The organism is Limnohabitans sp. 2KL-51 (assembly GCF_003063645.1).
Taxonomy (GTDB): Bacteria; Pseudomonadota; Gammaproteobacteria; order Burkholderiales; family Burkholderiaceae_C; genus Limnohabitans_A.
Genome location: NZ_NESJ01000026.1, coordinates 1 through 43514 on the forward strand (window position 1 = coordinate 1; position 43514 = coordinate 43514).

The following is a 43514-nucleotide window of genomic DNA, read 5'->3' on the forward strand; positions in this document are numbered from 1 at the left end:
GCTGTGTACAGGTCTTTGCCAGACCGCTCCAGCATGACCGGCAAGTCACCGCTGCTGATGGCCTCTTCGTATTGCGCCTCGGCCACTTTCTTGGGCTTGACGGTACCGGTCAGGCTTTTGCCGTTCAACTCAACACGCATGCCCAACAGCACGCTTTGCCATCCCAGAGGGAAGGTGTAGACGCATTCGACGTTGTCATCGGACCAGTTTTTGTAGACCTGGCGAACCTTGATTTGGGCCACCAAGCCATTTAGGCGCCCAGTCACATGGGCCGAGACCAGGCCGATGTTGGCTTCCGTATCTTGGGCGTGCAAACCGGTTTGCTTGTTATTCGCTGGCATTGATTTCTTCCCAAGTAGAGAGGACGGAGCGGACAAATAGACGGAGTTTTTCTGGCGACAGACCCGCGGCTTGCGGCTCGAGGTGAAGCTCAAAGCCTGGGGCAATGAACACCTTGCTGATGACAGAGATGTCACCTGCCGCTTTAGGCGGGGGCGGGGGCGTGGTGATGCCGTGGATCAGTTGCTTGATGCGCTCGAGCGAAGTGCCTTGGTCTGCCATAGCCCGAACCTGCAGCACTTGATCCAGGTGCTTTTGGGTGTAACGCGCGTGTTTGCGATCGCCTTCATGCCGGTCAACCAAGCCAAGCTGGATGTAGTAACGAATCGTGCGCAGAGGCAAATCCGTCAGTGCGCTGATTTGGTCCAAGGTGAAAGTGGTGTCCATGTTTTTATCATACAGTAAAACTGTGAAATAAAAACTGTCATTTAAGATGCCAAGGTCCTTGTTGGCTGAGACAAAGTCAAACAACTTTCGTCTGGGCAGATCAAACCAAACCATCTGTGAACTGCCTAGCCCTGGAGATCAGTTGGCGACAGAACTGGGCAGAACTTTTGGGGCATCCGGATTAACTGGTGGATGGTGATCACTAACAAAGGGTTGCCGTCATTTCTACTCTCCGGATTTTCCGGTGGATGGCAGGACCTTGACCCGCCCGAGGAATGTCAACACAGGGCTGGAAGCGCTTGCACTTGCTGCAAAGGCAATCTTTCCTGCCTGAATCCCGCCGTTCGCGAGCCCCCGCTATCGCGGCAAAGTTGACTTTAGATTTTGGGTGAAATTTCATTCGCTTGGTGCCTCATGGTGCCAAATTGCCACGCTTTTTGTTACCAGCAAAACCCACTTCCTAGTCAAGGTCAAGCACCGCTGGTATGTGTAGCCAGTCGCTATTAGTACGTGCCTCGGCCAGTAGTTGATTCCAATCGTCCGGAGGATGCCCACTTTCCAGCATCTTGCGAAATACACGATAGGCATCGCCACTGCTCTCGTAAGCGCGTTTGGTGCCCTCATCGTTCACCCACGCCAAAATGATTACTTTGCTAGGCGCGTGATAGCGGAAGAACAGCCGGTATTGCTGGAAGAACTTGGCACGAAACCAATGTTTGTGGTCGTCGCCCAGCGTGTTGCCTTGCCGGTATTCAGCTCGCGCCGGATCTTGTGGGATCACCTCAAACGCCAGCTTGGCAATCGCTGCTAGTCGTTTGGCGACATTTTTCTTTGTGAATCCGACCGGGTCTTTGTGCTTCAACGCCTCTACCTGCCGAGTGAGCGCTTCAAACTCGTCGAGAAATAGTGGGTGTGCGAAGACTGTCCAACCATTGACCACCAAAGGAATATGCTTCCCTCCGCTCATTCATCGTCTGCCGACAGGGCAGCATTGAGATCGATTTCGATGCCGTCTACCAGCGAGTGGATACGTTGTACGAGTCTGGTGTCGATGGCCTGAATCCGTTCTGGGTGTTTGGCAATGTCGCGGGATAGAAAGTGCAAGAACTGACCGAGTATTGGATCGTCTTTCTCGGTAGTTTCCGCACGGGAGAGTACGACCTCGCCGTCGGGACGGATCATGTAGTGAATCTTGTCTCGCTTGCCCAACCTCAGGGCCCGGCGAACTGTTTCCGGCACTGTTGTCTGGTAGCGGTCGGTCAAGGTGGATTCAACTTCAAGGGTAGCAGCCATAGCGCACTCCGTTTAAATGGATGTTAGCAAGCATGGTAATGCAATCGCCTTGTCTTGTCAATGCAACTGCATTACCATCTGGTGCACGAGGCTAAAATTTCGGTATTGCTAGAGAAATATTACATGCCCGTCAACATCCTGAACCTGCCAGGCCTGAGTGTGTTGGACTTCAAAGAGACCGATACCTAGTACCACGTCCAGGCTGAGCCGATGGTCATCTCTAGGCTTTGCCCGCACTGCGGGCGGTCCCATGAGACTGTCAGGCATGCGCTCAAGGAATTGTTTATTCAGGATATCCCCTCCCACGGTAAGAGTGTCGCCATTCACCTGAATGTGCCGCGCCTGCGATGCAAACCATGCGATCAGACATTTACGGCCACGGTGCCCGAGATTGACACCATCCGCCAGATGACCGAGCGCCTGGTCAAATGGGTCGGACGGCAATCCCTTGAGTAGACCTATGCAGAGGTGGCCAAGCAGGTTGGCGTTAACGAAAAAACTGTCCGCAATGTGTTTGATGCGTATGTGGCTGAACTTGAACAAGAGTTCAAACGCGATACCCCTGTCTGGCTGGGCATTGATGAGATCAAGCTGGGCCGGTTTAGGGCAGTCTTTACCAATGTCCATGGGAAGTCTCTAGTCGATATGCTTCCTGACCGGTACGGCACTTCCATCGAATCCTTCCTGCGTTCATTGCCTGACAAGGCCAAGATCACGCACCTGGCCATGGACATGTGGCGACCGTACCGGATTGCCGTCAGCAAGGAACTCCCACAAGCCAGAATCGTGGTGGACAAGTTTCATGTGGTGAGTAAAGCCAATGCCGCATTGGAAGCGGTGCGACGCAATCTTGCCAAGACCGACAAGAAGCATGCCTTGGGCCTTAAACGTTCGCATAAGCTTTTCGCCAAACGCAAGGCGGATCTGGATGATTCGCAGTACCTTACCGTCTCGGGTTGGCTCAACAGCTTTCCGCTGCTGGCCAGCGCCTACGACCTCAAAGAACGACTGTATGCGATCTACGAGGTGCAAACCAAAGAAGAGGCTTGGGGTGAATACCTGCATTGGGAGAGCACCATACCGCCCGAGCTGGCTAAGGCGTTCAGACCGGTCAAGACGGCATTCAGAAACTGGCAGCCGTACATCCTGAATTACTTCGATGATTTGAGGATCACCAATGCATTCACGGAGAGTTTCAACGCAAAAATCAGACGGGTCTATCGCAATGGGCGTGGGTACACGTTTGATCGACTGCGGGCCAAGGTGCTGTTTACCGACAGGCTGCAAAAGCGGATTGCGGTTCAGGAGAAGGTCAAAATCAGAAAGAAGCCAAAGTTTGAAGATATTCAAATGGTGCGAATGATGATGAGTTTCATTGACATGGTGGCCGATGAGTTCGAGACCAGAAATCAGACCAAACAAGTAAACCTTGGAACTGACCTATCCACCCTTGAGGCTGAAATCGACTCTGGAAAGTTTTGATTCGTTAATTCATAAATCCACCGGAAAATCCGGAAACCCAACTTTTGTTACCGCCGATTCCGCTTGGTTTGGCTTGAAAGGGCAATGCGGATCGAGATCTGACCAGTCGGTTCGATGGTCACGCACTGGTCAAATTGAAATCGGCGTCCCTGATCAAATCTCCATCAGAGTCAACATTTAGCGATATCAGTGAAGCCGTGAAGGCCCTTCAGAAAGCCATCTGGGGGGCTTTTTGCTTTCTAGGCTTAGGTTATTTATTTAATATTTAAGTATTATCTTTAGGCGTCGGGAAAATACAAAGAAAGAGGACTGCAATTAATTTTCAACAATTAAAATAGTCGATTATTTAATTATTTTTCGACAATTAAAATTGTCGACAATTCCAATGCTGGAAGAGGGTAGCTATAGCCAGCAGCAGGGGTGTCTTCGCTGTCCAAAAAAGGATCGACCAAGGACAGGTTTGGGGTTTAGGGGAGACTGCGAGCGGTGCTTTGGCAAGGGTCTGGAAGCGGGGAGGGCAGGGCCGGCCCTTTATCGGAGGCTCAAGGCAAAAAAAGGCCTAGAAGTTTTATCGGAGGCTCGAGGTGAAAAATCTTCAATTTCAAAACCCTCTGACCCCATATAGCTCCCCAAAGGCCGCTAACGACCCCATGAGGGGGCTGAGCTCGTTTCTCGCCCATGAAGCATGGCCATAATCTTCTAGAGGCCTCTTGGCGACCCGCAAAGAAAGTCAGTTAACTCCGAAAATACCCCGAATTAAATTAAACACAAAACTCATGCTTTTTCGCATCTTGCGCAACAACGTTTGAAGGGGTCATGCTCGCTGCGCTCGCTCCAACAGTTGCGGCCTGCGGCCTAAATTTTTTTGGAATGGCTTAGGCCAGAATGCATTGCCCGCTAACTCAGATTAAGCCGGCTTAGAGAGTAGTGCCGATTAATTTGCACAAAATAAAGTTTGTACAAATTAAATTATTTTGCACAAATTAAAATTTGCACAAATTCACGGGTTACGAAGGGTGGCCATGGCCAACGGACGGAGTTCTCCTGGCAGCCAGAAAAAAGGATCGGGCAAGGGCGGGTTTAGGGTTTAACGGTGGCGGATTCCAGGAGCTAGGGTTGGGCTCGGAGACATGGAAAGTGGGGTAGGCTCTTTAGGAGAGTCTCACCGGCAAAAAAGGCCTAGAAGTTTTAGGAGAGTCTCACAGTGAAAAATCTTCAATTTAAAAACCTAAGGACCCCTGATGCCCCACCATAAGGACGTAACGACCCTCTATGGGCCCAAACTCGTTTCCCCATCCCCAAGATCACCATAGCCGGCCAAGTGGCCTGCCAGCTTTCCTGCAAATAAAGCACGCCAACCACCCCAAAACCCACTGAATTAAATTGCTCACAAAACCCATGTTTTTCCGCATTTTTCGCAACAACGTTTGAAGTGGTCACGCTCGCTGCGCTCGCTCCAACAGTTGCGGCCTGCGGCCTACATTTTTAGGTGACGGCTCGTGTGGTGGACGAGATCCGCAACTCACATGAACGATGGATTCGTCGTTTCACTCCGAACACATCTGGGAGTTGGCGTCTCTCTCCCAAGCTAAGTGCTGAGGCTCGTACCTAGCCTGGGCACTTATCTCTCCTTCGCCTTTCATCTGACGCATGTTTGTGGCGCAGCTGACTCACAGGGACGAGCCTGTGTTTCATCTGTCTCTGATTCCCCGGCTGCCGCTTATTGGACTGGCCCTTGTTCCATCTGGCGCATGTTGCTGGGCGCTCGCAAGACTGTTTTTTCATGGTTGCTCTCTTTCATCTGCCAGTTGTTTTGGGGACGGCTCAGTCATGGATCTTGCTAGATGCTGATTAAATTAAGAAGCAATCTCCACGCCTTCGCCTTTCACCGGTTGCATGGCGCATGTACCTGACGCATTCGTGGTTTCGCCCTTTTTTCATCTGTCACTTAATGTTGCAGCTATTTCCCGGCTCGGTGACTACGACCTGATGGTTGCCCGATAAAACCCGCTTCACTAAATGTTGCCCGATAAATCCCGCTTCACATGGACGAAGCATTTGCCGGTACCCGTCAAACGCATCTGCAAGCCGGGCTTTCTCTCCCCGCTGAGTCCATCTGAATGCCGGGTTTTCTCTCGGTTGTCGTTTCAGGTCTTCGGCCCGCCTAGGGCACTGTCCCGCGGCCTGATGTTGGCCGATAAATCCCGATTCACATGAACAACACATTTGCCAGCAGAGCTGTCAAATTCGTTTGCACCCCGGGATTTCTCTCTCTGGGCCAGGCTATTTTCTCAGCCCCACCGCGTAAATTACTCGCTGACCGCTCCCAATTTCCGAGATGCGTCTGAAAAAATCTAACGCCTTAACTTGGTCGGCCGCTATGCACGCGTGGATGGTCATGAAGCTGTTTCGGCCTATTCGTCCAATCGCCGATGATTTCGACCAAGAGGTCGAAGCTCCTCGCCGCTTGAACTCATACGACGGCCTGAATAACCCACCCCGCTTAACTCATCTGTCACTCTCCGGCTCAGTGACTACGGATTGGTTGAAAGGTATTTCAAAGGTTCAATCCTTCGGCCCGCCTGGAGCATGGGATCAGCCACGCTCCAAAATGAACGGCAGCTTCAAAACCCATCTTTTTTCTTGCCCGGTGGAAAAACGTCTGCCTGCGCGGCCTTAGCCGCAATGTCGTATGGTTTTGCCCACCTTCGTTTGTTGGATTCCTCGCAAGCTTAGATGTATTCCCGATCCGGTAAACCCAATTTAACGGCGTTTTAAGGCCGATCTTCATCGGTTGCGCCATTGGTGGACATCAACCACATTGTTGGGGACGGCTCAGTCATGGGCCTTGCTGGATCCTGATGAAATCAAGCAGCAAACCCCACGCCTTCGCCTTTCATCTGATGGCACTTACCCCGCGGCCTGATGTTCAGCGATAAATCCCGTTTCACGAATTGTTGCCCGATAAAACCCGCTTCACATGGACGAAGTCTTCGATGTCCCATCGAATCCATCTGCCAGCCGGGTTTTCTCTCGCTGTAAGACTCGTTTGAAACCCGGGATTTCTCTCAGGGTGCAGGCTATTTTCTCAGTCCTACCGTGGTGATAGTCGCTCGCTCCCATCCCCCCGATACGCCTGAAAAAATCCTACGCCTTAAATTGTTCAGGCCGCTATACGCTAACGAAGCAGTCTTTTCCCGGCTCAGTGACTACGACCTGTTGGTTGACCGATAAATCCCGTTTCACATGGACGAAGCATTTGCCGGTGCCCGTCAAAAGCATCTGCCAGCAAGGATTTCTCTCAGGGGTTTTCGAGAAACAGGTCTTCGGCCCGCCTAGGGCGTGTTTGCATCCGCCAACCATGGATTTACCATCGCATTCCAGCTGCAAATTGAACAGAACAGATGCTGTCTTGGCGCCAGCTATTCACCGCTTTTGGCAGATGCAGTCGTCGGCCCTACGTCTTCGCTAGCGCGAATCCTCCCCGTGCCTTCCTCCTTTCGTCTGTTTGACGCTTGAGGTCAGTTGCAGCGACTTGTTGATGACGTTCTCCGGCTCAGTGACTACGGATCGGTCGAAAAGTGTTTCTCAGCGCTCGATCCTTCGGCCCGCCTGGGGCAAGGATTTCAGCTACAACTTTGGGTGACGGGTGCAGTGGAAAAAGCGCGGTAAAAAAATGGATGGCAGCTTAAAAAATCCATTTTCCTTGCCCGTTGAAATTGAGGATGGCAACGCCGCCTTAGCGGCATGTGGATGGGAAAGGGGAGTGGGACGGCCAAGATCAATCTCGGTGATTCAACGACCAATCTCTCTACACGTACCATGGATTGAAGCGGTGTCCTCTTCAAAGCATTCAGGTAGCAGGATTTGTCGTTGACTATCAAACCAATTGCTGCCTGCCTTCGCGAATACACTTTTGGGTGACGGGTCAACGCGCTATCCAGGAAAACCATCCACAGATTCAGTGGATAACTCCATGCCATCAATACACCAAAACAACGCCCACAAAGCCTTTTGGTTGGTTGCTTAAAAATTAAGCAGCCCAGCCAGATGCAGAGAAGGATGGCTTTAAACGCGATTTGAGCCGTTTTGCGGTGTTTGGTCAGCAGCGGTCGGTTGGAGTCTTTGCGCGCCTTGGTGGCTTGTTTCGTAGGCTTGGCCGTGGCTTTACGCATCGGAGAAACCAAAGCGCCACATCACCACTGGTGATGGCCCAGATCTCGGGACGCCCAAAACTTGTTGCAGCCCTACCCAAGTGCTTTGCCGGGCTGAGTTGCTAGGACCGGTTGCCTTGCCGCTTTGTCCACGCATGGCCGCCAACATTTACCGCTTCCTAGCCTCTACGGTCGTCGGTGCTACGGTCTTGGTGCAGCCACTTGGCTGTTCAAGACCTCCCCGCACCTCCTTCCTTTTGTCTGCTGCGCTCAAGTTGCCCACAGTGTCAGTGCTTGGGTTCCCGTGTGCGTCGGCCCTACGTCTTTGAGCAAGCTCAAATCCTCCCCGTGCCTCCTTTTCAATATCGCAGCACTTTGTGGCTGGTGGCGCTTGGTTGGCGCAATCGTTTTGTTGGCGAAGGTGTCCGGCTCAGTGACTACGGATTGGTTGAAAGGTGTTTCAAGGATTCAATCCTTCGGCCCGCCTGGGGCTTGGTGATTGCATTGTTGAATGCATCCCCAAAATGATCTGCGGCAACAAAAACCGCCTTCTTTCTTGCCCGGTGGAAAGATTGGCAGCAGCGCGGCCTTAGCCGCATTTGGTGGCTTCATGTTCCCGCCGACCAAGATTTGACAAACTTGTGGAGAAAGTGACGATCGAGCTGTCTCCAGGCCGTTAACTGGGCAAGCACTGGGCAAACTGAAATCGGCGTCCCCTGATCAAATCGTCATCGGCGTCAACAAGCCGCATTGACCCGTTTTATCAGTCAGTTCGAAGGCCGGATGTCCAAGGACTGATCGCTGCCTCTTTTTACAAAACTCCGTACAGCCTCGTAACCGGGTGAAAATTGACGCTGGACGCAACAACGAGGGTGCAGCTGCCCACCTCACCACATCCTCGCTCGCCACCGCCGCAAACTGCCCAGAGCGGCCAAAGGCAGCGATTACAAGATGATCAAACAGCGCTTCAAGGGCTCTGTGAATCGGTGTCAATGCAGGCCCTTGGCATGACAACGCATCAGCGATCAGGCAAGGGCCTGTCTTTACCGTCTACCAAATTAGCCAAAACAGTGGATAAGACGGGCATGAATTGTTTTTCATGGCCTAGATGATTTGCAAGTTGGTAAACCTGAGCGGCAGCATCAGCCAAATTGGTGATGCCGCCATCATGCGCTGCAATTTTTCGGTAGTACTGCAAGTCCTTAACAGCGATGCTCATCATTGCTTTGAAGTCTGAGTCATCGCCATTCAGCGTCCACTGCATAAAGCGTTGGAACATCACGCTGTTACCGCCTGAGCTATCGACGACATCTTTCAATACCCGCATGTCCAAGCCGAGTCGCAACGCTGTTGACAGCGCCTCTCCAACGACGGCACTGGTGGCCAAAGCGAGGAAATTATTCACGAGCTTGATGGTGTGGCCACTGCCAAGCGTTCCGGTTTCTATCAGGGTGGTGGCATAAGTCCGGATCACAGGCATGACGCGCTGCACAGTCGCAGGCTCGCCACCTACAAAAGTGCTCAGGGTGCCCAGTTCCGCCTCCTTGGGGGTTCGGCCAAAGGGCGCGTCAACCATATCAGCCCCTTTTTCTCGCAGTGCTGCTCCTATCTGTCGTGTGGAGTCGGGTTCGGATGTTGTCGAGTCGATCAAAACAAAGCCTGGCCGAGCCACAGAAAGAATACCGGACGCACCGAATACAGCTTGCTCAACATGACGGCTAGAGGGCAAGCACATGAACACCATGTCACAGTTCGAGGCCAGTTCTGCCGGCGAATGGGCCTCTTGGGCGCCACGGCTGAGTAAATCTTCAACCGGTTCGCGGTTTTGATGGCCGAGCACGGTCAGAGCGTAACCTTTTTCAAGGATGTTCTTGGCGGCGCCATGCCCCATGAAGCCTACGCCCATGTAGCCAATTTTGGGTAATTGAGAAGTCGTGTCAGTCATAGATTCGGCTTGCAGTTGCATTTTTCCGGATAAAACGCCAGTCATAAGTGACACCCAGCCCAGGGCCTGAAGGTACCTGAACGCAACCATCGCTACCAACGCAGTCGAGTTGGTCGGTGTAGCCGCAGGTGTAGACGGGAGCCACCATGTTGGGACAGTCAGGGCCTACCAGCGCCAACTCGTAATAATTGCTGTTGCGCATGGCTGACATCAGGTGCCTGTGCGCCGGACCGCATGCGTGGACTTCAACGTCCAGCCCCAAGGCCTCGCCCAGATGTGCGATTCGCAAGCCACCCGTAATGCCATGGTCGTATTCGGGATCGACGCGTAAAAAATCGGTTCCGCCCGCCAGCACAAAATCTGCCTTGGGCTCAATGCCACGGACATACTCGGTGATCAGAAGGGGCGTTTTGATCATGCCTCTGAGCTTTTGATGCATGAAAGCTGACTTGCCGTTGTCGCGCATCGGGTCTTCGTACCAGAAATAATTGCCTTCATCGCAAGCCCGACCCACATACAGAGCATCTGAGAATTTGCGAAGCTGGTTGGCGGGATCGAGCATCAAGGTCATGCGGTCGCCGACCGCCTGAGCTACATGAAGCACGTTTTCTGCTTCTTTGCGGGCGTCGCCATCATTCCAGCCATGAATTTTGTAAGCCCGAAAGCCCAAGGCATAGCACTCTTGGGCAAAGTCAGCATAGGCTTCTTTGCAGTTGAGACCGGCCTTGTCATCGCCCAAATAAGTGGATGCATAAACCGGCAGCCGGTCGCGGTAACCGCCCAGCAACTCCGAGATGGACGCGTTGTATTTTTTACCTGCCAAGTCCCAAAGCGCGATGTCCAACGGACCATGTCCCATACCTGACCACTGCCTTATTTCCCGTTTCAGATCGTCGTAGATTTCTTCTCGTGCCAAAGCGTTGCGACCAATCATGAAAGGCGCCAACATGTCCATTTCGCCACGGGTTGCAGGGCTGGCGACCCAATTGGTAACGTACTCACCGCGCAGGCCATCATCGGTGGTGATGGCGATGGCATTTTTTGTGGCACGAATCGAAGCCCCTTTTTTGTAGGTGATCAACTGGCCAACGCCGGTGCGCTCCTTGTTGGGAGAGTCAAACTCAAAATCAACGATTTCGATAGATTTGATGCGGCTCATACGGGTCTTCTCCTGGGTTTTTTTGCTAGAGTTTTCGGGCTAATAGTTTCGGATTCACCAAGTAGTCTTAACTTTGAGCGCTCCAGATGGTCGTGCATTTGCCGGTAAGCCAACTGATGCTGACCGGCTTGGATTGAGTCAAAAATGCTGATGTGAAATTGACGCGCTTCTTCAGTGAAATGGTTGCGATCGATATACAGGCGTGCAAGGTGCAGGTGTGTGTTCAGATCCATGAAGGTCTTGAGCGCCGGTTCATTGCATGCACCCTTGAAAATGGCCCTGTGAAAGGCCTCATCTGCATCGCTGAAAGTTTTGAATCGGCGGTATCGTTTAGCCAGCTCGGTGGCCTCCATTGCCTGCAAGGCCTGAGACATTTCAGCCAGTGCTGCGGGATCTTTGTGTTTAGCTGCCTCTGCAGCAGCCCAGGGTTCGAGCACCAAGCGCAACTCGTAAATTTGCCGGTAATAGTCAGGGCTGGGCATGGGCGCCACCTTGGCCCCGACGTAGGGGGCAATTTTGACCAAGCCTTCAGCCGATAACCGGCCCAGTGCCTCGCGCACCGGCGTTGCACTAACCTGCAGCTCACGGGACAAGGCCTCGATGTTCAATTTTTCGTCAGGCGCCAACAAACGATCGAAAATTCGCTCGCGCAAAATTTCGTAAATCTGATCCGGCAGAGCGACCCGTGCAATGAGCTGTTTTAAAGCCATGTTTGACGCAACCATTTGTACCCACTGAGGCTTGCAAAGGATGCTAACCCTAGGGAAATCACTAGCTTGTATAGGTCTATAGGATATAGGACTATGAATTCTTTGCAATAGGAGTTGATATGCGATTGACACGCTCATTACCGGCAATGGTTACGGCCTTGTTAGCAGCCTTTTTAGCCACGGGTGTTGCGGCACAAACTGTTTTGCGGTTTGGACACGCAAACAGTCCGGGCGAAGTCGCCCATGATCTCTATAAGGAATTTGCAGACAACGTGACGAAAAAATCGGGCGGTCAGTTGACTGTGCGTGTTTTTCCGTCTGAACAACTGGGCAAAGAAGTTGATCTGCTGCAGCAATTGAAGTCAGGCGCATTGGACATCTCGTCTCCTTCCATGCCAACACTCAACTCAATGGTGCCGGCATTTGAAATGCCCAGCGCACCGTTCCTCTGGAAAGACTGGAAAGAAGCGGAGACTGTCATTCGCGGTCCGGCGATGGAGCCCATCTGGACTGAATTAAAAGACAAGCACAACATTGTGCCGCTCACCAAGATCTGGTACTGGGGGTGGCGCAATTTCACCTTTGGAACCAAAGAGGTGCGCAAACCAGAAGACATGGCGGGTTTGAAAGTTCGCGTCCCTGAGTCCCCGATTTGGGTAGAAATGGTGCGCGGATTCGGTGCGGCACCCACCCCCATTCCATTTGGCGAGGTGTACACAGCACTGCAGCAAAAAACGGTTGATGGACAGGAAAATCCGATCCCCACTATTTTTTCACGCAAGTTTTACGAGGTGCAGGGCGTGCTTTCCATGAGTCGCCACATGCTGCAGAACAACACAATATTGATCAACAAAAGCAGCATGGAAAAGCTCAAGCCTGAATTGCAAAAACTGTTGATTGATGAAGCCGCTGCCGCATCGGCTAAAAATTCGGAAATGCAGCAAGCTCGAGAAGTATCGATGCTTGAAGACATTCGGAAGTCTGGAAAGACCCGAATCATTGACAACCCGGACCGTGATGCTTTTGCTGCCAAAATGGTACCGGTCTATGTCCGTCTGGAATCCCGCTGGGGAACAGAAAACTGGAAGCGTGTCCGTACAGAAATTGATCGCATGCGAAGCGCCAAATAAAACCCGACCATGTCATTTTTGCGATTGCTCGACAGGCGTCTTGCAAGGCTTGAAGACCTGTTGATCATGGCCATGATGGCCACGATCGCCATCCTCTTGGGTCTTGGCGTGGTGCTTCGGTATGTGTTTAACAACCCGCTGACTTGGGCAGAAGAGTTTGTGATCACCCTGTTCGTGTGGTCGGTCATGCTGGGTGTGCCTTCTGCCTTGCGTTCACGTATGCATATCCGAATTGATGTCGTGATCATGCGATTGTCAAACAGGGGCCGAAGGTTCATGGGTTGCATTGCCTGCTTGGCTGGGCTTGTCATCATGTGCGCCGCTGTTTATGCCGGGTATACCCACACAGCAGGCGTGTGGACCAGCAAAACACCCATGCTTGGGTTTTCAATGGGATGGATTTTTCTGGCCATGCCCGTTGGTTTCGCCTTGACGCTTTTTCACGGCATCATGATCCTGATGGAGGAAGGGCCGGAGCGGGTCTTTCAAAACGCAACGGAGACCGTGATCGATACGGCTCCAGTCTGAAAACGCCATGCTAACTTTGCTGCTTTGTGTATTTGTCGGGCTTCTTTTGTTTGGTGTGCCTATTGGCTTTGCAATGCTAGGTGCATCGATGCTGGTCATAGGGCTCGAGGGCATACCGGTGTCTGTGGTAGCGCAACGCGTGGCCACCAGTGTGCAGTCTTTTCCATTGCTGGCCGTGCCCTTGTTCACTTTGGCCGGCGCCTTAATGAACGAATCTGGCATCAGCGAGCGGTTGTTCAATTTCACCAGAGCGTTTGTAGGGCACATTCGCGGTGGTTTGGCGCAGACAGCCATTGTGGGCAATGTTTTTCTGTCGGGCATATCTGGATCGTCAGTCGCTGACTGCGCAGCAACATCCCGTGTTTTTGTGCCGCAACTGACCCAGGCTGGTTACGGCCAAGGATTTGCAGCTGCGGTGTGCGCTGCGGCAGCCACTCTGGGGCCCATCATTCCGCCTTCCATATTGATGGTGATTTATGCATGGCAGGCCAACGTTTCACTCGGAGACTTGTTCATTGCGGGACTGATTCCGGGCGTCATCATGGCGCTCGCCATGATGCTGGTCATTGGTGTGACAGCCCATCGACGTGGGTTTCCGAAAGATGCGGCTTTCAGCGGCGAAAAGCTATGGTACGCATTCAAAGAGGCCTTGTGGGCTCTGGCGATGCCTATTCTTATATTGGTGGGTTTTCGCATGGGCGTCTTCACGGCCACAGAAATTGCAGCAGTGGCTTGCGCGTATTCGCTGATCGTAGGCTTGTATGTTTACCGCACGTTAAACTGGAAAGGCTTGCCTGCAATTTTGCTGACCACGGGCCGTGAAACGGCAGCCATTTTGGTGATCGCTGCGGGTGCCGCTCCCTTCGGATGGATTCTGGGCATCGAACAAGCACCGCAGCAAGTGGCGGAATTGCTCACAGCCATCTCCAGAGAGCCTTGGGTCATTTTGCTGATTCTGAATGTGGCCTTGCTGGTGGCAGGCATGTTCATGGAAACGCTGGCCATCATGATCATTTTGGTGCCCATCCTGATTCCTCTTTTGACAGAACTTCAAATCAATCTGCTTCACTTTGGCATCGTGTTGCTGGTGAATCTGGTGATTGGACAAATCACCCCACCTGTCGGTGTTTTGATGTTTGTGGCCAGTTCGGTCTCCAAAACCCACCTGGGCTTAATCGTCAAGGAAATCGGCCCATTCATCATTGCCTTGATTGGGGCGTTGGCGCTGCTCACTTATGTGCCGCAGTTGTCGACATGGTTGCCGCAGTACCTGAAAACCTGAAGTCGATCTCACTTGGGATAGGTGCAGTTACGGGTTGTGTGCCCAGACCCTCGGCATATACGCGCAAAAAAACAGACACCACACCTGCAAACGCGGTAAAAACCAATGACCCGTGTGCCACCACACGCAGGTCTCAAAGATGACAAATTAAAAAGACTCAAGCCCTGGGGTCAGTTCATTTCCCGTTGCCAGCAGGGCGCGTTGGCCGAATAGTGGCAGCAACATTTGTTGAGAGCATCCCCAAAATGATCTGCGGTAACAAAAACCGCCTTCTTTCTTGCCCGGTGGAAAGATTGGTAGCAGCGCGGCCTCAGCCGCATTTGGTGGCTTCATGTTCCCGCCGTCCACTCTTTGACCAACTTGAGGGGGCGGTGCCGATCGCGCTGCGACCAGACCGTTCATTGGGCACGCACTGGTCAGTCTGAGTCAGTCTGAAATTGGCACTCCTCACCAAACCGGCCTCGGAGCCTAAAATTTGAGTATGAACAAATTCCTTATTCTTCTGCTGCTCGCGCTTGCTCCTGTGGCTTCACTACAAGCTCAGGACGTGCGCAGCTCTAGCGGCTCGCTCATTGGCCGCATCTCTGGCAACGAGGTGCGCAACTCGAGCGGCAACCTGCTCTACCGCCTAAATGGCGACGAGGTGCGTGACGCCAGCGGCCGCCTCTACCTGCGCCTTGATGGTTCCGACATACGAAACGCCAGCGGCTCGCTCCTCGGCCGGTTTGACGGGCAGGATGTCCGCGACTCCAGCGGCCGCTTGTTGGGTCGTATCGAAGGCAGCGACGTGCGCAGCGCCAGTGGCAACCTCATGGGCCGTGTTTCGGGCGTTTCGGGCCGCCATGCGGCGCTATTTTTCTTCTTCCTGCATTGAAAATGATCACGCCGAAGACGATTTGACTGGCTTCAGAGGGTAGTGCCGATCGTGCTGGAACCAGACCGTTAATGGGGCACGCACTGGTCAAACTGAAACCTCCTCCTTGATCAAAACGTGGCCGGAGGGGAAAAAGTGCCTCGCGGGGGAGATTTTTACAGGGGGAGGGCCGGAAAATTCCCTCGCGTGGTGGTTGTCGTCAAGCACGGGGCGGAAATTGGGGCGGAAATGCTTTTAAAGTAATACCTTCAAATCCCCCCAGCCCACCATTCACAAGGGCTCGGATAGTCTCCGGGCCCTTTTCTTTTGGCTTTTCCCCAGGGAAGCGCGGGGCAGTGCTGCGGGTGGCCGCCCGCCGAAACGCCCGAAATCGGCCACTTTATCGGACATTGCCGTCTCTGTTCTCCGTTTGCCCTGCGGGTAGGCGCAGCGGGTGTCCCAGCGAAATCAACGTCTTACGCGCGCCAGTTCGCTGTCAACCAAGGGCACCGGTCGACATCGAAAGTTCGAAACTGGTGAAATGGTGACTTATACGTTACCATTCGGCCCATGAACTACCAGATCAAAGAACTCCTGCTGATCGAGGGCGACAGCCCCTTCGCGAAGTGGTTCGGGTCGCTGGAGGCCGTTGCCGCCGCCAAGGTGCGTGTAGCCGTCAGCCGGATGGAACAGGGCAACCTGTCCAACGTCGAGTGGTTTCGCGGTATCGGGGAATACAAGATCGATTGGGGACCGGGCTTGCGCATCTACCTGGCCAAGGACGGTCTGAAGATCATCATCCTGATCGGCGGCGGCAACAAGAAGCGCCAGCAGAAAGACATCGACCAAGCGGTCGCGCTGTGGGAAGACTACAAGCGCCGCAAGGCATCAACCAGACAAGGAAAGTGAATATGGCACTGACTCGCGATTTCAAAGAGACCGTGGCCGCGCGCGTTCAGAACGATCCGGCCTTTGCGCAGGCGCTTCTGGACGAGGCCATCACCCTGTTTGTCAATGGCGAACCGGAATCAGCGAAGGTGATCCTGCGAGACCTGGTGAACGCCACGGTCGGCTTCGAGGCGCTGGCCGAGGAAATTCACAAACCTGCCAAGAGCCTGCACCGAATGCTGTCGAAATCGGGCAACCCGACCATGAGCAACATCTCGGCTGTGTTTGCGGCCATCAAGCGCGCCCTCAAGGTCGAGGTCCACACCCAGATCGTGATGGCCTGATTTCAGACATCAAACCCCGTGACCACCGCCCGCTGCGCCACCCAGTCCGTCGGCAACGGGTTCCGCTGAAACCACAGCAGACTCATGCACCGGGGCTGCTGCCCGGCCAGGATGGCTTGGATGATGGCAGGCTCGAGCAGCGTCAATCGGAGCAGTTCGTTGACCGTCGAGTGATGCAGACCTTCACGCTTCGCGATCTCGCTGCCGCTGGCGACCACGCCATCGCCGAGCAACTGCTGCCAGTAGAAGGCCCGCGTCAACGCCACCAGCAGGGGTTGGTCGATCGGGGTGCTTGCCCTGCCTGGTGCCGCTGGCTGGCCGTCGGGCCGTACCACCACCTTGCTGGCGCCCCGTCTGCGAATCTTCAACGGGATGAAGGTCGAGAGCTTGATCCGGCCAGCGTCCTGGCGCTCTCGAGCGACGGGGGCGCCCAGGGTCTGGAGTTTGGGTCTTACGCTGCCGCCTCGATCTCTTGCAACTCCGCGCCAATGGCCCCCGGTAGCAGATCACAGGTCAGCTGCTGCCAGCCATGCGTCAGCAGTCATATCAGCGGCTGTTGTGCAGACCTTCCTTTACGGCCGACGTCAGGGACTACCTGCTTTACGGGAGTGGTAACAGCTGCCTTGTTGATGTGCCACTGAATCAAAAAGGCGCGCTCAAGAGATTTGCAGGCAAGCGAATTCGCTTGGTTTGTGGCGGCAAGTCGAATCGGTACAGTGGCCGCTTCTATTATGCGAAGGCAGTCACCCCAGCGCAGTGAAGTGCTGTCGGACGGTCGATTGCGGATGAAGGCGGCCTCTGTAGGCGACTCACGAGACATCCCGAACCCGACCCTTCGGGGCGCTCCTGTTCGCGCTAGGCAAGCCGGCATCAGTTCACACGGACAATTCAATAAAGCACGTACTTGTTGACAACCACCGACATTTCCATATTATGTCGGGATGGTCTCAACGCGTTCAAACCAAGCACAGGAACTTCTTCAGGAAAAGGGGATGGTTCGCGCCCATGAGCTCGCCCGGATCGGCGTCGCAGGTGACACGCTCCAGCAACTTCTGCGCAGTGGCGCCCTCGTCAGGATCAGTCGGGGCCTCTATGCCGCCCCAGACAGAGCGCTGAACGAGCATGATCAGCTGGCACAGCTGGCGATCAAACACCCCCACATGGTGTTTTGTCTGCTGACTGCGCTCCAGATCCATGGGCTGACCACGCAGGCTCCGCACGAAGTCTGGGTGGCGATCACACCCAACGCCAGGGCACCTCAGGGGAGCTATCCCCCGCTTCGCATCGTTCGGTTTTCTGATCCGGGCCTGCAGGTCGAGACCATATCGCTCGACGGTGTCGTGCGTATTCCTGTGACCTCGGTCGCCAAGACCGTAGCCGACTGCTTCAAGTTCCGCAACAAGATCGGACTGGACATCGCGCTCGAGGCACTCAGGGATGCCTGGCGCCAGAAAAAGGTCACCATGGATGAGCTGTGGGAGTCGGCCCAGCTTTGCCGGGTGGCCAACGTCATGCGCCCGTACCTGGAGAGCCTGGCATGACGAAGCGCAATCAAGGCGCTTCCGTGCGTGCGCGACTGCTCAACAAGGCGCGGGCCGATGGTGTGGACTTTCAGTTACTGCTCACCCGCTACGGTTTGGAGCGATTGCTGTATCGGCTGAGCGTCTCGCCTGAGCGGGACAATTTTCTGCTGAAGGGCGCACTGCTTTTTGACCTGTGGTACGACGTGCCGTTACGCCCAACCCGGGATATCGATCTGCTGGGATTTGGACTGGCGGAAATTCCTCTCCTTGTCGCCGCCTTTGAAGGGATCTGCGCGATTGAGGTCGACGACGGCATGGCATTTGATGCGGCATCGATACGTGCGGACGAAATCCGAAAAGAGGCCAACTACGCGGGGATCAGATTGACGTTGATCGGCACGATTGATGGGGCGCGTTGCCCCGTGCAGATCGATGTCGGTTACGGAGATGCTGTCACCCCTGCGCCGGAGTCAGCGCGTTACCCGGTGATGTTCGATGACATGCCAGCACCCACCTTACGGGTCTATCCACGGTACACGGTGGTGGCCGAGAAGCTGGAGGCCATCATCTCCCTGGGCATGGCCAACAGTCGGATGAAGGATTACTTCGACTTGTGGGTCATTCTGCGAGATACCGAATTAGACCAGGACATTCTTGTGCAGGCGGTCGAGGCCACGCTGAATCGCCGCGGTACAAGAAAGCCTTCAGCTTTACCGATTGGCCTGACTGAGCAGTTTTCGAGCGATCGCCAGAAGCTCATGCAATGGGCAGCCTTCGTTAATCGCAATCAACTGACGGCCGCGTCTCTGGAAAAGACTGTGCAAGATCTGCGAACAGCCTTGATGTTTCCTTTTCAAGAGACACCTCGCGGGTGAGGCACCATGCGATCAGTCGGGGATTCAATGGACGGCGCGTCCGAAGTTGCAAGGCTCCGAGCGGAAAATGACCGCCTGATCGCCTTGCTCGAATCGCACGGGATTTATTGGCAGGCGTCACAGCCTAAGAACCACGAGGTTCGTGAGCCAGAATCATCTCGGCTGTCCACTGCCGAAAAAGTTTCACTATTCCGTCGCCTGTTCCGCGGGCGCACCGATGTCTACCCGATCCGCTGGGAGGCCAAGACCTCGGGCAAGTCAGGTTATTCGCCGGCCTGCGCAAATGAATGGCGAGCCGGCGTGTGCGAGAAGCCGCGCATCAAGTGTGGGGACTGCGGCAATCGTGTGCTGATCCCGCTGTCCGATGTGGTGATCTATGACCATCTTGCTGGTGAACACACGGTCGGCGTGTATCCGCTGCTGGAAGACGACAGCTGCTATTTCCTCGCGGTCGACTTCGACGAAGCGGAATGGAGAGAGGACGCACGGGCGTTCATGCAATCTTGCGAGGCGCTCGGCGTGCCGGCCGCGTTGGAGATTTCGCGCTCCGGTAAGGGAGCTCACGTCTGGGCGTTCTTTGCTGGACGCGTTTCGGCCCGTGATGCCCGGCGTCTTGGCACTGCCATCATCAGTCTTACCTGCTCGCGCACTCGGCAACTGAAGCTGGGATCCTATGACCGGCTGTTTCCAAATCAGGACACCATGCCCAAAGGCGGGTTCGGAAACCTGATTGCCCTGCCGCTGCAGAAGGGCCCGAGGGAACATGGTTTCAGTGTGTTCGTCGATGCCGATTTTCGGCCGTATTCGGACCAATGGGCGTTTATTGCGTCCATCCAGCCGATGGCCGCGCACGACATCGAGCCGACCATTCTCCGGGCTACAGGTGGCGTCCATCCGCTGGACGTCACCTTCATCGACGACGAGGACCTGGCCACACCCTGGAAGCGCGAGAGCACATTGGCCAAGAAGCTGGCCGGTCCGATGCCGAAGTCACTGACGGTCACGCTGGCCAATCTTGTCTATTTCGAGAAGGCTCAGTTGCCCCAGGCATTGGCTAATCGCCTCATCCGGTTGGCGGCTTTCCAGAACCCCGAGTTCTACAAGGCCCAGGCGATGCGGATGTCGGTGTGGGACAAGCCGCGCGTTATCGGCTGCGCCGAGAGCTACCCCCAGCACATCGCCCTGCCGCGCGGGTGCCTCGATGCCGCAATGTCCCTGCTGCGTGAAAACGGCATTGCCTGTGATCTGCGAGATGAACGTTTGGGCGGGCAACCACTGGACGTGTCTTTTGTCGGCAGTCTGCGCCTCGATCAGGAAGCCGCAGTTGCCGGACTGCTCCCCCACGATGCTGGCGTGCTGTGCGCGCCAACTGCCTTCGGCAAGACGGTCACCGCCGCCGCGATGATTGCCCGACGGGGCGTTAATACCCTGGTGCTGGTGCATCGCACGGAGTTGCTCAAGCAATGGCAGGAGCGCCTGCAAGCCTTTCTAGGGGTCGCCAAGGGCGTTGTCGGCACCATCGGCGGCGGCAAGGCCAAACCCACTGGCAAGATCGATATCGCCGTGATGCAATCCCTGTCCCGCCAGGGCGAGGTGAATCCGCTGGTCGAGGACTATGGGCAGGTGATCGTCGACGAGTGTCACCACGTCGGCGCAGTCTCCTTCGACGCGATCCTCAAGCGGACCAAGGCGAAGTTCGTACTGGGCCTCACGGCCACACCGATCCGCCGCGACGGGCAGCAGCCGATCATCTTCATGCAGTGCGGGCCGATTCGTCACACGGCGGCCACGCCGGCCGGGGCGCCGCACGATCTGGAGGTGGTGCCGCACTCGCGCCATGCCCAGATCGACCTGCCGCAGGAGGCTGGCATCCAGGACGTCTTCCGGCACCTCGCCAACGACCCCGCCCGAACAGCAGCCGTCGCCGCCGAGGTACGCGATGCCGTCGCGCAGGGACGCAAGGTTCTGGTCCTGACGGAACGGACGGAGCACCTCGAGGCTATCAGGGCGGAACTGGCTAGCCTCACGCCGCCGCCCTTTGTCTTGCACGGTCGCATGTCTCGAAAGCAGCGAGCGCAGCTCGTGTCAGGTCTGGATGCCCTGGCGCCCGATGCGCCGCGTGTTCTCCTTTCAACCGGCAAGCTGGTTGGCGAAGGCTTCGACCATCCACCGCTCGACACCCTGGTGCTCGCGATGCCGGTGTCCTGGAGGGGGACGTTGCAGCAGTACGCCGGGCGCCTGCATCGCGAGCACGCCGGAAAGACCGACGTTCGGATCATCGATTTCGTGGACACCGGCCATCCGGCGCTGCTACGGATGTGGGACAAGCGCCAGCGCGGCTACCGGGCGATGGGATACAGGATCGGGGCCGGTGGATCTCCGGAATAACGACGAATTCTCCCATGGCCGCTGGGAGTTTCGCGTTGACCCGCAGCAGCCCGCGCCTGTGCTCATCAGCTCGGGAAGTCAATCGGCACATGGTCAACCGTCCGCCACCATATGCAAATCCAAGGGCGTTTACTGGCATCCAGTAAACGCCCTTTTTCATTAGGAAATCATGGGTTTGCAGTCCGGTGACGTTCATTAAGGTGCATTGACAGCCGAAACCAAACTGAAGTTGAAGTTGACCCCATTTCTGCCAGCAACCGGCAACTTTTCTCTCTGTTTGCACATTCTCTCTCCGAACCGACCCAACCAGTGCAGGCCGAAGTCAGCAAGGTACTCCTGTCACCCATATACAAATCAATGGGTTACGTGCCGATGAATCATTCTCTTTGGTTGAAATCTCCCTCAATTTCGCAAACAGTTGATTGTTTACATACTGAGGTAGTGCGCTCAGGCCATACCCTGACCACCATTGAGGTCAAGCGTCACGCCGGTGATGAAGGATGCATCGGTGCTGGCAAAGAACGCCACTGCTGCGGCGACGTCTTCCACCTCCGCATATCGGCGCAGGGGAATCTCTTGCAGGATGCGTTCGCGTTCCTCGGCGCTGCGGCGTTCAGCCCACAGTCCACGAGTGCGCTCAGTCATCACCACCCCGGGGCAGATGCAGTTGACGGTGATGCCCTGGGGGCCGAATTCTTGAGCCAGTTGGCGCGTCAGGGCGCTGACCGCACCCTTGGCCGCAGCGTAGTTAGGGCCGGCGATCAGGCTGCCAAAGCGCCCGGCCTTGGAGCCGAAGTTGATGATCCGGCCGTTTTGTCCGGCGGCCATCGATGGAAGTACCGCGCGGCAAGCGCGCACTGCACCCATCACGTTCAGATCCATCACGCGCTGCCAATGCGTTTCATCCTCGTCAAGAAATCGGTACGGCGTGTGCAAGGAGCCGCCCGCATTGTTGACGAGGATGTCGATCGCTCCCACTCTCTGGAGGATTGTCGATATGCTGCGGTCGACATCGGAGGCGTCGGTCGAGTCCATGCGCATGGTGTTCAGCTGCAGACCGACCGCTTGGGCAGCTTGCGTGGCCTCGGCAAGTGCCTTTTCGTCGAGGTCGGTAATCCAGACATGGGCACCTTCAGCCGCGAGTCGCACGGCCGTGGCAAATCCAATGCCCCGCGCGGCGGCGGTGATCAAAGCTGTGCGCCCTACGAAGCGCCTGCATGCCCGAGAGGGCTCTGCCTCCCGCACGGTGGGTGGTAACAGGCCAATGTGAAGGTTATCGCTCATGTCAAAGTCCTATTCTGCGGTGATATTGGCGAACTTGATGACCTTACCCCAGCGTTCGGTCTCGCTGCGCAGGCGTTCGCGGAAGTCGCTGATTGAGCCGCCCACAGGATCGGCACCTACCTTCTTCAGGCGCTCGCGAAACTCAGGCGTGGCCAGAATGCGATTGACCTCCGCATTGATTTTCTCCAGCACAGGCTGGGGCGTCCCGGTAGGTGCCAGCAACGCGAACCAGCCTTGCGAGTCGAAGCCCTTGACCCCGGATTCATTGAGCGTGGGCAGTTCTGGCGCTGACGGCGTGCGCTGCAGCGTCGTCACGGCCAGGGCCCTCACCCGACCGGACCGGATGTGCGGCAAGGCGGCCGGCAGGTTATCGAACATGATGTCGATCTGCCCCCCAATCAGGTCCTGCAAGGCCGGTGCACTGCCCCGATAGGGGATGTGAACGATGAAGCTTTCGGTGAGCGACTTGAACAGTTCGGCCGACAGGTGGGGTGTTCCGCCCAAGCTCGAGGAACCGTAATTGAGCTTGCCGGGTTGGGTCTTAGCAAGCGCGACCAACTCCTGAGGTGTCTTGGCGGCGAGTTTGGGGCTGACGATCAACACATTGGGAACCGAGGCCACGACGACAATGGGCGCGAGATCCTTTTGCGGTGAGAAGCTCATGTTGCGAAACAGCTGCGGGTTGATCGTCAGGGTCTGCGGTGCTCCCACCACCAGGGTGTAGCCGTCGGCAGGCGAACGCACGACCATCTCGACGCCGATGTTGCCGCTTGCACCCGGCCTGTTTTCGACGATGAAGTTCTGGCCCAGCGCTGTACCCAATCGCTCACTGATCTCACGCGCTACGATATCGGTGGCACCTCCTGGCGGAAACGGCACGACTACGCGCACCGGCTTGCTGGGGTAGGTCAGCTGGGCCTGAACGCCCGTGCTGGCAGCCAAGCCCATGCACACGAGGATGGCCCTTACAAGGGCAGCACGCCGACTAGATCCGAATTTTGTATTCATGAAACTTCCTTCGTAGGGTGAGGCCCGGTAGCATGCGGGCGGTTGGTGAACCGAAAAAGTCAACTCATCCATGTGCCGCCGTTGACATCCATGGCATGACCTGTGATGTAACGCGCCTCGTCGGAACACAGGTAACGCACCGCGTCGGCAATTTCGTCGGGTGTGCCCAGTCGACCAAGGGGGATGCGGGCGGCCAGTTCGGGCCAGCGCTCTTGTGGAATCATGTTGCCTTCGATAGATCCAGGCACGATGGCATTGACGCGCACGCCATCGGGTGCAAGTTCGATGGCCAGCGATTTGACCAAGGACAGCAGCGCGGCCTTCGATGCCGCGTAGTGCGCTTTTGTGCCGGACGGCGATGCGTTGAGCGCGGCGTAACCGGTGCGACCGGCGCGCGAGGCAATCATCGCCACCTTGCCACGCGCAAGCCGCAAGGCTGGAATGGCGGCCTGCGCGATCAGGAAGGCCCCGGTCAGGTTGACATCGATCAGGCGCCGCCATTCATCAGCGGGAATCTGCTCAATCGGGCGTGTCGGCGCGGTGATGGCTGCCGAGTGCACCAATATGTCCAAGCCGAATTCTCCCGTCGCGTCGGCCATCAACTGCTGGCAAGCCGCAGCATCGGTCACATCGATCTGCACGAACTTCGCGCCAGCAGGCAAGGGATTGACGGGTGGCCGTAAGTCTGCGATGACCACGGCATGTTCTGCAGCAAGGCGTCGCACGCAGGCCCAGCCGATGTTGCTGGAACCGCCAGTGACGATGGCAATCGGGTGCATGGACCGGCTTTCAGTAATCGGAGACAGGTACGTGACTGGCTGCCGGATCAATAGCCACGTCAATCACGGTCGTGATGCCTTGGCGGCCTGCCTCACGGGCGGCCACGATGGCATCACCCAGGGCATCGGCACGGTTGACCCGAATCCCTTGGCAGCCCATGCCTTGTGCCAGCATGGCAAAGTCCATTGGCGAGAAGTCGACGGCGATGCGTTTGCCCTTCATGTTGTCGCGCACCATGCCCAAGCCCTGGTTGTTGGCCACGATCACGGTGATTGGAAGCTTCTCCTGGACACAGGTGGCCAGCGTGCTCAGCGTCATGGCCGCGCCACCGTCGCCAATCAGGCAGATTGAATTGCGCTCTGGATACACCAGCTTGGTGGCCGCTGCTGCCGGCAGCCCCCATCCCATGCCACCAATGCCACCGGGTGCGACCAATTGGCCTGGTGTGCGCAGACGCAGCATGCTGGTCACCCAGATGCGGTTGTTGCCCGCGTCAAGCACCAGCATGTCCTTCGGTGTCAAGACGTGGTCAAGTACGCGGATCAGGTCGGCGTAATGCAATGTGCCATCTGCGGCCACCACGCCCGGGAGGACACCAAATCCATGTGCTGCATTGTTGGCAGCAATGGCCTCAAGCCGTGCCCCACACTGCGCCTCGCCAAGCGGCTGCGGCTTCAACATTTCGAGCACATCGCCGACATCGCCGGTGATGGCAAGCTCCACCGGCATGACCCAGCCGGCATGGCGGGCATCCACATCGACATGGGCAATGCGCTGGCGGGTCGGGTCCAGCATCCCCTCATCGCGGAAACGCAAATAGTCGGGACCCAGGCTGGATCCCAGCACGATGACCACGTCAGCCTGACTGAGCATGCGGTTGGCGCTCTTGCTGCCCCAGGTGCCGAGCATGCCTACCGCCACTGGGGAGGTCTCGTCGACGACACCCTTGCCGTTGTAGCTGGTGGCAACGGCAATGCCGGCGCGCTGGGCCACTTCAGCGAGTTGTACGCGTGTGGATTCGGTCTGCGTGCCTTGGCCCGCAATCACCACCGGACAGCGTGCACCGGCGATCATTGCTGCCAGGGACTCGACAGCACCTGCATCCGGCCGCGCAGGCGTGTGCCGCAAAAAGCCCTCTGATGGGTAGAGCTTGACCCTCGGGTTGTCCGGCATTTCACGGCGGATGATCGGTGACTTCATGACCAGTGCCGCTGGGCCCATGCGTGGCAGTTGGGCGTGCTTGAAAGCGAGCTGCAGCCCGTAGACAGCCTCGTGCGGCTCGGTGGCATAGCCGCAGTACTTGGTCATGGTGCTGAGCACGTTGCGGACATCGGCAGCACCGTAATCGCCTGTCATGGTCTGGTAGACGCCGTACATGCCGAAGCCGTCGTAGCAAGAGGTGTCGGTCAGAACGACCATGGGTGAGCCGGCGAACTGGGCCTCAAGGATCCCGAACGCGCCGGTGGTGCTGGCAAATGGCCCCTGTCCCATAAAGACGCCGGGGCGACCGCTGAGCTTTCCGTAGGTCTGTGCCATCACGGAGGCGATTTGCTCGCTTCGGGTGAGCACCACACGGAAGCGGTCGCGTACCTCATAAAACTCGTCGAGCATCCAGGTGATGCCCAGCCCGGGGAGGGTAAAGGCATGGGTCGCGCCGCATTCGAGCAGGGTCTGGACAAGGGCCTTTTTGGTGGTCGTCAAAGGGAAATCTCCTGTGCACAAGTTAAATTTTGTCGTCAGTGCAAGCGTTTGCATGAAACTCTAATCAAGCATTTAACTTGCGTCAAGCGGTCCGGTGGTTAGAACGGGCTGGGGAAAACCCTTGTATAAAAAATAATTTATTTGAATCGGGTCATCGCACTAAGCCGTTTATTGGAGTCGACACACGCTCATAGAGATCCTTCATAATGCAAGCGATTGCAATACTCCACCCCCGTGATGACTCGCCAATCGCCGCCCCCGCAGCCCGTGTCCGCTCGAATGAGTGGTGCACCCAGAGCCCTCGGCCCCACATCGCTGGCCGATGTGGCGGCTTTGGCTGGCGTCTCTACGGGCACGGTGTCGCGTGCGCTGACCCGCCCGGAGATGATCAGTGAGGCCACGCGTTCGCGGGTGCTGGCATCCGCCGAGAGATTGGGCTATGTGGCCAACGGTGCCGCACGCGCATTGGCGATGCGCAAGACCCGGACGGTGGGTGCCTTGGTCCCGCGTTTTGGCGGTTCTTCGTTTCCTACATTGGTGCAGGCGCTGGAAACCGCGTTGGCAGCCGAGGGCTACACCTTGCTGCTGTCGGCCCCGGATCACGCGCGCGCTCAGGATCCCTCGATCCTTCGTTCCTTGATCGAACGCGGCGTCGATGCCGTAGCGCTGCTCGGAGCGGATCAGTCCCCGTCGATCTTCTCGCAGCTGAATTCACACCACATTCCGTTCGTGATGATGTGGGCCAAGCAAAGTGACCAGGGCGTCTGTGTTGGCTTTGATGAAGGTGCGGCGGCGGCACTCGTCATCGATAACCTGGCTGATCAGGGGCACCGTCAGATCGGTTTCATTGGCGGGCGTACTCTTGACAATGAACGTGCGCGTCTGCGTTTTGGCGGTTTGCTGGAGGCCGTCGCACGTCGCGGTTTGACCTTGCAGGCCGACGCGCTGGTGGAAACCAATTACGGGTTTGCCGAGGGTTTCGAGGCTATGCAGCAAATCCTGCAGCGCCGCTCGCCGGTGACTGCAGTGGTCTGCGGCAACGACTATTTGGCTGCGGGGGCCCTGTCGGCCTTGGACCGGGCAGGCATCGCGGTCCCTGAGAGAGTGTCTGTTGCCAGCTTCAATGACAACGACTTCGCTCCCTACCTGCACCCGCCGCTGACAACTGTTCGGGTCCCGATCCGGGCAATGGGGGAAGTGGCCGCGCGCTACCTGATTGAACGCCTCTCCGGTCAGATGCCACAGCCCCCGGCGCTGCTGCCCGTTGAACTGATTGTCCGCGACAGCACGGGGCCGGTGCCTGCCCTGGTGCCGAAAACATCGCGCACAAAAGGCCCCGTGAAGAGACTTTAAATCGCATCCGGATTGCAGTTTCCGCAAGGACCAGTGGCGATTACTGACGTGGCTTCACTACAAGCGCAGGACGTGCGCAACTCCAGCGGCTCGCTCATCGGCCGGATATACGGCAACGAAGTGCGCAACTCAAGTGGCAACCTGTTGTACTGCCTAAATGGCGACGAGGTGCGCGACGCCAGCGGCCGCCTCTACCTGCGCCTTGATGGTTCCGACATCCGCAACGCCAGCGGCTCGCTACTCGGCCGGTTTGAAGGGCAGGATGTGCGCGACTCCAGCGGCCGCCTGTTGGGCCGCATCCCCTCTAAACCTAGGAGTGCCGACTCAAAATTGACCAGGGTGTTCAACTGGCCTGCTGAAATATTCAGCAGGAGAGCAAGAAGGTGATCACCATGGAAATGATAGGCAAGGTCAGGCGCATGAAGTTGCGCGAACAACTCTCCAACAGCGAGATCGCCAAGCGCACGGGGTTATCGTGCAACACGGTCAAAGCTTGTCCGAATTTCGCCAAGCATTTGGATGGCGCGGCTTCTGGTGTCCTCGTTGCTTGAAGCCATGAGGGACAGCAACAAAGAACGGGCCAAGTCCTTTTCGCCATTGGCCATCAGCTGGATGGCAAGGCTGAGCTTGCTTTGCTCGGTGGCACCCTGTGTTGGTTGAGGAGCTGGGTTTGTCGTCTGAACAGGGACAAAGGTGTCGGCAGCTTCCGGGCTCAGGCTCAGGTCAATGGAGCGCATTTGCTCTGGGATTTGTACTTGCACCTGCCCCGGCTCAACGACCGCCGCGGCGACTGAACCAACAACAGGACTTTGCGCATCGTCATAGGAGGGCGCAAAAACCGGATCAGGTTTTGATGCGGTCTTTCTCATCGCCAAAGCAACCAAGAACAAAACGGCCAGGAAAGCGGCGGCCCAAGCCCAAAGCTGTTTGTTGCCAACCAGGCCTTTGAGGCCTTCGCCCCAGGCCGTGCCGGCAGTGCCCACACCAGCCGCTGGTTCTGCAGCCGAAGGGGAGGGTGCAGAGTCTGTTGTGGAGCTGCTGGACGCGGAAGGATTTTGCTGGGCCAAGGCCTCCAGATCCTTTAAGTTTTTGCTCAAGGCAGCCGTTTGCGCGGAGGCGTCTTTGATTTCTCGCGAGCGGGCTATTTTTTCTTCTGCAGCAGACGCCTGCGCACTCGGCTTGGACAAAGTGAGCTTGTCTTGCTGGGCGTCTGGCGCTTCGGGCTTGACGCCTTCAGGCGCCAAGTTGCCCGACATGGCCCGGCTGTTTTCGTTGCCCACGGTGGAAGTCGACTCGGCCAAGCGCGCGGCGTATTGGGCGAACGCCATCGATTGGGCGATGACGGTTTGACGCGCTTGCTCACGAGGTATTTGAGCGGCCTCTTGGGCCTCAGGAATGCGCAACACAGCGCCCGCCTTGACCAGGTTCACATTGCCTTGGATGAACGCATCGGGGTTGGCCTTGAGCATGGCCAGCATCATTTGGTCCAAAGAGACGCTGGGATCCAAAAACTGCAGGGCCAGCCGTGATGTCGTGTCGCCAGGCTTAACTTGGACAGTTTTTCCGACAGTTTTGTCCGCCTTCAAAGCTGGCCGACCCATGGATTGGGGGGCGAATTGAACGGAAGAAGTCTTCAGATTTGATGTGGGCGCCGTGTAGCCAGCCTCACTCGGCCCTGGATTCGTGCTGGGCGCCTGCGCATTGTCAACTGGGGACCAGCGGTAAACCGGAACCTTCTGAGCGTTGACCTCAACACTGGCCGGACCCAAAGCGCCAGGCTGAGCCAAAGCCACTGCAGGCACAAGGCATGCTGAAAAAAACAACGCTCCCAGAGGCGCGATCAAAAGACTGCTTGTTTTTTGGCTACTTGCTGCCGCAAAAGCGGTGGCGGCAATCCGGACCATGCTCGGATGCAGAGTTCCGAGTTTTGGGTTTTGGCCGTATGGCGCATGCGGTGGGACCGAGAAGTAGGCGTCGTTGAAAGGGAGCTCAAGAACGTTTCTCAGGTCGAATTTGGTGTCGTAGCTCAAACCGGCACTGGTATATGCACTAGATTGCTCGCTCTTTGCGATTCTGAATTCCCCGCTGTAGAGACGGTCCGTCTTTTGGCTGGTTCCATACGCCACGCTCACGAAAATCATGCCTTCGTCGTCTTCCTTGGTCGAAACAATGAGGCCGGGGCGTGGCTTTGGTTTGGGGTGAATGTTGTCAGGGAAATGGCACCAGACGATCTCGCCAGCCGTGGGTTCCGGCCACCAGCGCATCAGGCGTTTTCCAATTCAAACAGACTGCTGCGGACAGTGCCGCCTTTGGCCTTGGGGGCTGATTTTTTAACCTGATTGAGTTGGGCTTTGGTCAAAGCTCCCTCATCTGCCTCGTATTGAGGCAGGAACTTGGTGGCCAGTTCATGCAGTGCCAGGTGAATCACTTGTGTTTCGTCAACACCCAATACATCAGCCAGACGTTTGGTCGTTGTGCGGGTCACGCCAGTTGCGCTGTCTTTCGGGCGATAGCGGAAGGCGATCTGGGCTGCTGCAGCTTTCATTTCCAGCTCCTTTGAAGTTAGATATCTTAAAGATATCAGAAGGGCGGGGTGTTGTCAACAAGGTGGGGGGTCCGCCCGGCAAGCAGGACTGAATGGAAAATTGAAGTCTGTGGTCGCTGTTTCAATAGTGTTTTACAGATTTGAACCGCCGTCCACAATTCTGTAGAAATGGAGGCATTCAATGGAGGCCTTACCATTGGGTGCGGCGCTGAATTGGGGATTGTTCGCAGGAACTAGATGAGGCCCGCAGGGGCTACTCTGAGGCTGTTTGCGCAGTGGTTACGCCGTTCCTATAAACCTACCTAAATCTACTCGCACCTGACCAAATCTGATCAGTACGGTACGTCTTTAGGAAAGTCGTCAGCCGAACAGTTTTGCTGACTCGCTCCACGGGATCTCACCATGGACTGCCGGTGGGCACACAGTGACCGCATTGCTGGGGTCAAAGGTGCGGGCGCTTCTTTTGCTGCGTCCGACCGATGAACTACTCCACCCAAATCGGCGAGCCGACTTCGATGGAGTTTCTAGTAGCCTTGCGGCTACCGGTCAGTTCCTGACCATACCCAACCGATTCCTTATCGGAACCGGTTGAATCTTTACTTTCCCACCAGGCGCCTTCAAATGCGTACCTGAGCATCGTCCTGGCTGCATTTTCATCACGCTCGTGCTCAACGCCGCAGGAACAAGTCCATTGGCGGTCATCCATCGTCAGCTTTGTTGTGCCGCCACATTGGTGGCAACGCTGCGTTGGCTTGACTTTGCGGGTGGGAACAAATAAAAACTTAGTACCAGCTTCCAACGCTTTGTACTGAAGTTTTGCCAGCAGCCCCGCCGGGGCTGCATCAAGAATGGAACGATTTAAGCCAGCCTTCGCCGCCGCTCCATTCGGTAAAAAAGCGCCTGTTTCATTGCCTTGTGCGTCCAGCTCCGGTTTTGCTTTGGGCGCTTTTGTCATGTTTTTGATCGCCAACTCTTCTGTGACGATCAAGCCATATTGACCGACCAATTTAGCTGTCAATTGGTGATAAAAATCCCCGCGCTGGCGGGCCACTCTGCCATAAATCGAGCGTCTGCGGGCATAGGCCAGCTTGAGTTGATGGCAAACTGGAAAGTGTTTGTCTTTGCCTGATTTAGCCTTCGCAGCCGTCTCCAGCTTGGAGATGGTTTTCTGAACCTGGGCGATTGCGCCTATTTGGTTTTTCAACCACCTGGGGTTGTCGACCTCTTTGATGGCGCCTGTCATTGGGTCGCCAACAACCTGGGTCAGCAGCGTTGCAAGACCCCAATCAAAAGCCATGGATTCATTGCCGCCAACTCGGCCAATGGCTTGCTGCGTCACATTGACCGTGACGCTCAGATACCACTTGTCGCCTTTGCGCATAATTTCGGCTGTCTTCGGGATGCCTAAAAAGCGAGCGGCGCCCCGAATGGAGATGTTGCCGATGTCGGTAAGGCGCACCGCGCCGTAGCCGTACTTTGTGCGCCCAGCGGCGTTTGTTTTGCTTTTTTGGCTCAGCAAACTCCAGCCGTCGCCATATGTTTTGTAACCCCATCCGGGGTATTTTTTGTAACTTTTGAACCGTGGATAGCCAGGCGTCTGGCCTTTGGCGACGCGGTCAAAGAAGTTCTTGAACGCCAAAACCAGCCGCTGCCCAGTCACTTGCGCCGACTGAGCTGTGGTGCTCGCCTCAATCCAGGGATGCGCATTGCGAATGGCTTTGACAGCTTCACACACTGTGGTGCGTGTATAGGCTGGCAGGCCTGCCTTGTAGCGCAACCTGGACGTTTCCAGAAGTGTGTTGTAAATCTTGCAATGGGCAGTCGCTGTTTTATTTAATGCGAGCAGTTCGCTTGCATTGGGATAAAGGCGAAAGCTGACTTTGCGCTGCAAGTCTTGCGGCTCACCTGCAGCAAGCGTTAAATTAATGGCAGGATGCTTCGGGTAAATCAGCGACTCGCGCATGAAATCGCACAAAACACCGACCGACAAAAAACCAGAGCCGCAAAGGCGGCCGCCTTCTGGATATTGATATCCAAGAAGGCTAGGTTTTAAGATTGGTTGCTTGATTGCCATGAATGACATTATACTCTAAAAATCATGACAACGCAACAATTTAAAGTACTTTCGCACTGCACGTTTTCACTGCAGTATCACTTGGTTCTTGTTACAAAATATCGGAAAAAGTGCCTAACCAACGAGATGCTTATTGACCTAAAAGCCATATGTAAAAAGCAACTAGAGCTAAAGGAAGGCGCCCTGCTTGAATTTAACGCTGAAGAAGACCACATTCACTTACTTTTTGAGCTGCCACCCAAAACATCAATTTCCACCTTGATTAATATTTTAAAAACCTCAAGCGCCAGATTGTTAAGAAAAAATCATCATGAGCATCTTCAAAAATTCTTTTTAAAACCAATACTTTGGAGCCGGAGTTACTTTGTTGTAAGCTGTGGCGGCGCGCCTTTAGCAGTGATAAAAAAATACATTCAACAACAAAAAACTCCTCATTAAAAACAAAGCGCCCTTCACCTCCCACCAAATGCGCCGGTCTCCGACCTCCAGGCCAGCACTTGCTGGCCAACGCAATTGGAAGGAGCACTGGGCGCGACTACCGGTAGGCGGGGTTCACTTCAATGACTTGAACGCCAGCGCGAAACGCAGCCGCCTTGATGCTGGCGATCACCTGGTTGCAGGCGAACGAGCTCAGCATGCGCGCCATGGCCCGGCGGGCGCCTTCAAGCTCTGCTTTCTTTTTGGCAAAGTTCAGATTCTCCACCACAACCGGTTTGCCGCTGGTAGCGGCCATGGCCACAATCTTCACGGCCGCATCACCGATGATGGCCTTAGCCTGATCCGATGATTTGCCGTAGGTGTGGGTGTCGATGCGCAGGTGCTTGGCCGCATTGCCAAAGCGGTCCAAGATGCTAACAGCCAAGTGGTTGGCATTGATGTCTACGCCAATCGCGCCCAGGTCTTGGCGAGTGCTTAGGGCGGCGGCCGGCACGCTGCAGCTGACAAAGATGCGCCAGCCTTTGGCATCGCGCACAAACCGGTACGACAGCGCCGAGCCGATGCGCTTGATGGTGTCTGCGCCTTTTTTGGTCTTGGCCGCAATGCGCTGGCTGCTCGCCAGGGCTGCGACAATTTTGTCGTGTCCGTAGGCAAACCGCACCCCGGCGATTTGCACACGCTTGCCGTGATCGGCCTCGCAGGCATTGGGCATGCGCAAGTCGAGCGTGAGCGTGCCGTCGGCCGCGACAACGGCAGGACATGATTGGTTCCCAGCGGTTTCGTCTTGGCTGCCAAGGATAAAGACCTGGCTGTTGCGCTCGGCTTGCCAGTCGGCCTTCCATGCGGATTTATCCGCATAGCCGTTTGCCTCTAAATCGAACTGTGAATGAAACAGCTTTTTGGAGCCAAAGCACAGCCGCACGTGGCCATCCTTTTGATCGGTTTGCATGGCTGCGAGTTTCGTCTGCAAGATGTGCAGGCGGCGCTTTTTCTGATGGAGCTTGAAGGCAGCCTTGCTTATCGCTAGCGCGCGATCTTCAGGGCTCAGTGTTTTGACCGTCTTGCCTTTTTTGAAGGCTGCTTCTGGTTTACGCAAGGTTTCGAGGCGCTCTTGAATCTTCTGGATCGTTTTTTGAGCCTTCTTGATGCGCGACTGCAGCTCACCGATGAGCTCAGGCCTGCGGGCCTTGATGCTGTCGATCTTGCCTTCCAGGCCCACGCGGATGGCGTTGAACTGACGCGCCGTGATCCCGTATTTGAGCAAGAACTGGCGCTTCAGGTCGTTCATTGACGCCTTGGTTTGCATGGCCGCAAACAGAGAGCGTTCCACCCGGCCATAAAGGGCGGCGTAAGCAGTGAGCGCGGCCTCCTGCCCGGCATCGAGTTGAGGCCGGGTTTGGTAGGAGAATGTGGCGCCGCTTTGCATACTGTATATTTTACCAGTTACCACCAAAGATTTCAAATGAAATATTTGAACGAGTAGCTTTACGCAGAAATGATCAGGTTTGGATAGATTTTTTCAAGCTGTTAAAAGCCCCACCACCATATGCAAATTCAAAGGCCGCTAGGAATAACCGCCTAGTGGCCTTTTACTTGCGCGAACGCCCCCGTGATTGGGCCTTCCCTGGCATCGCCTTGCAGGCGTGGTTCGCGCAGCCGGGTTCATTTGCCCCATTCGATAAACCTATTTTTCTCACGTTCCTCTGTAGGCCTTGAAGACTGAAGCTAAGAGCACATTCAAGTACGAACAGCACCGCTGACTCCAGGCGATGGAATGGACCAACGCAAGGGCCAAGGACATGGCCAATGAAGCGCTGTGAAGTCTGGTGGGTTCAATTCGACCCAGCGCTGAGTACGCAAATCAAGACAAGCTAATCTAGCGAGGCCTTGAAAAGGTGCTTGCATTGCGATCCGATTCACGGTGGATGCTTGGCGCTCCGGTGGAGTTTTAAAGCGTATGCTGTGGCGGAGCCAAGATCTTTGTAAATCGCACAATTGATCACCGGGTAAAATGCCATATACAATGGCTATATACATTTCCTCGGGAGGTCACCATGTCCATCGGTACAGTTTTCGTCAACAACCGTACACAGGCCGTTCGCCTGCCTTTGGACGTGCGTCTACCCGAGGGTGTCCAAAAGGTAGAGATACGCGTCAAAGGTCACGAGCGCATCATCTCCCCCATAGGCCAAAGCTGGGACAGCTTCTTTTTGGGTGGCCCCACAGTGAGCGACGATTTCCTGCCCGAGCGCGCTACCCAGCACCAGCCGGAGCGGGAGGCGCTCTGATGCTGCGTTACCTGTTGGACACCAACATCGTCATCTACGTGTTGAAGCGGCGGCCTGTCGAGGTGCTGGCCACTTTCAACGCCAACGCCAGCCGCATGGCCATTTCCTCCATCACCCTCGCCGAACTCTTGCACGGTGCGGAAAAAAGCAGCCGCGTGAGCGAGAACTTGGCCGTTGTCGAAGATTTTTGCAGCCGCCTACAAGTTTTGCCCTATGGCCCCAAGGCAGCGCAGCATTACGGAGCCATTCGCGCCGCCTTGGAAAAACTCGGTCAGCCTATCGGTGTGAACGACATGCACATTGCAGCGCACGCTCGCAGCGAAGGCCTGGTGCTGGTGACGAACAACATGGGGGAGTTCGTGCGGGTGCCTGCGCTGGAAGTCGAGAACTGGGTTCAAACAGCCCAGTGATTGATGAGTTGTCGTGCATCAGCCGTAAAAGGCGCTTCGACTGGTACACCAAGTTTGCCGCGATAGTTTCGGCGGGCCTGCAAATGCCCTTTGAAGTCACATGACGCCGACAGCTTTAGGCTGGAAGCGGTCGGTGCTAAGCGACAAGTCACCGGCAGTAACCGACCCATTGCGGTCTTAGGTGATTCGGCGAAGCCGTCATTCGTGGAATTGGGCCCTGGCCAATAGCGGACATAAGTCATCAATACGTTCATGACCGATGCTGGGAAAGCAATTCCATCTGATGAACCTAAGGGTTTTTTAATTTTTAGCTTTCCCAAAATCTGAACTGTGGTCACACACTAACGGATAGTAGTCGACCAGAAAGAGGTGCTTTCTCCAAATAATCAAGTGGTACAGGTTGACGGGCCGTTGTGATGTAGAGCATCCCTTCAACCAACGCCACATCGGTAGGGCAAGGTACCGGCAAGCCAACTACCCGATCCAGGTTGCCATCAGGGGCCACACGCACCACGCTCCAGCCATCGCGAAGAGCGGTCCAAGCGCCACCTTGTTCATCCACTGCAAGTCCTGACACTCGCCCCGAACCTTTAGGCAGACTTGCCAGTCGCCGTACGTTGGATGAGCCTATTACCAGCATCAGGAGATTTCCTGAATCAGGCGCAGTGGCACAGAGAAATGCACCCGATGGGGCCCAACATAAAGCCTGCAAAGGTTCATCAATGTTCCAGTATGGATCGAAGAGTCCGCCAGATTTGATTTCACCTACTACGCTGCCGCCTTTGCTGTAGGCCATGGCTGCCCAAAGTTTGCCATCGGGGGCATTGCAAATGGCCTGCAGTTGTTCGTTAGGCCAATTGCTTACAGGCGCACACAATCCTTCCGGGGTGACTCGTAGGACGCCTGCCTCATGCGCTAGCACCAGATCACCGTCACGGAAACCCAGACCAATGATGGGGGCCTCGACATTGAGCAGCAGCTTGTCTTGCGTGCCATCGAAATACCTGAGCGCCGGGGCCAGCAGATCGGCCCAGTACAGGCGCTTAGACGATGGGCACCAGCGCGCCAATCCCCCCTGAAAAGCCCAAGGACCCTCGATGGCAGTGGTTTCGGGATCGCTCACCATGGAAGATGGTTTGCCAAGCTGTGCGCCGATGCGCCTAGCCGCTTCAGCTACTTCGGGGCCAAGCAATTCGGCACGTTTGCGCGTGATTCGCCAGGCAGGGCCTGCCACGCTGATGGCACCTCGCACCGTCCCTTCTGGATCAATGACTGGCGCACCCACGCAGCGCACGCCAAGCACAATTTCCTCGTCATCCATGGACCAGCCGCGCGCGGCGATGATCTTGAGATCAGCCTGTAGTCTGCGGCGGTCAGTGTGTGTATAGGGCGTGAATGGCTTGAGCGTGATGTCACGCACAAGGGCGTCGCGCTCTTTAGAGGGCATCGCGCTCAGAATGGCCTTGCCCTGGCTGGTGCAGAACAGTGGTTTGCGCTGGCCCAGCGAAGCCGATGAGCGCTGGCTGTGAGCGCCATCGAAGCGTTCTAAGGAGATGACCTCGACGCCTTCCAGCGTAGCCAGGTATGTTGTTTCCCCAGTCAAGTCCCGCAAGGCTCTAAGTTCAGTAGCTGCAGCTGCTACCAGATCGGGCATGGCATGAGCCTGTCTGGCCATTTCGAAGCAGCGAAAGCCCAAGCAATACATCTTGCGCATGGGGTCACGCCTTAAAAATCCGCGTGAGACCAATGTGGCCAGTAAGCGGTAAACGGTGGTGCGGGGCAATGCCAGCTGCTCGCTGATGTCGTTCTGGCTCAGACCTGCTGGGGCATTTCCCACGAGGTCCAACACATCGAGTGCTTTTTCGAGAGAGCCTGTGCCTTCGCCGGTTAGAGCTTGTTTCACCTGGTTTTTCCCACTGGTTGGAAATGACGCTTTGTCTTTGGGCTGAAGCTGGATTGTGATGGTTGGCTGAAGGGAATGTTCACACTAGGATTGCGGCAAGGCGCATCGCAAATTGCCGTTGGCCTGCGAATTCCCACATATTGAGACTCAGGATACTCTCCATGACCCAGTACTTCAACAAGCCCGCCCCGTTGTCGGAGAAACAAATCCCCCGTCTGCCGGCGTTACCCCCTGTGTCGGACGCCGTGTTGGATCGTTTGGCCAAGTGCACCAGCGGCTCGCTGACCACCCAGCTCTACATCAAGGGCATCAAGCAACCCGTATTGCACGGGGTAACGCAGCTCAACAAATCGCACAAACCCTTCGCAGGGCGTGCATTCACCATGCGCTTTATCCCCGCACGTGAAGACATCGACAAGTACGGCAACCTCACCACTTCGCCCAATGCAGAAAACCTCCAGTGGGTCGGGGTCGAACAGATCGAGCCTGGCCATGTATTGGTCATCGACAGCAACCAGGACGGACGTGCAGCGTCGATGGGCAATATGCTGATCACCCGCATGATGATGCGCGGGGCCCGTGGCGTGGTGACCGATGGCACCTTCCGCGATGGCATCGAACTTTCCAACATGGACTTCCCGATCTGGTGCACCGGTGTGACCAATACCACCCGTCTGGCCTATCACCATGTGGCTGATCTGCAGGTGCCTATTGGTTGCGCGGGCGTGGCGGTTTACCCCGGTGACGTGATTCACGGCGATGGCGAGAACATCACCGTGATTCCTGCGGCCATGGCCGAAGAGATGGCCGATCTGTGTGAGAAGCGCGACGACATCGAGGCGTATCTGGCACTGCGTGTGCGTGCGGGTGAACCGCTGTGGGGCCTGTACCCCCCCAGCGATAAGACACGCGATGACTTCCGTGCCTGGTGCGAAGCGGGTCGCCCGGCCATCGCCCCCCAAGGCCCTGCCGCCACCTGAACATTCAAGAGGACAAGACCATGAGCAAACTCACTCCCGCCGAGCACGCTGCCCTGATCCGTCGTTACTTCAAGGCTTGCAACGACGCCGACTACCAAGCGCTGATGGACTGCTTCACGCCCGACGCCGTGCACTACTTTCCGCCCGGCCTGCCTGAGATCCCCTGGCGCAGCGCTGACACCATCGCCAAAAAATGGATCTGGTGCGTCGAGACCCTGGGCTCGCAGTGGACCATTGAAAAAATCCTGGTCAGCCACGACAGTCCCGAAGCTGTCATCGAATGGACGCACTGGAAGAACAAGAGCGGCACAGCCTTGCGCGGTGACGAGTGGTACCGCTTTGACCCCGAGACCGGAAAGATCGCCGAGATCCGTGCCTACTACGCCGCCCCGGCAGACAAGAACGTGACGATCAACGAGCTGTATGACTTTGATTACCTCGGTCGCGGCTACCACATGAAGAGCGAGTAAATGAGCGCATTCACTGACAGCACGGCGACCCATGTGGATGCCGCCGTGCGGGCCGCGCAGGCAGCCTTTGCCACATAGGGCGCATCCGCGTCGCCGAACGCGCCAGCTTGCTTCGTGCTCTGGCAGATGCGCTGGAGGGCCAACGCGAACGCCTGGTGGCTTTGGCCGATGAAGAAACCCACCTGGGGGCTGCACGCCTGAACGGAGAACTCGACCGCACTACCTTGCAGTTGCGTGGCTTTGCCACACAGGTGGAGCAGGGTGCCGCATTTGCCTTCACCGAAGACCCTGCCGTGGCTGGTGCGCTGCCTGCAGGGCACCCTGCGCTGGTGCGTGTGCGCGTGCCGGTGGGGCCAGTGGCCATGTCTTCCGCCTCCAACTTCCCGTTTGCCTTAGCGGTGCTGGGCAAATGCTGCTGCAGCTCCTACTGCGGCAAGAAGAATCTGCCCCGGTGGTCGACTTGGGTTTCAGTTTGATCCAGCGCAACAGCAGTTGAAGGAGCCTCAGTCCACCTTGATGCCGGCGGTTTTGATCACATTGGTCCAGCGTTCGATTTCAGACGCGACGAACTTGGTGTAGGCCGCAGAGCCAAGAGTCGGAATGACGAAGCCTTGGGATTCGAGCTTGGCCTTGACGGCAGTCGATTGCATGGCGCTGACTGCAGCGGATTCAAGTTTTTCAAGCACGGGTTTGGGCGTGCCCTTGGGGGCAGATAGACCCACCCAGGAGATGGCCGAGAAACCGGGCACGCCAGACTCGGCAATGGTGGGTGTATCTGGGTAGAGCGGGTTGCGCTCGGCGCTGGTCACGGCCAGAGCGCGCAGCTTGCCGGATTTCACATGAGGCAGGGCCGCATCCTGGTTGATGAAGGTCATCGGAATTTGGCCGCCCAGCAAGTCCGTCATCATGGGGGCACCACCACGGTAAGGGATACCCACCATAAACATGTTAGCGGATTGCTTGAGTTGCTCCATGGCCATGTGGCCCGAGGCTGCGGGGGTGTAACCGTAATTGAGCTTGCCCGGATTGGCCTTGGCGTAGGCGATCAGCTCCTTCATGGTTTTGAAGGGCTCGTTGGGGTGGACCACCAGCACATTGGGGCCGGACATGATTTGCGTGAGGTGGTGAAAGTCCTTGTTGGAGTCGTAGCCCAGCTTGGGGTTAAGGCCGTGGTTCACCGCATTGGAGCCCACGCCGGTCAACACCAAGGTGTAACCGTCAGGAGCCGATTTGGCCGCGCGCTCGGAGCCGATGGCGCCGCCTGCGCCGCCGATGTTCTCCACAACCACGGGTTGTTTGAGTGCTTTCCCAAGTTCATCAGCGATCAGGCGCCCCATGACATCGCTGGTGCCGCCGACCGGAAAGGGAACTATCAGTTTGAGGGGCTTGTTGGGGTAATCGGTCTGAGCCGTTGCTTGAAGAGGTAGAAGAGCAGCGCAAAAGCTGACCATGAGAAGAAGATGGCGACGAATCATGGTGGGGCCTTTAAAAAGAAATGTTAATGGCTTGATTTTGTGGAACTGAAAGGGTTATCCCAAGTCAGGAAAAATACTGATTTCTTGCAAACTGTCCCACTAGGTGAGACGAGGGAGCAGGTTCAGAAAATGTCAGGTTCGCCAGCGGTTTCACCGAACTGTGTTTGAAGGAAATCCATGTCGCAGCCCTGGTCAGCCTGCAGGATGTGTTGCTGGAACATATGGCCGTAGCCGCGATCGAAACGTGGCGCAGGGGCCACCCATTCGGCGCGACGCCTGGACAGTTCTTCGTCGCTAACAGCCATGTGGATGCGCCGCGCCGGAATGTCGATGGTGATCAGGTCGCCGGTACATACCAGAGCCAGGTTGCCCCCCACAAAAGATTCGGGGGCCACATGTAGCACGCAGGCGCCATAGCTGGTGCCGCTCATGCGCGCATCGCTGATGCGGACCATGTCGCGCAGGCCTTGCTTGAGCAGTTTTTGCGGCAATGGGATCATGCCCCACTCGGGCATGCCCGGGCCACCTTTGGGGCCGGCATTGCGCAGCAGGAGCACATGGTCACGCGTGACGTCTGCGTTTTCGTCGTCCAGAAAGGCCTTCAGGGTCGGGTAGTCGTCGAAAACCACAGCCGGGCCGGTGTGCTGCAGGAACTCCTGGCTCATGGCCGAAGGCTTGATGACACAACCATCGGGCGCCAGATTGCCGCGCAGCACGGCCAGCGAACCTTCGGCATAGACGGGTTTATCCAGCGGACGGATCACGTCTTCGTTCCAAACTTGCGCGCCAGCGATGTTCTCACCCAGGGTTCGGCCCGTCACGGTCATCTGAGTCAGCGACAAGTGGTGCAGCAGGCGCTGCATCAGTGCAGGCAAACCACCTGCGTAATAGAAGTCTTCCATCAGGTACTGGCTGTCGCCGTTGGGCCTGATGTTGGCCAGCACCTGCACCTGTCGGCTAATGCGGTCAAAGTCTTCAAGGCCAATCGCATGGCCAGCACGTCGCGCCTGGGCGATCACATGGATGATGGCATTGGTGGAGCAGCCCAGTGCCATGGCCACAATGATGGCATTCAGAAAGGCTTCATGCGTCTGGATGGCCGAGGGGCGAAGGTCTTCGCGCACCATGTCCACGATACGGCGGCCTACCTGGGTTGCCATCCGCTGGTGGCTAGCATCTACCGCGGGGATGGACGAAGCGCCCGGCAATGTCATGCCCAGCGCTTCAGCAATCGACGTCATGGTGCTGGCGGTACCCATGGTCATGCAGGTGCCACTGCTACGCGCAATGCCGCCGATGATGCCTTGCCAATGTACTTCGGTGATGGTGCCGGCACGGTGCTCATCCCAGTATTTGAAGGCATCCGATCCGGAACCCAGCGTCTGGCCGCGCGAGTTGCCGCGCAACATGGGGCCTGCCGGCAAAAAGATTGCAGGCAGGTCGGCGCTGGTGGCCCCCAGCAACATGGCGGGCGTGGTCTTGTCGCAGCCGCCCATTAGCACCACGCCATCGACGGGGTAGGCACGGATCATTTCCTCCACTTCCATAGCCAGCATGTTTCGATACAGCAGGGCCGAGGGCTTGATCAGGTTCTCGCCGAGTGAGACCGTGGGCAGTTCGAGCGGAAAGCCGCCAGCCTGTAGTACCCCGCGTTTGACTTCTTCCACCCGGTGTTTGAAGTGCATGTGGCAGGGGTTGTAGTCGGACCAGTTGTTGAAGATGGCAATCACTGGCTTGCCCTCCCAATCCTTGGGGTCGTAGCCCATCTGCATTACCCGCGACTGGTGATTGAAGCTTCTGAAGTCGTTTTTGGCCAGCCAGCGCTGGCTGCGGAGTTTTTCGAGCTTGCCCATGGCGTGTCTCCTGAATGCAGCATGCCGGCGTGGGCCGGCATGCGTTGTGGGGAATCTTGTCTTCAGTGCCCAGATGTTGTCCAGACACCGGCCGCTTGCAGCAAGCCTCGCGTGTAGCCCAGTGAAAACGACATGAAGCGTTCGCGGTTGGGGTCGATCTCGGACACCGGCACATGGTCAGGGCACAGCGGACCCCGGTAGCCACCACGTTGGTAGGCCAGAATGGCTTGGAACATATCGACATCGCCTTCGTCGGGAAAGACTTCCTGAAAGTCCAGGTAACCCCCGCGGATGTTGCGGAAGTGGACCATGAAGATCCGGCCGGTCGAGGCGATTTCCTCGATCAGCGGGATCATGTGTTTGGCCGGTTCCTTAAACATCTCGGCCACGGTGCCCTGGCAGAAATTGAGTCCATGGTTTTTGCTGGGCGACAAGCTCAGGAATTTGCGCAGACCATCGGCGGAGCCGACGACGTGCTCGATGCCGTTAAGGCCGCCGATAGGGTAAGCTGGATCGTGCGGGTGACAGGCCAGACGCACGCCGGCCTTGTCGGCGGCAGGCACCATGCCCTCCACCAGAAACTCGATTGCATCCCAACCGGCCTGGACGGTGACCGGGGGGACTTCGCGGGCCATCTTTTGGCCACATAGCACAGCTGCCTGTGAGCCACCTTCTTGCTGGTTGGTGGGATAGCCAATGCCCCAATACGAGTGCTTGGCATCGTCTTCGGACGAATATTCTGCATGGACAAAGCTCGAGTTCTGCACACCACCCCTGCCAGGCTTGAGCCCGGTCCGGGTAATTCCCACCATCTGGACGTTGTACTTAAGACAGTCCAGGCCGGCATCGGCTGCTTTCTGGATGTTTTCGGTGAGCATCTGGCGCTGCTTCTTCGCACTCTCCAGATCGGTGATCGAGTCCAGCAAGATGGAGCCGACGTCTAAGGCGAACACATCCACCTTGAGGTCGAACCCTTCCACCCATTTGCGGTATTCCTCGAGCTTGGTGGCATCCCAACTACAGACGCCACCCGAAGCAGACACCAAATCAGTGCCTCGGTTGTCAAGCACCACGCTTTGCACACCCAGTTGCGCGCTCAGGCGCAGGCGGCGTTCATCCGGATTGAGGAGCTGTTCGCTGATGTACATCGGGGGTCCTTGAAGTTCAAGGCCTGATTCTGGACGCCGACTGATTCAATCGGAAGTCTTATTGCCAGTGGTGGGCAAGAGTAGCTTGCTGTGTCCCACGGTTCGGGACAAACCTCATGCTAAATGGGCAATGCTGCCGACTTTCAACGAGTGACGGTAATTGGTCGGTATAGCCAAGGAATGACTGATGTCCGGACTTTCCCCCTTTGGCCGACAGCTGCAGCTCCGCTTGCGACAATCGATGACCGCAATCGCTGCATTACCGCCGCCCAAGGCAGCGCCGCGACCGTTCGCATTGGGTCGAAAGGGCACAGTGGCGCAACCTAGCAGGTTCTAATTCCGGAGCCTTTAGCACAGAGGTTCTGAAAACTCTCGGTACAAGAAGATGTCTCAACATCACTAGTGTCCCAACGTTTGCCATCAGACTTAACGTAACCCCATGATTTATTTAAATAAATCTGACTTTTTCCTTGTCCACGATTTGAATCGTTTTCCGGACTTGGGGCATGCTCGGCGGATCTCAT

At 56.4% G+C, this 43514-nt stretch carries 41 protein-coding genes; 20 read left to right on the forward strand and 21 right to left on the reverse strand.

From position 1 onward, the window contains the following. From B9Z49_RS19640 to B9Z49_RS19655, 4 genes are all read right to left on the reverse strand, one after another. Nucleotides 1-341 (reverse strand): VIT domain-containing protein (locus B9Z49_RS19640; RefSeq protein ID WP_199225122.1); only part of this gene is annotated, 341 nt, incomplete at its 3' end. Then, complete coding sequence (locus tag B9Z49_RS19645; RefSeq protein WP_158273550.1) at nt 328-726, reverse strand: helix-turn-helix domain-containing protein; 399 nt, start codon at nt 724-726, stop codon at nt 328-330. The genes B9Z49_RS19640 and B9Z49_RS19645, both read right to left, overlap by 14 nt. A 460-nt stretch (nt 727-1186) precedes the next feature. Beyond that, entirely contained in the window at nt 1187-1693 is a 507-nt protein-coding gene (locus B9Z49_RS19650; protein WP_108355134.1) for a type II toxin-antitoxin system YhaV family toxin, read from the reverse strand. After that, nucleotides 1690-2019 (reverse strand): type II toxin-antitoxin system PrlF family antitoxin, encoded by a 330-nt coding sequence (locus B9Z49_RS19655; RefSeq protein ID WP_108355135.1) that lies wholly within the window; start codon nt 2017-2019, stop codon nt 1690-1692. Before B9Z49_RS19655 ends, B9Z49_RS19650 begins: the two co-directional genes overlap by 4 nt. Before the next feature lie 60 nt (nt 2020-2079). Here B9Z49_RS19655 and B9Z49_RS22425 point away from each other — a divergent pair, with 60 nt between their 5' ends. The 3 genes from B9Z49_RS22425 to B9Z49_RS19665 are packed head-to-tail and all read left to right on the forward strand — an operon-like array spanning nt 2080 to nt 3501. After that, the gene (locus tag B9Z49_RS22425; protein ID WP_255418934.1) at nt 2080-2208 is read left to right on the forward strand and encodes a hypothetical protein; all 129 of its coding nucleotides are present in this window, start codon (nt 2080-2082) and stop codon (nt 2206-2208) included. 21 nt (nt 2209-2229) lie between these two features. Beyond that, complete coding sequence (locus B9Z49_RS22585) at nt 2230-2475, forward strand: transposase family protein (protein WP_108355136.1); 246 nt, start codon at nt 2230-2232, stop codon at nt 2473-2475. A 12-nt stretch (nt 2476-2487) separates the two neighbouring features. Beyond that, nucleotides 2488-3501, forward strand: coding sequence for an ISL3 family transposase (locus B9Z49_RS19665; RefSeq protein WP_108355137.1), 1014 nt, complete (start codon nt 2488-2490; stop codon nt 3499-3501). A 3626-nt stretch (nt 3502-7127) separates the two neighbouring features. On the opposite strand, the gene B9Z49_RS21680 is transcribed toward B9Z49_RS19665, so the two are convergent. The 4 genes from B9Z49_RS21680 to B9Z49_RS19680 all read right to left on the reverse strand — a co-directional run bounded on the left by B9Z49_RS21680 (nt 7128) and on the right by B9Z49_RS19680 (nt 11469). Beyond that, entirely contained in the window at nt 7128-7676 is a 549-nt protein-coding gene (locus B9Z49_RS21680) for a hypothetical protein (protein ID WP_146188568.1), read from the reverse strand. Between the two features lie 997 nt (nt 7677-8673). Then, a complete protein-coding gene (locus tag B9Z49_RS19670; RefSeq protein WP_158273551.1) occupies nt 8674-9621 on the reverse strand; it encodes an NAD(P)-dependent oxidoreductase in 948 nt (315 codons plus the stop codon). Next, the gene (locus B9Z49_RS19675) at nt 9593-10759 is read right to left on the reverse strand and encodes an enolase C-terminal domain-like protein (RefSeq protein ID WP_108355139.1); all 1167 of its coding nucleotides are present in this window, start codon (nt 10757-10759) and stop codon (nt 9593-9595) included. Before B9Z49_RS19675 ends, B9Z49_RS19670 begins: the two co-directional genes overlap by 29 nt. Continuing rightward, nucleotides 10756-11469, reverse strand: coding sequence for a GntR family transcriptional regulator (locus B9Z49_RS19680; protein WP_158273552.1), 714 nt, complete (start codon nt 11467-11469; stop codon nt 10756-10758). The genes B9Z49_RS19675 and B9Z49_RS19680 overlap by 4 nt, the downstream gene beginning before the upstream one ends. A 119-nt stretch (nt 11470-11588) precedes the next feature. Between B9Z49_RS19680 and B9Z49_RS19685 the strand changes: the two genes are divergently transcribed. The 6 genes from B9Z49_RS19685 to B9Z49_RS19710 all read left to right on the forward strand — a co-directional run bounded on the left by B9Z49_RS19685 (nt 11589) and on the right by B9Z49_RS19710 (nt 16494). Further along, nucleotides 11589-12599 (forward strand): TRAP transporter substrate-binding protein, encoded by a 1011-nt coding sequence (locus B9Z49_RS19685; RefSeq protein ID WP_108355141.1) that lies wholly within the window; start codon nt 11589-11591, stop codon nt 12597-12599. Nucleotides 12600-12665: 66 nt separating this feature from the next. Beyond that, nucleotides 12666-13127 (forward strand): TRAP transporter small permease, encoded by a 462-nt coding sequence (locus tag B9Z49_RS19690; protein ID WP_158273553.1) that lies wholly within the window; start codon nt 12666-12668, stop codon nt 13125-13127. A gap of 7 nt (nt 13128-13134) precedes the next feature. Further along, nucleotides 13135-14409: a TRAP transporter large permease gene (locus B9Z49_RS19695; protein ID WP_108355143.1), complete on the forward strand. Its 1275-nt coding sequence runs from the start codon at nt 13135-13137 to the stop codon at nt 14407-14409. Nucleotides 14410-14932: 523 nt separating this feature from the next. Continuing rightward, nucleotides 14933-15283 carry a 5-fold beta-flower protein gene (locus B9Z49_RS19700; RefSeq protein WP_146188569.1) on the forward strand — a complete coding sequence of 117 codons (351 nt, stop codon included), beginning with the start codon at nt 14933-14935 and terminating at the stop codon, nt 15281-15283. 549 nt (nt 15284-15832) lie between these two features. Then, the gene (locus B9Z49_RS19705) at nt 15833-16171 is read left to right on the forward strand and encodes a type II toxin-antitoxin system RelE/ParE family toxin (protein ID WP_108355145.1); all 339 of its coding nucleotides are present in this window, start codon (nt 15833-15835) and stop codon (nt 16169-16171) included. A 2-nt stretch (nt 16172-16173) separates the two neighbouring features. Then, nucleotides 16174-16494: a DNA-binding protein gene (locus B9Z49_RS19710; RefSeq protein ID WP_108355146.1), complete on the forward strand. Its 321-nt coding sequence runs from the start codon at nt 16174-16176 to the stop codon at nt 16492-16494. A gap of 2 nt (nt 16495-16496) precedes the next feature. Here B9Z49_RS19710 and B9Z49_RS19715 read toward each other — a convergent pair whose 3' ends face one another. After that, entirely contained in the window at nt 16497-16928 is a 432-nt protein-coding gene (locus B9Z49_RS19715; protein ID WP_108355147.1) for a hypothetical protein, read from the reverse strand. Between the two features lie 507 nt (nt 16929-17435). On the opposite strand from B9Z49_RS19715, the gene B9Z49_RS19720 reads away from it, so the two are divergent. Genes B9Z49_RS19720 through B9Z49_RS19730 form a run of 3 tightly spaced genes read left to right on the forward strand, consistent with a single transcriptional unit; the run spans nt 17436 to nt 21280 of the window. Further along, a complete protein-coding gene (locus tag B9Z49_RS19720; protein ID WP_108355148.1) occupies nt 17436-18035 on the forward strand; it encodes an AbiEi antitoxin N-terminal domain-containing protein in 600 nt (199 codons plus the stop codon). Continuing rightward, on the forward strand, nt 18032-18892 hold the full coding sequence (locus B9Z49_RS19725) for a nucleotidyl transferase AbiEii/AbiGii toxin family protein (RefSeq protein ID WP_108355149.1): 861 nt from the start codon (nt 18032-18034) through the stop codon (nt 18890-18892). Before B9Z49_RS19720 ends, B9Z49_RS19725 begins: the two co-directional genes overlap by 4 nt. A 27-nt stretch (nt 18893-18919) precedes the next feature. Continuing rightward, nucleotides 18920-21280, forward strand: coding sequence for a DEAD/DEAH box helicase family protein (locus B9Z49_RS19730; protein ID WP_108355167.1), 2361 nt, complete (start codon nt 18920-18922; stop codon nt 21278-21280). A gap of 447 nt (nt 21281-21727) precedes the next feature. Here the strand turns inward: B9Z49_RS19730 and B9Z49_RS19735 are convergent, their stop codons facing one another. From B9Z49_RS19735 to B9Z49_RS19750, 4 genes are read right to left on the reverse strand one after another with little or no spacing between them, the layout of a single operon-like run. Further along, nucleotides 21728-22564, reverse strand: coding sequence for an SDR family NAD(P)-dependent oxidoreductase (locus B9Z49_RS19735; RefSeq protein WP_108355150.1), 837 nt, complete (start codon nt 22562-22564; stop codon nt 21728-21730). 9 nt (nt 22565-22573) lie between these two features. Further along, on the reverse strand, nt 22574-23572 hold the full coding sequence (locus B9Z49_RS19740; RefSeq protein ID WP_108355168.1) for a tripartite tricarboxylate transporter substrate binding protein: 999 nt from the start codon (nt 23570-23572) through the stop codon (nt 22574-22576). A gap of 59 nt (nt 23573-23631) precedes the next feature. Beyond that, entirely contained in the window at nt 23632-24351 is a 720-nt protein-coding gene (locus B9Z49_RS19745; protein ID WP_108355151.1) for an SDR family NAD(P)-dependent oxidoreductase, read from the reverse strand. A 10-nt stretch (nt 24352-24361) separates the two neighbouring features. Further along, nucleotides 24362-26053, reverse strand: coding sequence for a thiamine pyrophosphate-binding protein (locus B9Z49_RS19750; protein ID WP_108355169.1), 1692 nt, complete (start codon nt 26051-26053; stop codon nt 24362-24364). A 267-nt stretch (nt 26054-26320) separates the two neighbouring features. Here B9Z49_RS19750 and B9Z49_RS19755 point away from each other — a divergent pair, with 267 nt between their 5' ends. Together B9Z49_RS19755 and B9Z49_RS19760 are read left to right on the forward strand one after the other, a co-directional pair. Then, the gene (locus B9Z49_RS19755; protein WP_158273554.1) at nt 26321-27406 is read left to right on the forward strand and encodes a LacI family DNA-binding transcriptional regulator; all 1086 of its coding nucleotides are present in this window, start codon (nt 26321-26323) and stop codon (nt 27404-27406) included. Nucleotides 27407-27454: 48 nt separating this feature from the next. After that, entirely contained in the window at nt 27455-27793 is a 339-nt protein-coding gene (locus B9Z49_RS19760) for a 5-fold beta-flower protein (RefSeq protein WP_146188571.1), read from the forward strand. A gap of 83 nt (nt 27794-27876) precedes the next feature. On the opposite strand, the gene B9Z49_RS22590 is transcribed toward B9Z49_RS19760, so the two are convergent. The 3 genes from B9Z49_RS22590 to B9Z49_RS19775 form a co-directional block, all read right to left on the reverse strand. Continuing rightward, complete coding sequence (locus B9Z49_RS22590; protein ID WP_108355154.1) at nt 27877-29670, reverse strand: FimV family protein; 1794 nt, start codon at nt 29668-29670, stop codon at nt 27877-27879. After that, nucleotides 29670-29951, reverse strand: a complete 282-nt coding sequence (locus tag B9Z49_RS19770) for a hypothetical protein (protein ID WP_108355155.1) — start codon at nt 29949-29951, stop codon at nt 29670-29672. The genes B9Z49_RS22590 and B9Z49_RS19770 overlap by 1 nt, the downstream gene beginning before the upstream one ends. Before the next feature lie 484 nt (nt 29952-30435). Next, the gene (locus B9Z49_RS19775) at nt 30436-32025 is read right to left on the reverse strand and encodes an RNA-guided endonuclease TnpB family protein (protein WP_158273556.1); all 1590 of its coding nucleotides are present in this window, start codon (nt 32023-32025) and stop codon (nt 30436-30438) included. A 24-nt stretch (nt 32026-32049) separates the two neighbouring features. On the opposite strand from B9Z49_RS19775, the gene tnpA reads away from it, so the two are divergent. After that, nucleotides 32050-32463, forward strand: coding sequence for an IS200/IS605 family transposase (tnpA, locus tag B9Z49_RS19780; RefSeq protein ID WP_108355157.1), 414 nt, complete (start codon nt 32050-32052; stop codon nt 32461-32463). A 97-nt stretch (nt 32464-32560) separates the two neighbouring features. On the opposite strand, the gene B9Z49_RS19785 is transcribed toward tnpA, so the two are convergent. Further along, nucleotides 32561-33889 (reverse strand): IS200/IS605 family accessory protein TnpB-related protein, encoded by a 1329-nt coding sequence (locus B9Z49_RS19785; RefSeq protein ID WP_108355158.1) that lies wholly within the window; start codon nt 33887-33889, stop codon nt 32561-32563. A 628-nt stretch (nt 33890-34517) separates the two neighbouring features. Here B9Z49_RS19785 and vapB point away from each other — a divergent pair. Beyond that, complete coding sequence (gene vapB, locus B9Z49_RS19790; RefSeq protein WP_108355159.1) at nt 34518-34751, forward strand: type II toxin-antitoxin system VapB family antitoxin; 234 nt, start codon at nt 34518-34520, stop codon at nt 34749-34751. Next, nucleotides 34751-35161 carry a type II toxin-antitoxin system VapC family toxin gene (locus B9Z49_RS19795; protein WP_108355160.1) on the forward strand — a complete coding sequence of 137 codons (411 nt, stop codon included), beginning with the start codon at nt 34751-34753 and terminating at the stop codon, nt 35159-35161. The genes vapB and B9Z49_RS19795 overlap by 1 nt, the downstream gene beginning before the upstream one ends. 334 nt (nt 35162-35495) lie before the next feature. On the opposite strand, the gene B9Z49_RS19800 is transcribed toward B9Z49_RS19795, so the two are convergent. Next, entirely contained in the window at nt 35496-37064 is a 1569-nt protein-coding gene (locus tag B9Z49_RS19800) for an IclR family transcriptional regulator C-terminal domain-containing protein (RefSeq protein WP_108355161.1), read from the reverse strand. A 161-nt stretch (nt 37065-37225) separates the two neighbouring features. On the opposite strand from B9Z49_RS19800, the gene B9Z49_RS19805 reads away from it, so the two are divergent. The 3 genes from B9Z49_RS19805 to B9Z49_RS19815 all read left to right on the forward strand — a co-directional run bounded on the left by B9Z49_RS19805 (nt 37226) and on the right by B9Z49_RS19815 (nt 38990). Further along, nucleotides 37226-38044, forward strand: coding sequence for a ribonuclease activity regulator RraA (locus B9Z49_RS19805; RefSeq protein WP_108355162.1), 819 nt, complete (start codon nt 37226-37228; stop codon nt 38042-38044). Nucleotides 38045-38064: 20 nt separating this feature from the next. Further along, entirely contained in the window at nt 38065-38514 is a 450-nt protein-coding gene (locus tag B9Z49_RS19810) for a nuclear transport factor 2 family protein (RefSeq protein WP_108355163.1), read from the forward strand. 107 nt (nt 38515-38621) lie between these two features. Beyond that, nucleotides 38622-38990, forward strand: coding sequence for a hypothetical protein (locus tag B9Z49_RS19815; protein ID WP_233254730.1), 369 nt, complete (start codon nt 38622-38624; stop codon nt 38988-38990). Nucleotides 38991-39017: 27 nt separating this feature from the next. Here the strand turns inward: B9Z49_RS19815 and B9Z49_RS19820 are convergent, their stop codons facing one another. From B9Z49_RS19820 to B9Z49_RS19830, 3 genes are all read right to left on the reverse strand, one after another. Next, the gene (locus tag B9Z49_RS19820; RefSeq protein ID WP_108355164.1) at nt 39018-39989 is read right to left on the reverse strand and encodes a tripartite tricarboxylate transporter substrate binding protein; all 972 of its coding nucleotides are present in this window, start codon (nt 39987-39989) and stop codon (nt 39018-39020) included. A gap of 122 nt (nt 39990-40111) precedes the next feature. After that, the gene (gene araD, locus B9Z49_RS19825; RefSeq protein WP_108355165.1) at nt 40112-41842 is read right to left on the reverse strand and encodes an L-arabinonate dehydratase; all 1731 of its coding nucleotides are present in this window, start codon (nt 41840-41842) and stop codon (nt 40112-40114) included. A 62-nt stretch (nt 41843-41904) separates the two neighbouring features. Beyond that, the gene (locus B9Z49_RS19830) at nt 41905-42990 is read right to left on the reverse strand and encodes a mannonate dehydratase (protein ID WP_108355166.1); all 1086 of its coding nucleotides are present in this window, start codon (nt 42988-42990) and stop codon (nt 41905-41907) included. Nucleotides 42991-43514 lie beyond the last annotated feature (524 nt).

Bases quoted from the DNA above. Each gene is read 5' to 3' on its own strand.
- B9Z49_RS19710 (WP_108355146.1), top strand. From the start codon at position 16,174: ATGGCACTGACTCGCGATTTCAAAGAGACCGTGGCCGCGCGCGTTCAG.
- B9Z49_RS19795 (WP_108355160.1), top strand. From the start codon at position 34,751: ATGCTGCGTTACCTGTTGGACACCAACATCGTCATCTACGTGTTGAAG.
- B9Z49_RS19655 (WP_108355135.1), bottom strand. From the start codon at position 2,019: ATGGCTGCTACCCTTGAAGTTGAATCCACCTTGACCGACCGCTACCAG.
- B9Z49_RS22425 (WP_255418934.1), top strand. From the start codon at position 2,080: ATGCAACTGCATTACCATCTGGTGCACGAGGCTAAAATTTCGGTATTG.
- B9Z49_RS19810 (WP_108355163.1), top strand. From the start codon at position 38,065: ATGAGCAAACTCACTCCCGCCGAGCACGCTGCCCTGATCCGTCGTTAC.
- B9Z49_RS22585 (WP_108355136.1), top strand. From the start codon at position 2,230: ATGGTCATCTCTAGGCTTTGCCCGCACTGCGGGCGGTCCCATGAGACT.
- B9Z49_RS19690 (WP_158273553.1), top strand. From the start codon at position 12,666: ATGGCCATGATGGCCACGATCGCCATCCTCTTGGGTCTTGGCGTGGTG.
- B9Z49_RS22590 (WP_108355154.1), bottom strand. From the start codon at position 29,670: ATGCGCTGGTGGCCGGAACCCACGGCTGGCGAGATCGTCTGGTGCCAT.
- B9Z49_RS19820 (WP_108355164.1), bottom strand. From the start codon at position 39,989: ATGATTCGTCGCCATCTTCTTCTCATGGTCAGCTTTTGCGCTGCTCTT.
- B9Z49_RS19745 (WP_108355151.1), bottom strand. From the start codon at position 24,351: ATGCACCCGATTGCCATCGTCACTGGCGGTTCCAGCAACATCGGCTGG.
- B9Z49_RS19785 (WP_108355158.1), bottom strand. From the start codon at position 33,889: ATGCAAAGCGGCGCCACATTCTCCTACCAAACCCGGCCTCAACTCGAT.
- B9Z49_RS19675 (WP_108355139.1), bottom strand. From the start codon at position 10,759: ATGAGCCGCATCAAATCTATCGAAATCGTTGATTTTGAGTTTGACTCT.
- araD (WP_108355165.1), bottom strand. From the start codon at position 41,842: ATGGGCAAGCTCGAAAAACTCCGCAGCCAGCGCTGGCTGGCCAAAAAC.
- B9Z49_RS19645 (WP_158273550.1), bottom strand. From the start codon at position 726: ATGGACACCACTTTCACCTTGGACCAAATCAGCGCACTGACGGATTTG.
- B9Z49_RS19775 (WP_158273556.1), bottom strand. From the start codon at position 32,025: ATGGCAATCAAGCAACCAATCTTAAAACCTAGCCTTCTTGGATATCAA.
- B9Z49_RS19735 (WP_108355150.1), bottom strand. From the start codon at position 22,564: ATGAGCGATAACCTTCACATTGGCCTGTTACCACCCACCGTGCGGGAG.
- B9Z49_RS19730 (WP_108355167.1), top strand. From the start codon at position 18,920: ATGGACGGCGCGTCCGAAGTTGCAAGGCTCCGAGCGGAAAATGACCGC.
- B9Z49_RS19695 (WP_108355143.1), top strand. From the start codon at position 13,135: ATGCTAACTTTGCTGCTTTGTGTATTTGTCGGGCTTCTTTTGTTTGGT.
- B9Z49_RS19725 (WP_108355149.1), top strand. From the start codon at position 18,032: ATGACGAAGCGCAATCAAGGCGCTTCCGTGCGTGCGCGACTGCTCAAC.
- B9Z49_RS19720 (WP_108355148.1), top strand. From the start codon at position 17,436: ATGGTCTCAACGCGTTCAAACCAAGCACAGGAACTTCTTCAGGAAAAG.
- B9Z49_RS19830 (WP_108355166.1), bottom strand. From the start codon at position 42,990: ATGTACATCAGCGAACAGCTCCTCAATCCGGATGAACGCCGCCTGCGC.
- B9Z49_RS19705 (WP_108355145.1), top strand. From the start codon at position 15,833: ATGAACTACCAGATCAAAGAACTCCTGCTGATCGAGGGCGACAGCCCC.
- B9Z49_RS19805 (WP_108355162.1), top strand. From the start codon at position 37,226: ATGACCCAGTACTTCAACAAGCCCGCCCCGTTGTCGGAGAAACAAATC.
- B9Z49_RS19685 (WP_108355141.1), top strand. From the start codon at position 11,589: ATGCGATTGACACGCTCATTACCGGCAATGGTTACGGCCTTGTTAGCA.
- B9Z49_RS19770 (WP_108355155.1), bottom strand. From the start codon at position 29,951: ATGAAAGCTGCAGCAGCCCAGATCGCCTTCCGCTATCGCCCGAAAGAC.
- tnpA (WP_108355157.1), top strand. From the start codon at position 32,050: ATGACAACGCAACAATTTAAAGTACTTTCGCACTGCACGTTTTCACTG.
- B9Z49_RS21680 (WP_146188568.1), bottom strand. From the start codon at position 7,676: ATGCGTAAAGCCACGGCCAAGCCTACGAAACAAGCCACCAAGGCGCGC.
- vapB (WP_108355159.1), top strand. From the start codon at position 34,518: ATGTCCATCGGTACAGTTTTCGTCAACAACCGTACACAGGCCGTTCGC.
- B9Z49_RS19650 (WP_108355134.1), bottom strand. From the start codon at position 1,693: ATGAGCGGAGGGAAGCATATTCCTTTGGTGGTCAATGGTTGGACAGTC.
- B9Z49_RS19670 (WP_158273551.1), bottom strand. From the start codon at position 9,621: ATGCAACTGCAAGCCGAATCTATGACTGACACGACTTCTCAATTACCC.
- B9Z49_RS19740 (WP_108355168.1), bottom strand. From the start codon at position 23,572: ATGAATACAAAATTCGGATCTAGTCGGCGTGCTGCCCTTGTAAGGGCC.
- B9Z49_RS19680 (WP_158273552.1), bottom strand. From the start codon at position 11,469: ATGGCTTTAAAACAGCTCATTGCACGGGTCGCTCTGCCGGATCAGATT.